The following is a 55,441-nucleotide window of genomic DNA, read 5'->3' on the forward strand; positions in this document are numbered from 1 at the left end:
TGTGAGATGACTCCCTACGTGGTGGTCAAGGCGTTCACCGGACCGCTGGTGGACCGGATCGGCCCGCGGGCCGTTTCCTGGACCACCGATCTGGCCAGCGCGACCGCCGCCGCCGCGGTGCCCCTGCTCCACACCCTGGATCTGCTCTCCTTTCCGCTCCTGCTGGCCCTGGTCGCGCTGATCGGCGCGGCCCGGGGACCCGGCGACCTGGCCAAGGAGGTGATGGTCCCGGAGGCAGCCGAGCGCGGCCGGGTGCCGTTGGAGCGGGCCACCGGTCTGGCCGGTGTGACCGAGCGGCTCGCCTCCACCGTCGGCCTGGCGGTCGGCGGATCCCTGGTGGCGCTGCTCGGTCCCCTGACCGGACTCACCCTCAATGCAGGTTGCTTCGCCCTCGGATCGGTGATCATCAGACTCGCGCTGCCTCGTGGCATGGGGCACGCGGCCGAGGAAGCCCCCTCACCGGCCGGGGGAACGGGACCGGGTTACTGGAAGCGGTTCGGCGAGGGCTTCACCTTCCTGCGCGGCGAGCCATTGCTGCTCACCGTCATCGGCATGGTCGGCGTCACCAACCTGCTGGACGCCGCGTTCACCTCGGTGCTCGTACCCGTCTGGGCCAGAGAGTCCGGGAACGGGCCGACCGCGATCGGCCTGATGGGCAGTGCGATGGGGGCTGCGGCGGTCGGCGGGAGCCTGATCGCCGCCGTGGTCGCGCACCGGCTGGGGCGGCGGGTGGTGGTTCTTGCCGGGTTCCTGCTGGCCGGGGCACCGAGGTTCGTGATCCTCGCTTTCGATGCCCCGTTGGGGGTGGTACTGGCCGTCTTCGCGGTCAGCGGGTTCGGTGCCGGCTTCGTCAACCCAGTGCTGGGAGCCCTGCTCGTCGAGCGGGTGCCGCGCCGGATGCTGGGCCGGGTCAACGCACTCGGTGACTCACTGGCCTGGGCCGGCATCCCCCTCGGCGGGCTGATCGCCGGGGCGGCGGTGACCGCTGTCGGACTCGTGCCGGTGCTGCTCGGCTGCGGCGCCGCGTACTTCCTCACCACGAATCTGGCCGGACTGCGGCCGGAATGGCGCGCGATGGCCAATTCGCCGACCGGCGCACCGGTGGACCAGGCGCTGGACATCCAGGTTCCGGACTACAGGATCGACGACGTCATCCAGGCAGCGGCCGATTAGCCCGCTCCCCACACCCGGGCACCAGGTGGGCCCTGCGCATTCGGCACGGCCCACCCAGCCACTGGCGTTGAGGAATGGTCTTGGTTCGGCGCTGCTGCGGTGAGGGGTCGCCCGGAGGGCAATGTGCCCCGACTGTCCGTCGGAGTGGACGACGGCCACGCAGGTGGAGGCACCCAGCCGGCCCCCGGGGCGGGACCAACGGCTGCGGGGCCCGCCTCTTCGCCCCCGAGCAACTCCCGGTCACACTCCTCGGCCCGGGCGGCAGCCAGCGTTGCCGCGGGGGTGCCGGCCAGGCCCTTGCGGATCACTCGAACGGGTGGCATCAGCACGCTGATGTTTCTCTGCTGTCGCCCAGGGCAGAGCTGAGCGACAGCAGTCCAACCAAGGACGAGGGGATCAGTCATGGCCGACGACAACCGGCGCTCTGTGTTTCTGAGCGCATCCTTTCTTTCGAAGCAGTACAAGTCTGTTCCTGCCGATGTGCTCGAAAGCTGCATCTTCTTCTTCGGATCAAAGAGGAGCTGGCTCTTCCCGGCAAACCGGGAAGAGATGCTCGAAGCCAGGAACCAGCCGACCAGGTACCTCGAATTCGATGAGGACTTCAAGTCACTCATCCTGCACAAAGAATCGCAGAAGCAGGTCTTCTGGCTGCTGCCCGGGAAGGACTTCAACAAGGGCTCGGCCTTCCTCGAAGCGATCACGGATCCGGCCAGCAAGAAGGGCTATCGTCCGCTCATCCTGGACGAGAGCTGGTGGCTCGGTGATTTCAACTCCAAGGACGCCAAGTTCTGCAAGGATGCCCGGCTCATCGTCAACAACTTCAAGGAGGGAGGATTCGACTACGACGCGGTGATGGAGCTGCTCTACCAGAGCAACCCGACGCTCGTCCCCCTCTTGTACTGGTCGGAGAGCTGACGCTCAGTGGGGATGGCGGCGGGACCGGGACGGGCGTGGCGTGGTCGATCACGGACGGAACTGCCGCCACGGGCCGGGCTGTGAGTCCGGGATCGCGGAGCATCTCAGGCTCTGGGGGTCGGTGGTGAGACCGGCCGGGACCTGCTCGGCGGTCCATCGGGCTGGTGCTTCGCCGGCATGCCTCCACCACACCGGAGGTCTTCGCCGTGATCAAGCCCGACCACGGTCAACAACGCTCATGGCCGATACATCTAGCGTGCCGGGGTGAAGTCCGGGAGGCGGGCCAGCCCGGCGGCGACCGCGGCGAAGCCCCGGTCGAGCATCCGCAGCTCGTACTCCCGGACGGCGGCGGGCAGTTCGGCCTCGCCGTGGTGGACGGCGGTGAGCGAGCGGCAGAGCAGGGCGGCGTCGCGGAACGCCAGGTTGGCGCCCTGGCCGGCGCTGGGCGGCATGGGGTGGATCGCGTCGCCGAGCAGGGTGACCGGCCCGGTGCCCCAGTGCGGTACCGGCTCGGAGTAGCGGAACGTCAGCGGTGAGCTGTTGCCGACGTCGGACCGCCGGACCAGCTCGACCAGGTCGGGGTGCCAGTCGAGGACCAGGGTGAGCAGCTGGTCGCGCACCTGTGCCCAGTCCGTCGGTGCGGGGCCGGTGAGCGGCTCGGGCAGCATCACCACCCAGCGCAGGTAGCTTCCGGTGTCCGGGAGTTCCACCTCCGGTGCCAGTTCCGCCGCCGCGAGGCGGGGCGGGCGGCGGAAGTCCATCCGGCCGATCAGCAGGCTCGCCCCGGGCCCCTGGACCAGGGTGCCGGCGCCCGGCACCAGCGCGGCCAGCCGCTCGGTCATCGGGGTGCGCCCCAGCAGCGCGCCACCCGGTACGGCGGTGACCCCGGCCTCGGGCAGCAGCTGCCGCCGCACGGCAGAGCCCACGCCGTCCGCCCCGACCAGTAGGTCGCCCACCACGCCGGTGCCGTCCGCGAACCGCGCCTCCACCCGGCCGTCCGCCCGCTCCCGGTACCCGACCACGGCCCGCCCGAACTCCACCCGGTCCCCGAGCCCCGCCAGCAGCAGCTGCCGCAGCACGTGCCGGTCGGCGGCGGTGCCCCCGCTGGTCGGGCCGAGCCGCCGCAGCTCCGTCAACTGCTCGTCCACCACCCGCCGTTCGCCGGCGAGCGGCCCGGTCACCGCCGCCAGCAGTGCGTGCAGCCGGGGCGGCAGGCACTCCCGCAGCGCGGCCAGCCCGGGCTCGTCCAGGCCGATCCGGAACCCCTGGTACCGGCTGTCCGCCGCGCCCTCCCGCTCGAACACCCGCACGTCGATCCCGGCCCGGACCAGCCCCTGGGCCAGACAGAGCCCGCCGATCCCGGCCCCGGCCACCAACACCTTCATGCTGCGCATCCTCGTTCCGTCCGCCCGTTCGTCCGTTCCTTGCGGCATCAGCCTGGCCGACCACGGCCCCCGCGCGGCAGGTCGCTCCGTCACGGATCCGGTATGACAGCTGTCACCCCTCCGCCGTCACCCTTCCGCGCGGGTGAAGCCGTGGCTGTGTTCGACCTTGGCCACGTGCAGCGAGTAGCTCCGGTACCACTGGGCCCGGCCGCGCCGCTGCGCGGCCCGGTGCTCGGCGTCGGTGCGCCACCGGTCGAGGGTCTCGGCGTCGCGGAAGTAGGCGACGGTGACGGCCGGTCCGCCGGGGGACTGGGCGTAGTCCATCCCCAGGTAGCCGGGGACGGACCGCACCAACTCCTCCAGCCGGGCGTTCGTCTCCCGGTAGCCGTCCTGGTCGGCCGTCCGTACGGCGGTGAACACGGCCAGGTAGTACGGGGGTTCGAAGGCCTGGACGGGCATCGCGGGCGCTTCCCGGTGATCGCTCATGGCGCCACGGTAGGTCCGGGACCGGCGACGATCCAGCGTCCCTCCGGGATGGGGACGAAGGGGGACGGCGGGTCAGGCGCCGATCGCGCCCTGGTAGTTCCCGGCCTGGGCCGGGGTGAGGAGCTTGGAGACGCGGATCAGCACGGCGCCCTTGACGTAGTCGTACTCCAGCAGCGCGGGCATCGACTTGACGGTGTCCTGGATGTACGTGGCGCGCTGCTCGGCGTCGGCGGGGGTGGTGAAGACCTCGATGGCGCCGCCGCGGGCCACCGAGTCGGCGTCCTGGCCCTCAAGGTCGGCCGCCTTGATGCGGGTGTCGGTGAAGGTGATCTTCGAGGTGTACTGGCCGGGTCGGCCGAGGAGGTGGTTCGGGTCGTCCTCGGCGGTCACGGAGCGGCCGAACTGCGCGCTGGGGACGGTCATGGCGACCGTGGCGAAGGTGCCCGCGGCGGTGCGGGCGATCGCACCCGGGGCGACGCGGGTAGGGGCGGCGGAGGGGGTGTCCGTGGTGAAGGCGCCGCTCCCCGTGGCCGTCGGGGTGGCGGCCGCCGGTCCGGCAGCGGTGATGCCGGAGCCGGAGCCGGAACTGCCGCAGGCGGCCGCCGTGGCGCTCAGGGCGACGGCGAGCAGGACGAGGGCGGTGCGGCGCATGGGGGGTTCCTTGGGTCGTGGTGCGGGTGGTCGAAGTGACCGTAGCCGTACGCACGGTCGGGTGCGGGCGGTGTGACGGGTCCGTGATCGGTTCGTCAGCCGACCGTGCCGAGCGGGACGACCTGCTCGGTGACGGGGATCAGGCAACGCTGTTCGCTGCACGCGCCGAAGCTGACGACGGCTTCGCTCGGCCCACTCCCGGTCCGGCGGACGGGGAGGGCGACGGTGACCGCGCCGTCCGGGTACACGGGCAGCTGCACCCCGAGGCCCAGGGGGCTGACGGTGCGCAGCGGGCGGTCGGCCCGGACGGCGCCGTCCGCCGCCAGGCCGCCGCGCACGGCCAGCCGGGTCGGCAGGCCGAGGCCGTCGATGCCGTCGGCGGGCAGGTCGACGCTGTAGAGGTGGAAGCCGGCCTCGTCGGGTGTGAAGGTGGCGTCGAGGAGCAGGCGGCCGTCCTCCTCGGGGGCGAGCCGGAGGGCGACGGTGACCCCGCCGCCACGGTAGGTGGCGGCGGTGGCGGCGGCCGGGGCCGGGTCGGCGGCGCAGCCGGCCGCCCCGAGGACCAGGACTGCGGCGAGCGCGCCGGGCGCCCGTCGGGTCACGGTCATGCCTGCGCCCAGCGCTTGAGGAAGGTGGCGACCGTTCCGGCGCTGATGGCACGGGCGTTGGAGAAGGCGCCGTCGTTGCTGGCGGTGCGCACGGTGCCGTCGGGGGAGAGCACCACCAGGGCGGGTATGCCGCTGCTCTGGAGGTCGACGTACCGGGCGGCGAGGTCGAGGTTGTGGTCGAACCGGCCGACGTCCACCGCGACGACCCGGTAGTCGTCCCGTAGCAGCGGGCTGACCTGCGGGGAGCGGAACAGCTTGTCCAACACCTTGCAGTCGGGGCACCAGTTGGCCCCGAAGTCGAGCAGGACCGGGCGCTGGTCCCCGGCGGACCGGGCCAGGGCGGCCTTCACATCGGCCTCGGCGTCCCGGGTCGCGTCGTACCCGTCGGGCAGGTCGGCGGCTCCCGCCCCGGCAGCCGTGGCCGCGGTGCCCGTCGGCGCGGCTGGGGTGGCGACGGCCGGGGTGGCGGTGGCCGGAGCCGTCGTGGGGCTCCCGGCGGCACGGGTGGCAGGGCTGCCGCCCGAGCCGCAGCCGGAGATCAGCACGGTCGACAGGAGGGCGCCGGCGAGCAGGGCACGGTGGTAGCGCATGGGTTCCCCTTCGGGTGGTGGGTGGGTGGTGGTCGGTCGTACCGACGGGCAGTGAACTGTTGGATGTGCAGCAGGGGTTGACGGGCTGAACGGCCTGGGTGGAGAGCGGCGGGTACGTTCCGGAGCGGTCACGGACCCGCCACAGCGCCCACGCCGACCGGTCCGCGTCGATACGGTTCCGGCACTGTCCGCACTGTCCGCACCACGTCCCAGGGGGGACCATGCGCCGCACCGCCCTCGTCCTGCTCGCCGCCGCCACCGCCGTACTCGGCGTCGCCGCCTGTGACCCGACCCCGGTCACCACGACCACGAGCTCGGGTTCACCCGTCCCGGCCACGACGGTGGCCGGTCCGGCACCGGGCGGCACCCAGGCCGCGCCGACGACCGCCGCTCCGACGGTCGCTCCGACCGCCGCCCCGGTCGGCGGCGGGGGTGGCGCGACCACGGACGTCGAGATCTCGGCGTGCGAGGTGGACGGCGCGACCCACTGGCCGTCGGCGGCCCTCAGGGTCACCAACCACACCGACAAGGCGTCGAACTACCTGATCCGGGTGGAGTTCGTCGACGCCTCCGGCACCCGGGTGGCGGAGGCCCCCGCCGCGACCAACGACCTGGCCGCGGGTCAGACCGCCTCGCTCAAGGCGCTCGGGGCGACCGCGGTGAAGGACAAGGTCAGCTGCCGGGTCACCGGCGTCACCCGGTTCCCGGCCCCCTGACCCCCGTGCCCCGAGCCCGACATGCTGACCCCGGCGTCCTCGGCCGCCGGACGGAGACGCTCCCGCCCGGCCGCCGCCGGGCGGGAGCGCCCGGTCAGGCCTGCTGCGGCTCCGCCGCCGCGACCGCGCCCTGGACCGCGGCGACCCGCAGGTCGATGAAGGCCTGCCGCGGGTCGTTGAAGTTGGTGAACGGCTGCGGGATGTACCGGCCGAGCGCCTGGAACTGCGCCAGCGCCTCGGTCGGCCGCCCGGCCCGGGTCAGCGCGTAGGCGAGCCAGCCGCGGGCGTACCGGATCCGGGGGTGGCCGGGGTCGGCCGCCGCGAGGTCGGCGAGGGCGGCGTCCAGGGCGGCGCCGACCTCGGGGCGCCGCCAGGCGGTGAGCTTCTCGCCGTCCTTGGCGAACTGCTCGTAGTAGGCCTCCAGCTTGATCGGGGCGAGCAGGCTGCCGGCCGGGGCGGCGGCGATCGCGCCGTCGATGAACCCGTGCATCAGCTCGTGGCTGCCGCGCCACTTGGCGCACCAGTACTGCAGCGCCCGGGTGTGTGCCGCCCAGTGCTGCGGGTCGCGCGCGACCAGCTCGGCCCACAGCTCCCGGAAGCGGTCGTTGGACCAGCCGAGGCCCATGGCGATGGGGATCTGCGCGACCCACGGGTTGGGGTCGTCCTCGGGGGCGAGCGCGGCGGCCGCGACGGCGGCCTCCTCGGCCTCGGCCAGGACGCGGTGGAAGCCCGCGAACTGCTCGCGGCTGACGTCGGTGGCGCGGGCGCTGCTGCGGATGTTCCAGGCCAGGTAGACCAGGGCGTCCGCGTGCAGCAGTGCGGCGGCCGGGTCCTGCGGCCGCTCGGCGCGCCAGGCGCGCAGCCAGGCGTCGTCCTCGGCGGCCAGTTCGGCCAGTTGGCGCTGCCGCCGCCAGCGGACGTCGGCGGTGGCGCCGGCGGCGAGGTAGCCGGCGGCGGTCCGCCAGTCACCGGCCTTGGCCGCGGCGAGGACGGCGGCCTCCTCGTCCTCGGGCCGGTCGTCCAGGAGGAGTTCGCTGCCGAGCAGCAGCCCGTGGTCGGCCGGGACGATGGTGTTCTTCGCCCGGGCCTCCTCCGCCAGTCGTGCCTCGTGCCCGGCGATGGTGGCCTTGGCCCGTTCCAGCTGGGCCAGCTTGCGCTTGGCCAGGCGGGTCATGACGACCGGGAACAGCAGGACGAGGCCGACGACGGACAGCACGATGATGCCGAGCAAAGGGTGTTCCTCCGGTGGTGCGGTGGGGGCGTGGACGTGAGTGGACGTGAGTGGACGGGTGGGGCGGCGATCGAGCCGACCGGTCACGCAGCGGCGGCGGAGGTCGGCAGCCCGGCCGCCGCGAGCAGCGCCCGCAGCGGGGCGGTGTCCGGGTCGTCCGCGCAGGCGGCGTCCAGGGCCGTGTCGAAACCGTCCGCGAAGCCGTCCGGTAGCCGGAGTTCGGCCGGTCCGCCCCAGGAGAGCTCCCAGCCGGCCAGCCCGGCCTCGGCCAGCGCGACGACGGTGGCGTGCGCCAGTTCCTCGCGCAGCGCCGGTCGGGCGAACTCCCGGGCGGCCCGGCCGGTGGCCGCGGCGGCCTGGTCGCTCTTGGGCAGCCGGTCGGTGAACTCCCAGGCGCGGCCGGCGTCGATGCCGTCGAGCAGCCCGTGGGCGGTGGGCGGCAGGCCCAGCCCGGTGAGCGCCCGGCGGGCGTCCTCGCCGGCCTCGCGGGCGCGCGCCAGCATCGCCGTGCGGACCAGCTCGGGCCAGTCGGCCCGGTGCTTGCCGGAGGCCTCCGGGACCAGCGAGACGACCTCCAGCTCGGCGAGCACCCGCTCCGAGTCGTGCAGCAGCGCCAGGGCGGGGCCGGCGGCGGCGGGGCCGCGGCCGTCGTCGGGCAGCGCCTCGATCGCGGCGACCCGCAGGTGGATCGGCGGGTGCGAGTCGTACGGGTCGGGCTGCTCCTCGGGCAGTTCGAGCGCGTGCTCGGCGAGTTCGGCGCGGCGCTTCGGGTCGCTCAGCAGGTGCTGGAGGCCGCCGTAGACCTGGCCGGGCGGCGGGAGCAGGCCGGCGTCCCAGCCGATCGTGGCGTAGCGGTTGAGGTAGAAGTTCTGGGCGGCCTCCAGCGCCGGGATCCGGCGCAGGGCGGCGGCGGTGGCGTCCCGGCCCGCGAGCTGGGCGGCGACCTGGTCCGCCGCGTACTCCTGGCGGCGGCCGACGGCCTCGGAGACCCGGAAGTAGAGCTTGGCGTAGCCGGTGAACAGCTTGGCGAGGACCCGGTCCACGCCGCCGCCGGCCTGCTCGGTGGCGGGCTTGCGTCCCTTGGCCAGCCGCTTCTCGGCCTTGGCGGCGAGCTTGGCGGCCTCCTGGGCCTGGTGCCGGTTCGCGCGGTGGTGCAGTCCGCCGATGGTGTGCAGGAGGGCGCGGCGGCCGGCGACGGTGACGGCGGCGAGCCGGACGTCCCGGTTGCTGTAGTGGCCGAACTCGTGTGCCAGCACGGACTCCAGCTCGCCCTCGGTGAGGCCGATCAGCAGCGGGGCGCCGATCACCAGGTGGCGCTTGCCGGGGACGAGGCCGAGCAGTCTGCTCTCCTCCATGACGCCCGCGTTGACCTCGGGCACGAGGCGGATCTCGGCCGGGCCGCGGACGCCGGTGCGCTCGGAGATCCGGTCGACCATCGCCCAGATCTCGGGCTGCCGCTCGCGGGTGAGGAGCACGCCGGGCAGCTCGCCGTCGTCCTTGCGACGCCGGGTCAGGAACACCACCCGGACGACGGGGTAGCCGACGGCGGCGCTCAGCGCCCAGATCTTGATCAGCCCCGGGCGGAACGCGCCGGAGGCCTGGTACAGGGCGACGTCGAGGGCGATCAGGCCCGCGACGATGCCGAGGGCGAACAGGTAGAAGCCGATGAGCAGGGCCACGGCCGTGGCGGCTCTCGATGACGTGCTCATGGCAGCAGAACGCTGGGGCGCGCCCATGCGATGGTCCTCCCCCTGGGCGCGACGGCAGGAGCGGCGCGCGGTTGTTGCATGGTGAACGGGTGTGCGACGAGTGGAGATGGTAGCGGTCCCCGGACGGCCGGCGCACCGGGGTTCCTGACTCCGGATCACCGCTCCGACCTGCGGGTTCGTCGCGGGTTCCGATTCGTGCGGGCTTGACGGCATTCGGCCGCCGCCGACCCTCCGCCCCGCCCGCCGCCCACCTTCCCCACGACCCCCGCCGGCGGCCCCCGCCGGCCGTCACCGCCCGCCGGCCGTCAGCGCCCGCCGGCCGCGATCGCCTCACGAACGGTCACCAGGCAGGGGTCGCAGTACCGGTCCGGCACCGGCGAGCCGTCGCTGGGCGGCAGCACCCGCTGGGACGGCTCCAGGAACCGCCCGCACAGCGACGCCGACGCGTCGTCCTTCGCGACCACGTGCCACACCACGGCGGGCGGCGACACCGCCGGGTCGTGCTCGGCCCACATCTCGTACACGGTGACCTCCACGGTCTCGGGGCTCGGTCACCCCATGCAACCCCGGGTCACCCCGCTCGGCCACCGGGCCGGACCCGGTGGGATGGTTCCACCGCTGCGGGACGGGCGGCGGACGGATGCTCACCGCCGGTATCGACGCCGAGAGTCGGCGCCACCCGGACGGCGGGTGCGCTCCGCCTCGGCCCGGCCGGGAAGGGCGCCGAATGCCCGACAGCCCCCGGGGGTATCCTGCCGGGATGTCCTCACCAGTCGCCGGGCCCGTGCCCCCGGCCGCGCCGGGCGACGATCCGGCTGTTGTGCCGTCGGCCGATGACCCGGGGGTCGTGCTGTCGGGCTACGGCCCGGTCGGCCGTGCCTTCGCCGAGCGGCTGCTCACCCACGCGGACGGGCTCGCCCGCGACCACGGCGTCCGGCCGAGACTGGCGGCCGTCCGGGTCGGGGCGGCGGAGGTGGGGCTGCGCGACGGCGGGCCGGTCCCGCCGCGGGCCGAGTGGGCCCCGCCGGGCCCGCTGGAGCGGACCCTCGACCGGACCGGTGCGCGGGTGCTGGTCCAGGCGCTGCCCTCCTCCCCGCAGCTGCGGCAACAGGCCGCCGAGGAGGCCGTGCTGGCGCTGGAGCGCGGTGTCCACGTCGTCACCGCCACCAAGAGCCACCTGCTCAGCCACTGGCGTGAACTCGGTGGGGCGGCCCGGGCCGGCGGCAGTCTGATCCGGATCTCCGGCGCCACCGGAGCCGCCCTCCCGGCGGCGGACCTGGCACGTACGGGGGTGCGGGGCCTCGGCTGCCGCACGGTCCGGGCCTGCCCCAACGGGACGGCCACCTTCGTGCTCGACCGCCTGGCGGCGGGTGACCCCCTCGACCGGGCGGTCGGCGAGGCCCAGCGGCTCGGCATCGCCGAGGCCGATCCCTCGGCCGACCTCTCGGGCGCCGATGCCGCCACCAAGGTGCGGCTGCTCGCGGCCCTGCTGTGGGGCTGGGACCCGTCGGCCGTGCGCGTCGACACCGAGGCGGTGGACGCCGGGACGGGCGCGGCGGCGCTGGCCGCGGCGGCCGAGGGGCGCAGGCTGCGGGCGGTGGCGAGCGCGAGCGCGGACCGCCCGCTGGTGGTCGGGGTCCGCCTGGAGCGGACCGTGCCGGGCGACCCGCTGCACGCGCTGACCGGCCCGGAGAAGGCGGTCGTCTACGGCTGCCCCGAGGCCGGCGACATCACGGTGAGCGGCGGCCGGTCCAGCCCGCTCGGCGCGGCGCTCGCGATGCTGCGGGACACTCTTGACGTCACGGCGCCCCGCGGGCACGGCTTCGGCTGAGCCGCGCGGAGCCCTGCGCCGGTACTCGTGGCGATCCTGGAGGCGTGGTGGGCACCGATCCAGCGGCCCGGCGGGCGGCCGAACAGGCCGACGACGGCCACAGCGACGGCCACAGCGATGGCCCCAGCGACGGTACGGGCATGCGGCCGTGGCGGTTCGTGGTGTGGTTCGGCATCGTCAGCCTGCTCGCGGACTTCGTCTACGAGGGCGCCCGCTCCGTCACCGGCCCGCTGCTGGCCTCGCTCGGCGCCTCGGCGACGCTGGTCGGCGTGGTGACCGGCGCGGGGGAGGCGGCGGCGCTGCTCCCGCGCCTGCTGTTCGGGCCGCTCGCCGACCGCACCGGGCGGTTCTGGGCGCTGGCGATCGGCGGCTACGCGCTCACCGTCGCCGCCGTGCCGCTGCTCGGTGTGGCGGGCTCGCTGGGGGCGGCCGGCACCCTGGTGATCGCCGAGCGGGTCGGCAAGGCGGTCCGCTCACCGGCCAAGGACACTCTGCTCTCGCACGCCACCGCCGCCACCGGCCGGGGCCGGGGCTTCGCCGTCCACGAGGCCCTCGACCAGGTCGGTGCGGTGATCGGCCCGCTCACCGTGGCCGGCGTGCTCGCGGCCACCGGCGGCTACGGGCCCGCGCTCGGCGTGCTGGCCGTCCCGGGCGTGGCGGCCCTCGTCCTGCTCCGGTGGCTGCGCTCCCGGGTGCCCGACCCGTCCCGCTACGAGTCGGCGCCGCCCGCCGCGCCGCCGCTGGCCCCGGCCTCGAATCCGGACCCGGACCCGGACCCGGCCGGGGCCCCGGCCCGGGCGGCCGTCCGCCGACCGCTGCCCCGCGCCTTCTGGGCGTACGCGGCGTTCACCGCGGCGACCATGACCGGCTTCACCACCTACGGCGTGCTCTCCTTCCACCTCGTCCGGCACCACCTGCTCACCGCCTCCGCCGTACCGGTGCTGTACGCGGGGACGATGCTCGCCGGCGCGCTGGCGAGCCTGGTCACCGGCTGGCTGTACGACCGGATCGGCCCGCGCACCCTGGTCGCGCTGCCCGTGCTGGCCGCCGCCGTGCCCCCGCTGGGCTTCGCCGACGCGGTGGCGCCCGCCGCGATCGGCGCGCTGCTGTGGGGCGCCGGGCTGGGCGTCCAGGAGTCGACCCTGCGGCCGATGGTCGCCGACCTCGTCCCCGCGCCGCGCCGGGCGACCGCCTACGGGGTGTTCGCCGCCGTGGTCGGCCTCGCGACGCTGGCCGGCGGGGCGCTCACCGGTGCGCTCTACGCGGTGTCCGTCCCGGCGCTGGTCGTCACGGTGGCCGCCGTCCAGGCCGCCGCCCTGGTGCTGCTCGCCACGGTCCGCCCGGGGCGCCGCCGGGTCATGCCGGGGTGACGGCCTGGGGGAAGGCGAAGAGGCCGTCCGGGTCGTAGGCGCGCTTCACCCGCCGCAGGCGGTCGAGGTTGCTGCCGTAGTACGCCTGCGCCCAGTCGGTCAGCCGGGGGTCGGGGTAGTTCTGGTACGCCTCGCCGCTCGCGTACGGGCGCATGGCGCTCCAGACGTCCGCCAGCCAGGCCTGGGACTGCTCCACCCCGGGCCCCGAACCGGCGCCGGGGGCCGGGTAGTTGGCGATGTACTGGGCCGCGAACAGGGCGCCGCGGTGGACGAAGGCGGTGTCCCCGGGGGCCACCCGGCCGACGGCGCCGCCCAGCGCGTCGAAGGCGACCGAGGCGCTGCCGCCCTGCGGCGCGCTCCGCGCGTACCCGTCCACGGCGGCGACCAGGGCCGCGATCCCGGCCGCGCCGATCGGCCGGGTGTAGAAGTCCGACCGGGCCGCGTAGGACACCCTGGTCAGCCGGCCGTCCGGGCTCCGGCCCGGCAGGCTGCCCGGCAGGTGGGCGGCGGCCTCCGACCAGCCGGCCACCCCGCCCATCTCCTTCATGGTGTCCAGGAACGGCGCGGTGTGCAGCGAGGCGGTGGCCGGGGCGACGGCCAAGCGGTCGATCAGGTCGGCGAGTTCGCCCTGCGGGCCGAGCAGGTTGACGGTGCTGGTGAGACGCAGCCGGCCGTCCGGCCAGGTGTCCAGGTGCAGGTTCGCCCAGAGCTGGTCCGGTGCGCCCGCCACCCAGGCCTGCCAGGCCGCGACCACCGACCCGGCGGCCGACCACGGCCAGGACAGGAAGGCGTACGCGCAGCTCACCGCCGGGTGGGTGCGGAAGGTGAACGAGGTGACCACGCCGAAGTTGCCGCCGCCACCGCCGCGCAACGCCCAGAACAAGTCGGCGTCGGCGCCCGCCGCCACCTGCCGGATCCGTCCGTCCGCCGTCACGACCTCCGCGCCGGTCAGGTTGTCGCAGGTCAGCCCGTACGCCCTGCAGGTGACTCCGATGCCGCCGCCCAGGGTCAGCCCGGCCACGCCCACGCTCGGGCAGGAACCGGCCGGGACGGTCACGCCGTCGGCCGCCAGCCCCGCGTAGACGTCGATCAGCCGGGCGCCCGCCCCGACCGTCGCCGAGCCGCCCGAACCGCCGACCCCCGCCATCGCGCCGACGTCCAGGACCATCCCGCTGCCCGAGGACCAGCCCGCGTAGCTGTGCCCACCGCTGCGCACCGCGACCGGGACGGCGTGGCGCCGGGCGAAGGACAGGCAGGTGGCGACGTCCTGGGCGGAGGCCGGGTAGACGATCCCGGCGGGGCGGCGGTCGTCGAACTGGGGCTGGTAGAGCCGGCTCGCGTCCTGGTACCGGGCGTCCTGCGGGCCGATGACGGTGCCGCCGAGGTCCTTGGCCAGCGCGGTCCAGTCGGCCGGGCCGGCCGGGGTGGGGCTCGCGGTGCCCGGCCGGGGCGACGGCGGCCCGGCGGAGGCCGACGGGTCCGGGGACGGCTTGGCGGCCGGACCGCCGCACGCCCCGAGAGCCGTCGCCAGCGACGCGGCCAGGGGTGCGGCGGCGAGTCGCAGCACCCGCCTTCTCTCCGGCCCGGCCGGGGGGTTCGGTGCCGCTTCGCTCGCGCTCATTCCCGCCCCTCGCTCCGCGCCGTCTCCTGTGGCCGCACGGTACCCGCCGGTGCCGGGGCCGGGGGCCGACTTGGGCCAACCATGGGGTGGTTCGCGGCGACGACGGCGGCCTCGACCGGGCCGACCGCCGCGGCGACGGCGGCGCACACCAGGGGCCGGGGGAGCGGTACGGGCATGCGACCGACGGTCGCACCCGCGCGCCCGGCCCCGGCCCCCGGCTCGCGGGCCCTCACCCGGATGACCGCGGGGGCCGGAGGCGGTCGGGCCGGCCGGAGTGATCGCCGTGGGCACCTGGTTGCCGTCGCCGCGGCGCGATGACTGAATGGAGCAGGGGCGGATCCCAGCGGGTGAGGAGCGGGACCATGCCGAAGGTCCGGGCGAACGGCGTCGACCTCCACTACGAGCTGACGGGTGCGGGCGAGCCGCTCGTCCTGGTGCACGGCTCCTGGGCCGACCACGCCCACTGGGACCTCGTCCGGCCCGCCCTGGCCGAGCGGTACCGCGTCCTGGTCTACGACCGGCGCGGCCACAGCCGGAGCGAGCGCCCGCCCGGGCCCGGCTCCCGGTCGGAGGACGAGGACGACCTGGCCGCCCTCGTCCAGGCCCTCGACCTGGCGCCGGCGCACATCGCGGGCAACTCCTTCGGCGCCTCGACGGCCCTGGGCCTGGCCGTCCGCCGCCCCGAGCTGTTCCGTACGCTCATCGCCCACGAGCCCCCGCTGATGGCGATCGTGCCCCCGGAGCCGGACCTGCTGCCGGTGATGCGGGCGGTGGAGGGGCGGATCGACTCCGTGCTCGCGCACCTGCGCGCGGGCGAGACCCGCGAGGGTGCGCAGCAGTTCGTGGACGAGGTCGCCTTCGGGCCGGGGACGTGGGAGCGGCTGCCGCCGGAGGTCCGGGACACCCTCCTCACCAACGCCCCGACCTTCCTCGACGAACAGCAGGACCCGGGCTGGCCGCTGCTCGACCTCGCCGGGCTGTCCGCCCACCCGGGCCCGGCCCTGCTGACGGTGGGCACCGAGAGCCCGCCGTGGTTCCCCGCGATCGTCGCCCGGCTGGCGCGGGCGCTGCCCCGGGCGCAGGTCCGGGCCCTGGCCGGGGCCGGCCACACCCCGCACGTCACCCACCCGGCCGAGTACGTGCGGACGGTGAGCGGCTTCATCGAGGCGCACCGCTGACCGGCGGCGCGGTTCAGCGCGCGGTTTCCGCCAGCCAGCCGGCCAGCACGGCGGCCTGGCTGTGGTCGACGTCCCTGGTGGCGGTCAGCAGGGTGAGCGCGTCCTGGGCGGCGAGTTCCCGCAGGTGGCCGACGGCTTCCCGGTGCCCGGCGTCGCGCAGTTCGACGAGGTAGCGGCGGCGGAACTCGGCGAAGCGCTCCGGGTCGTGGCCGTACCAGGTGCGCAGCTCCGTCGACGGGGCGACGTCGCGCAGCCACTCGTCCAGACGGGCGTCCGCCTTCGTCACGCCACGCGGCCAGACCCGGTCCACCAGGACCCGCCGGCCGTCCTGCGGCGAGGGTTCCTGGTAGATCCGCCGGTAGCCGATCCGTGCGGTCATGTCCGGTCCTCCGGGTGCGTGGGCAGCGTTGCCGCCGTTACTACCCCCAGTAGCCGACGTGCACCGCGGAGGCCTCCTCGAAGAGGAACGGCCCCGACACCTCCACCGTGCTGCCCCCGGCCGCGAAGACCGCGCGGCACGGCAGGTCGAGCACCGGCTCGTCCGGGTCCACGCCCGCGATCGCGTTCAGTTCGGTCGCGGCGAGCGCGTAGACGACCCGGCGGATGCCGCTCCAGTAGATCGCCCCGGCGCACATCGCGCACGGCTCGGTGCTGGAGTAGAGCACGGCGTCGGCGAGCTGGTGCGGGGCGAGGGTGCGGGAGGCCTGCCGGACCAGGTTGATCTCCGCGTGGGCGGTGACGTCGTGGTCGGTCAGGACGGTGTTCTCGGCGGTCAGCAGGACCTTCCCGTCGGGGCCGGTGAGCAGCGCGCCGAAGGGATGGTTGCCGTGCGCCCGGGCGGAGGCGCCGAGCTCGATGGCGGCGAGCAGGTGGTCGGGGGAGTGGTCGGCCATGTGGGTCTCCTCGGGCGGTGCGAACGGGGACGGAGGACCAACCTATGCCGCCGGGCGGGCGACGCCGCAGCCGCTCGCCTCCGTCCCCCCGACCAGTCTCACCCCGCCGGTGCCGGGCCGCCCCGGCACCGGCGGTCCGGGGTGCCTACGAGGCCGCGGTGGTGGCGCGGAGGCGGAGCTCCTTCTTGTCCGGCTTGCCGGTGTCGGTGAGGGGCAGCGCGTCCGCGAAGTCGATGGCGTCGGGCACGTACATCTCGCCGCGGCCGCCGAGGACGGCGGCCCGCAGCTCCTGCGCCGTCACGACCGCCCCGGGGACGGGCACCACGGTGACGTGGATGCGTTCGTGGCCGCCCTCGCCGCGCACCCCGTAGACGGCGCACTGCCGGACGCCCGGGTGGGTGTGCAGGAAGTCCTCCAGCTCGGTGGTGTACACATGGCCGCCGACCACGGCGATCATGTCCTTGATCCGGTCGACGACGGCGAGGTGGCCCTGGTCGTCGAGCCGGCCGAGGTCACCGGTGTGCACCCAGCCGTCCCGCAGCACCTCGGCGGTGAGCTCCGGGTTCTTCCAGTAGCCCTCCATCGCGTTCTCGGACCGGACGCAGATCTCCCCGACCTCGCCGACCGGGAGCGGGTTGCCGGCCTGGTCGCGGATCTCCACCTCGACGCCGTCGACCGGTCGGCCGGCCGTGCGCAGCAGGTCCAGGCGGTCGGGGTCGTGCTCGGCGGCGGGCAGCACGCTGACGATGCCGGCCTCGAACTGGCCGTAGGCCTGCTGGAAGACCCGGCCGAAGCGCCGGACCGCGTCGGCTATCCGCACCGGCGAGGAGGGTGTGCCCCCGTAGGTGATCTGCCGGAGGGCGGAGATGTCGGTTGACGCCGCGTCGGGGTGGTCCAGCACCTGGTAGAGCAGCGGGGGCAGCAGGAAGACGTCGGTGATGCGTTCGCGGGCGAGGGTGGCCAGGACCTCGCCGGGGTCGAACCCGTAGTGGAGGACGATGGTGCCGCCGCTCGCGAGGGTGCCGTCGGCGATGAATCCGGCCGCGTGCGACAGCGGCGTGCACACCAGGTCCCGCCGCCGCTCCCCGGTGATCAGGGCGGCGAGCCAGTTGCCCTGCATCCGGGCGAAGGTGCTGCGGATGCCCTTGGGGTGGCCGGTGGTGCCGCCGGAGTGCCGGATGAAGCACAGGTCCTCGGGCCGGGCGGCGCTGGCCAGCGGCGCGTCGGACCGGCCCTCGGCCAGCGCGAGGAGGTCCTCGCCCAGCTGCGGCGCCGGGTCCGCGCCCTCGCCGAGGACGAGGACGTGCTTGACCGGAACCGCCGCCGCGAGGGCCGCGCCGCGCTCCGCGAGGCGGGGGTCGACGATGAAGGCGTAGGTCTCGACGTCGGCCATGATCCGGGCCTGGACGTCGGTGCCCAGCCGGATGTACAGGTGGTTGAAGTGCGCACCCAGGAGGTTGACGGCGTAGCGGACCGCGACGGTCTCCGGGATGTTCCCGCAGAGCAGGGTCACCGTGCGGCCGGGCTCCACGCCCCGCTCGCGCAGGGCGCGGGCGAGCCGGTAGACGAGGGAGCGGAACTCCGCGGCCCCGAGCCGGCGTTCGCCGCTGACCAGCACCTCCTGCCCCGGTTCGTCCGACAGTCCGGCAAGGACGATCTCCACGTAGTTGCGGAACTCGCGGTCGCCGCCGGCACCGGCGGGGGCGGTGGGGCGCGCCTCGGACGTGCTCATCGCTGCTGGTCTCCTTGTGAGTTCGGACGCACGAGACGCCCCGGCTCAGGGGCGTCTCGTGCACGGAGGGTTGTCCGTCCTCCTTCAACTACCCAGCCCAGGCGGCTCCTACCGGCGGCGGGGAGGGGGATCGCCCGCCGCCGGGGTACCGCTCCCTGACCCGGCCCGCCCCCGCGCCGCCGGCGGGCCGTGGTCGCGCAGCTCGGTCAGCACCGCCCAGGCCACCGACACCACCGGAACGGCGACCACCGCGCCCAGCACCCCGGCCAGCACCGCGCCGCCGATCACCGACAGGGCGATCGCCACCGGGTGGATCCGCACCGACCAGCCCAGCACCAGCGGGTGCAGCAGATGGCCCTCGATCTGGCCGATCACCACGATCAGCGCCAGCACCAGCAGCGCGACCACCGGCCCCCGCGCGGCCAGGGCGACCAGTGCGGCGATCGCCAGCGCGATCGGGGAGCCGATCAGCGGGACCAGTGCCGCGACGAACTCCACCACCATCAGCGGCAGCACCAGCGGCACCCGCAGGAGCGCCAGCGCGATGCCGACCAGCGCCGCGTTGGCCGCCGACACGATCAGCACCCCGCGGGTGTACCCGGCGAAGGTGCGCCAGGCGGCCTGCCCGGCCCGGCCCCAGACCGGACGGGCCCGGGCCGGCAGCTGGCGCTGCGCCCAGCTCCACATCCGGTCGCCGGAGTGCAGGAAGAACACCGAGCAGAACACCGCGAGGGCCAGCCCGGTGACCAGCTCGACGGCCCGGCCCGCGCCGCTGAGGGCGGTGGTCAGCAGCGCAGAGCGGTGCGCCGAGACGAACGCGCCGACCTTCGCCCGCAGGTCGGTGACCGTACCCGCGCGCAGGTGGAAGGGGGCGCCGGTGAGCCAGCGGTCGATCCGGCCGAGGCCGCCGCGCAGCTCGTCGCCGATCCGGTTCCACTCGTCGGCGACGTTCGTCCCGACCAGCGCCAGCACTCCGCCGACGACCGCGAGCGCGCACAGGAACGCCACCAGCACGGCCAGTGAGCGGGGCAGGGTCCGGGCCAGCAGGTCGACCAGCGGGCGCAGCACCGAGGTGATCACCAGCGCCACGAACAGCGCGATCACCGGCACCTCCAGGTCGCCGAGCACCCCGACGGCCAGGTAGGCGGCCACCCCGATCAGCCCCAGCCGCCAGACGTACCCGGCGGCGGTGCGCAGCCCGGTCGGCACGTGCTCGGCGGGCGCCGCGGGCCGCGCCCGCCGCACCGCCACCCGGGGCGGGCGGCTGCCGAGCGGCCGGGGGCGCCGGCCCGGCCCGGGGCCGGTCACGCCCACGGGCCGGCGCCCGGCGGCGGGCCGGGGTGCCGTGCGGGACGGTGTGCGGGGCGTCTCACGGCGGGCTCAGCCGGGAGTTCCGTGCGGTTCCGGCTCGTGGGTCGTGCGCGAGTCGCTCATGGGTCCCGCCTCCTCCGTCCTCGGCCTGCTCCCAGCGTCTCCCCGGCACCCGGACTCGCACACCTCGGCGGCGTACCGGGGCCGGGCCCGGGTCGGAGCCGGGGCCGGGCTGCGGCGGTCGGCGTTGTCGTGCCCCTCGGCCATCAGCGCGAGGACCTCGCGTTCGCGCGGGGTCAGGGCGGCCGTCGGGTCCTGGGCGTGCCGGGTGAGGAGCTGTCCGATCACGTCCGGGTCCATCACGGTGCCCCCGCCGCCGCCCGGGACGGTTCCGTGACGCTGGGACGTCGGTCGCCCGCAGTCCGTCACTCGCGGGGCCGCTGCCCCATGCGCCCGGGACACCGGGTGGACGAGACTGCTCCCATGCGGCCGGTCGTGGGCGAAGAGAGGTCGGTCATGGGTGCGGAGAGCGCGGGGAGCGTCCGGTGGCGGCCCCGCCCCGGGCGGGCGGAGCGGCAGCTGGCGACGGCGGGGCTGTGCGCGCTGGTCTGCCTGGCCGCGGGCGGCCTGTGGGCCGGGTACGTGCTGGGCCACCTGGGCACACCGGGGATCGCCGAGCCGACCCGGCACCTGGCGGTGCTCGGCTACGGACTCGCCGCCGTCGCCGGCGGGGTGCTGCTGCACGCCCACCGTCCCGGTCTGGAGCTCGGCTGGGTGCTGCTGGCGTACGGGGGCGCGCTGATCCTGCCGCTCGCCGCCGAGACCCCGGTCTGGACGGAGGTGAGCGACCCGCGCTACGTCGGGTTCGTGGTCGTGCTCAAGTCCGTCGGCTACACCGTCAGCGGCACGATCTGGCAGGCGCTGCCGCTCTGGCTCCCGTACGGCCGGCTGACCGACCGCCGCTGGTGGCTCGCGATCGGCGCGGTGGGCCTGTGGATGCTGCCCCAGGCGAGCTACTACGTCTACCAGCCGACCGTCTTCGGCCGCCCCAACCCGCTCGCCGACAGCACCGTCGCCGACTGGCTGCGGCACTTCAACGGCACCCTGCACATCACCCAGCTGATCGTGTGGGTCGCGCTGACCGCCCTGGTGGTGCTCGTTCCGCTGGCCCGCACCCGGCGGGTGGCCCGGCGCCGCCGACAGCACGTACTGATCGCGATCGCCGTCTACCTGCTCTGGGCCGGCGCCGAGGCCGGCTACTACTTCAACGGCCAGAGCACCGTCTCCTACGCCGCCTACGCGGCCGCCTCCGCGCTGTGGACGCTGACCCTCGCCGCCGTGGTGGTGCGCGACGGCTCCTGGCGGCTGGACCGCTCCGCCCGCCGGATCCTGGTCGGACTGCTGGTCGCCGCCGGGCTGGCGGTCGTCTTCGTGCTGCTGGCCGGGCTGCTGTCCACCATGCTGCTGCCCGGCCGGGGCTTCGGCGCCCTGTGCGTGGTCGCCCTGGTCTTCCTGCTGGCCGGCGGCCTGCCCAGGGGCGTGCGCTGGGCCTCCGGCATCGTCGACCGCTGGTACTACGGCTCGCGCGCCCAGCCGTACCAGGTGCTGCGCAGCCTCGCCGGGCGGGTCAGCCAGACCGTCGACCCGCAGGACGTGCCCGCCGTGCTGTGCGCCACGGTCGGCGACGAACTGCGGCTGCCCGGCGTGGACCTGACCGTCTCCACCCGCGGCGGCGAACGCCGGCTCGCCGCCGTGGGGGAGCACCCGGGCGACGGCGAGCGCTTCGCCCTGGTCCACCGCGGCAGCGAGATCGGCCGGCTCACCGTCGCCCCGCGCCCGGGCCAGCGCACGCTCGACGACAGCGATCGCGACATCCTGCGCTCCCTCGCCGACCAGGCCGCGCCCGCCGTGGCCTCGCTCCAGCTGATGGAGGACCTGCGGGCCAGCCGCGAGCAGATCGTCGCCGCCCGGGAGGAGGAACGCCGTCAGCTGCGCCGCGACATCCACGACGGGCTCGGCCCGATGCTGGCCGGCCTGCGGCTGCGCCTCCAGGGCGCGGCCGCCGTGGACGACCCGGCCTGCTTCGCGGCCGCGCTGGAGGACGTCGCCGACGACCTCGCCACGGCCGTCCGCGAGGTCCGCCGGATCACCGACCGGCTCGGGCCCACCGCGCTCGGCGACTACGGGCTGAGCCGCGCGCTGCGCCGCCTCGCCGACACCTTCAGCGGCGACGAGCTCACCGTCACCGCCCTGTTCGCCCCCGACCCGCTGCCCGGGCTGCCCGCCGCGGTCGAGGTCGCCGTCTACCGGATCACCGCCGAGGCGCTCAACAACGTGCTGCGGCACGCCCGGGCGACCAGTGCCACGGTGACCGTCCTGGTCGACCCGGGGCGGCTGGAGCTCACCGTCGAGGACGACGGACAGGGCCCCGGCCGCGGCGACGCGGGCCACCCGGGGGTGGGGCTGCGCTCGATGAGCGACCGGGCGGCGGAGATCGGCGGCAGCTGCACCGTCCACCCCGTCGCGGGCCTCGGTCAGGGCACCCGGGTGCACGCGGTGCTGCCGCGCAACCCGGCGGTGGCCTGACCGGAGCCGCCGTGACCCGGGCGCGGGTCAGTTGCAGTTCGGCGGGTTCGGGCACGGGGCGTGACCGTGACCGGGCCCCTTGCCGTGACCGCGGCCCCGGCCGTGACCATGGCCGTGACGGTGAGCGCGGCCCCCGCGCTGCTGCGCGCCGGCCGCCCCGTCCTCGGCCCGGGCCTTGCAGCACCGGGCGGCGCGGGCGACCACGACCGCGAGGACGACGACTCCGGCGGCTCCGGCGGCGACCGCCACCGGGTTGACCGATCTGGCGCTCATGGTGTCCTCCGGGAGGGATTGCGCGGGCCGGTCGACCCGCCCCTCCATGGCACCGCCGGGGCTGACCCATCCGCATGGGGCCACGGTCCCGTCCCGGTCCCGGCGCGGCTACGCTCCGTCGCACCCCCAGGCCGCCAGCGTCACCGAGGCCCAGGCCCCGACCCGTTCGGCGAACCCCTCGGCCGGGAAGGTCCCGTCCACCGCGACCTGCTCGATCGTCACCGCGAACCCGCCCCGCGGCGCCTCCCGCACGGGCGGGGCGGACCGGCTCGGCTCCGCCCCGTCCGTCACCCGGTGTGAGTTCGCCCGGCGGGCCCGCCCGACCAGCCGCTCCACCGCCGGCAGCCCGCCGTCGAGGTACGCCCGCAGGAACCCCCGGGCACCCGCCCCGCCGTCCCCGGGCAGTCGGCCCGGATGCTGCAGCAGGAAGCAGGACACCGACACCCCGTGCAACGGCCCCCACGGCTCCGCCCGCGAGTGGTCCAGCGCCAGCAGCCGGTGGAACAGCTCCGGGCACTCCCGCGCACCGCACTCCCCGCAGGTCTCCATCCCCGGCTCCCCCTCGACTCCCGTGCACCCCTGAAACCCGTGACACCCGTGACACCCGTGAGCGTCCCCGACTGCCGCCCGCCACAGGGTAGTTGTCCGACCGAGGGGAGAGCCGCCCGACCACTCGCGGAGGGACTTGTTCCGGTACATCGCGGTGACGCCGTAGCCACTGCGCCGGTAGAGGGCGATGGCCGCCTCGTTGCCGCCGTGGACGTTGAGGGCGGGGTCGGCGAAACCGCTTTTCCGGCGGTAGGGCAACGGTGTGGTACCGCGGTACTACGCGGCGTCCGATGATCAGTCCGCAGTGCCGCGGTTCGGGCCCCGCCGGGCCCTAGCGTGGAACCGTGGGCGGCCGGGAGGGCCCGGCCCCTGAACGTAAGGGCTAGCGATGATCGAGGCGCACCAGCTGACGAAGCGGTACGGGGAGAAGACCGCGGTGGACGGGCTGGACTTCACGGTCCGGCCGGGCGCGGTGACCGGGTTCCTGGGCCCCAACGGGGCCGGGAAGTCGACCACGATGCGGATGATCGTCGGACTGGACGCGCCCACCAGCGGGTCGGTCCGGGTCAACGGCCGCCGGTACGCCGAGCACGCCGCTCCGCTGCAGGAGGTGGGCGCGCTGCTGGAGGCCAAGTCGATCCACCCCGGCCGCTCCGCGTTCAACCACCTGATGGCCCAGGCCCACACCCACGGCATCCCGCGCCGCCGGGTCGAGGAGGTCATCGAGCTGACCGGCCTCCAGTCGGTCGCCCGCAAGCGCGCCGGGGCGTTCTCGCTCGGCATGGGCCAGCGGCTCGGCATCGCGGCCGCCCTGCTGGGCGACCCGGCCACGGTGATGCTGGACGAGCCGGTCAACGGGCTCGACCCCGAGGGCGTGCTCTGGATCCGCAACCTGCTCACCTCGCTCGCCGCCGAGGGCCGCACCGTCTTCGTCTCCTCGCACCTGATGAGCGAGGTCTCGCTGGTCGCCGACCACCTGATCATCGTCGGCCGGGGCCGGCTGCTCGCCGACACCACCGTGCAGGAGCTGGTCCAGCAGGCCGGCGGCGACGTCGTCAAGGTCGCCAGCGCCGACCCGACCCGGCTGCGCTCGGCGCTCGCCGGACCGGACGTGGAGATCACCGGCCGCTCCGGCTCCGAGGAACTGTTGGTCACCGGGCGGACGGCCCGCGAGATCGGCCTCACCGCCGCCGAGCACGGCATCGCGGTGTTCGAACTCACCCCGCGGACGGTCTCCCTGGAGGAGGCGTTCATGGAGCTGACCCGGGACGCCGTCGAGTACCACGGCACCACCACCGTCGAGAGCACCGTCGACACCCAGAGGAGCGCGGCATGACCACGATCGCCCCCAGCCAGACGTCGCCCACGGCCGCCGGCCAGCGCCCCGCCCGCCCCGCCTACAAGGTGACGGCCGCGCGCGTGCTGCGCTCGGAGTGGGCCAAGCTGTGGTCGCTGCGCTCCACCTGGATCACCCTCGGCCTGGCGCTGCTGTTCCTGGTCGCCTTCGGCCTGATCGCGGCCTTCCAGTTCAAGTCGCGGATCACCTCCGGCCGCCCGATGGACCGGGACTTCGCCGACGCCAGCGCGCTCAGCCTCTCCCTGTTCGGCACCAACTTCGCCCAGCTGGCGCTCGGCGTCCTCGGCGTGCTGGTCGCGGCCGGCGAGTACTCGACCGGCATGATCCGCTCCACCCTGGCCGCCGTGCCGCGCCGCCTGCCGGTGCTGTGGTCCAAGGCGGCGGTGTACGGCGTGATCGCGCTGGTGCTCGGCACCGTCGGGGTCTTCGTCACCTTCACCGCCGACAGCGGCATCCTGTCCGGCACCCGGGCGGCGATGACCCTCTCCGACACCGGCGTGGTGCGCGGCCTGCTCGGCGCCGGGCTCTACCTGGGCCTGGTCGGCGTGATCGGGGTCGCCCTCGGCGCCCTGCTGCGCTCGGTGGCCGGCGGCATCGCCGTGCTGGTCGCCTCGCTGATGCTGATCCCCGGCCTGACCTCGCTGCTGCCCACGTCCTGGCAGAGCCACATCAGCCCGTACCTGCCCAGCCACGCCGGTGAGGCGATGTTCGCCCTGCACCACGACTCGACCACCCTCTCGCCGACGGCCGGCCTGCTGGTCTTCCTCGGCTGGACGGTGCTGGCGCTCGCCGGTGCCGCCGTCCGGCTGGTGCGCAGCGACGCCTGAGCCCGGGCGCCCCGGCGCCTGGGAGACTCGCGGTGCGGCGCCGGTCCTTCACCGGTGCCGCGCCGTTCCGTCCGTCCGCCCCCGACCAGCAGGGAGAACCCCCCGGTGAGCGAGGACCACTCCGCCTCCGCCGGCCCGTTCGCGACCACCGACGCGCTGTCCGGCCACCCGCTGTTCGCCCGGCTGGCCCGGATCGGCCAGCGGCTGCGCGAGGCGGACCGCGCCCACCCCTGGGTGCTGGACGCCGCCGTGGTCGCGGTGGTGTTCCTGGTGTTCGGCCTGCCCGACCTGTTGCCCGGCCACGGGGACGCCGGACACGGGGACACCGGGCCGCACGAGCACCGGCTCAACCTGGTCCGGCTCCCGCTGCCGTGGACGCTGCTCCTCCAGGCCGGCCTGGTGCTGCCGCTGCTGTGGCGCCGCCGCCGGCCCACCGCGGCCTTCGCAGTGATCATCGCGGTGTTCGTCGTGCAGTGGTCGCTGGGCGTGGGCCTGCGCGCCGACGCGGCCCTGCTGGTGGCGCTCTACAGCCTGGCCCTGCACGGCCGGCTGCGGAACCTGGCCTGGTCCTGCCTGCTGATGGTCGGGGCGATGGCGCTGGCCGCGGTCGAGGTCTCCGGCGGTGGACTGCCGGTCGGGGACGCCCTGTTCTTCCTGGTCAGCGCCGCCACCGCGGGCGTCGCCCTGGGCATCGCGGTGCGCATCCGGCGCGCCCAGCTGGCCGGGCTGCGCGAGCGGGCGGCCCGGCTGGAGATCGAGCGCGACCAGCGCAGCCGACTGGCCACCGCCACCGAACGCACCCGGGTGGCCCGCGAGATGCACGACATCATCGGCCACAACCTGTCCGTGATCGTCACCCTGGCCGACGGCGGCGCCTACGCCGCCCAGACCTCCCCCGAACGCGGCCGGGAGGCGCTGCAACTGATCGGCGAGACCAGCCGCCAGGCGCTCGGCGAGCTGCGCCGGATGCTCGGCGTGCTGCGCGACCAGGCCGACCAGGCCGCCGAGTTCAACCCCCAGCCCGGCATCGCCGACGTGGACGGCCTGTGCGCCCGGATCCGCGCCGCCGGACCGCAGGTGGTGTACACCGTCTCCGGCGACCCGGACCGGCTGGACCGCGGCGTCCAGCTGATGGCCTACCGGATCGTCCAGGAGGCCCTCACCAACACCCTCAAGCACGCCGGACCGGACACCCGGGCGCACGTCACCCTGACCGTCGACGCCACCCGGCTGCGGGTGCGCGTCCAGGACGCCGGCCCGCCCGGCGGCGCCCGCCCGCCGGCCCGCCCGGACGGCGAGGGGCACGGCCTGGCCGGGATGCGCGAACGCGCGGCCCTGTACGGCGGGAGCGTCACGGCGGGCCCCGGCCCTGGGGCAGGATGGACCGTGGAGGCCGTACTGGACCTCACCCCCGAACCGACAGGCGGCCACCCGTGACCACCGTCCTCATCGTGGACGACCAGCCACTCCAGCGCTACGGCTTCCGGATGCTGCTGGAGAGCCAGCCCGACACCGAGGTGGTCGGCGAGGCCGCGCACGGCGCCGAGGCCGTCCGGCTCACCGCCGACCTGCGGCCCGACGTCGTCCTGATGGACATCCGGATGCCCGGCATGGACGGCATCGAGGCCACCCGCCGGATCGTCGCCGAAGGCGGGCGCTCGCGCATCCTGGTGCTCACCACCTTCGACCTGGACGAGTACGCGCACGCCGCGCTGCGCGCCGGGGCCAGCGGTTTCCTGCTCAAGGACGCGCGGCCGGAGGAACTGCTCGCCGGGATCCGGGCGGTCGCCGAGGGCGACGCCGTGGTGGCCCCGGCGATCACCCGGCGGCTGCTCGACGCCTACGCCCACCACCTGCCGGTCCGCCCGGTCGGCGCGGCGCCCGTCGAGGACCCGCGGCTGGAGGCGCTGACCGAGCGCGAGCGGGAGATCCTGGTGGCCATCGCCCAGGGCTGGACCAACAACGAGATCGCCCAGCGGCTGGTGCTGGCCGAATCGACCGTCAAGACGCACGTCAGCCGGGTGCTGGCGAAGATCGGCGCCCGGGACCGGGTGCAGGCGGTGATCTTCGCCTACGACCGCGGGCTGACCCGGCCCAACCCGCCGATCACCAACTGACCCGGTGGCGGCGGCCCGGGGCCGCCGTCCTGCGGCCCCGGGCGCCCGTCGCCGTGCTACGCCGGGCTGGTGCTGGGGGAGGCCAGCGGTGCCCGGCCGGGGTGCGGGACGGAGCCCGGCAGGCCGTGGCCGGTGCGGTCGTCGGTGTGCCAGGACTGCGACTGGAAGGCGAGGAACACCGCCGTCCAGCGGTTCTCGTCCGGCAGGTGGATCAGCAGGGCGCCGTCCTGGTACACCCCGTCGTCCTTGCGGAACGGCCCGCTGTTGCCCTGGTTCATGTGCACGTCGTGCACGCCGTTGCCGGGCAGGAAGCCGAACACCTTGTCCGGGACGCCGGGTTCGGGCCCGAAGCGCTGGCCGAACACGTAGACGGCGGCGGCCCGGTCGGCGATCGCGTGCTGCACGTAGTGGTCGAGCAGGTCGGCGAGGTCGTTGTCCGGGCCCGGCAGGTCGGGCGGCAGCGCGTGCATCGCCGAGTGGTCGAGGAGCTTGCCGCGGACGAAGTCCAGGCTCGCGGTGCCCGGCCGGGAGTCCAGTGCCGTCCAGCCGCTGCCGGCGGCCGGGAGCAGCGCGGTGACCGGGTGCCGGAAGTCCTCGTCGGCGAGGTAGAGCAGGTTCGAAGGGGCCTGCTGGGAGAGCACGTTGACGGCCGCGCGGTAGTCGGTCCCGGCGGCGTCGCGCAGGTGGATCTGGTAGTGCGGGGTGCCGGTGGCGCCCTCGCGGCGCCGGTCGACGGCGGTGGCGGCGAGCACGCCGTAGGTGGCGATGGGCATGGGGCGGTTCCTCGGGTGGGGTCGGCCAGGAGCTCCTCCGTTATCGCCCACGGGCCGGGTGCGGTACCGGGGAATCGGCGATTGTTCACCTTCCGTCCCCCGGACGGGTAGCGGCGGCACCGAACGTTGACGAGAGCGCCGGACCGGGGCGTCAGGCCGGGTCGGCCGGCACCGGGGTTGCCGCGTGGGCGTGGCCGGCCCGGCCGCGCAGCAGTTCGGCGGTTTCGGCGGTGAGGAAGGCCGTCACGGCGGAGACGATCAGCAGCGGCATCGCGTTCGCCGCCTGCCCGCCCAGCAGCATCGCGGCCAGCACCGTGCTGGTCACCGGCAGCTTCGTCACGGCCGCGCCGGAGGCGGCCAGCCCGGCGGCCAGCGCCGGTGCGGTGCCCAGGCCCGGCAGCGGCGCGCAGGCCACCCCGAGGGCGGCGCCGATCAGGATCGCGGGGAAGATCGGCCCGCCGCGCAGGCTGCCCAGCGCGATGCCCCAGCCGAGCGTCTTGCACAGCACCAGCGCCAGCAGCGCGCCGACCGGCCAGGCGGCCGGATCGGCGGCGAGCGCGCCCAGGGTGGCCTGGCCGGAGAGCGCGGCCTCCTCCGGGGAGCGGCCGGTGAGCAGGGCGTACGCGGCGAGGCAGCCGCCCACCGCGAGCGCGCAGCCGACCGTGCGCAGCGCCGTCCGCTGGGCGTTGGTTCCGCCCGTGAACGCCTTCACCCGCCGGCCGAGGGCCTGCCCCGTCACGCAGACCAGCGCGACCGCGACCGCCAGCGGCACGCCCCACAGGAAGTCCCCGGGATCCGGGGTGCCGGTCGCGGGTACGTGCGGCAGCGAGAGCGCGCCGATCGACAGGCCGGTCCAGTGCCCGAAGCCGGTGAACACCAGGGCGCCGACGCCGCTGGCGAGCAGGCAGGGCAGGATCAGCGCGACCAGTTGGGGGCCGCCCAGCCCGGCCGCCTCGATCATCATCACCGCGGCCACCAGCGGGCTGCCGAAGATGGTGGAGATCGCCGCCGCCGCCCCCGCCGTGCCCAACACCGGTACCACCCGCGGGTTCCGGGCCCGGACGGGCGGCCGGACGGCGAGCAGCGCGAGCCCGCCGCCGAGCGCCATCAGCGGCGCCTCCGGGCCGAGCACCGCGCCGAGCGGCAGGCAGGCGAGCGCGGCCAGCACGACCCCCGGTACGTCCCGGGGCAGGCTGGGCGCGCCGCCGAGCCCGTCCACCGGCACGTGGCCGCCGCGCCCGGGCAGTCGGGTGACGATCGGGGCGAGCAGCAGCCCGGCCAGGGCCAGCGCGGGCAGCGGCCACCACCAGGGCGCCCGGTCGAACCCGGCGGCGTCCGGCAGGCTCTCCCAGATCCAGTGCTGGAGTTCGTGCTCCAGGCCGACGAACCCGAAGGCGACCAGCGAGATCGGGACGCCGACCAGCACCGCGACCAGCAGCAGCCCGAGGTAGCCGCGGTGCAGCAGCACCTCCCGCAGGGTGGGGCCGCCGCCCTGCCGGGGCGGCGTGGCGGGCGGCTCGGGCTCCGGCATGACCGCTCCTTCGGGTTTCTCAGGTGGCTGGCCCCGTCCTGCGACCGAGTCTCGCCGGGGGCCGCCCGCCCCGCACGGTGTGCCGCCCGTACGGGCACGGCACGGGGAAGCGGGCACCCGCCGCGGTGGCGGCGGGTGCCCGCGAGGGGCTGCGGATCAGCAGCCGGTGCTGATCTCGCGGAAGTCGGCGTAGTGGTCGTCGCTGTAGTAGACGCGGTGGGTCACCGCGTCGCGGACGAGGCGCTCGGCGTCCCGGTGGGTGTTGGCGGTGGGGCGGGGGTTGACGTCGTACTCGTGGTAGGTGGTGGCGTGCGGCAGGTCGCCGCTGCGGTTGCCGTACGGGTTGCCGCCGCGGATGAAACCGCCGTCCGGCAGGCGGTAGGTGAGGGGTTCCGGGGTGGTCGGCCACGCCAGCTCGCGCCAGATCTCGCACGCCTGGGCGACCTGCGGCGGGAAGCCTTCGAGCGGCAGCGGCGGCTGGAGGAGCGCGGCCGGGGCCCGGGTGGCCGTGACGGCGTGCGCGGGCACGGCGGCCGGGGCGAGGCCGACGGTGACCAGCAGGGCGAGCGCGGCCCTGGCGAGGCGGGTGCTCACAGGTTCTTCTCCAGGGCTGTCAGGTAGTTGCGCATGACGTGGTCGCGGACGCCCTCACCGGTGGGCTCGAAGGCGGCGGAGGTCAGGCCCCTGGCGCGGTTGGCGAGGCCGGAGAGCAGACCGCTGGCGCCCTCGTGGACCGTTCCGGCCGAGTCGATGAAGCGCAGGGCGCCGACGTGGGTGAAGGCCGGTTCGGGCGGCAGCTGGGGGACGATGTCGTTGTTGTTGACGAAGCGGTAGCTCCGGCCCTGGAGGGCCCGGTCGTACGCGGCGCTGAGCAGCCGGTCGCAGGTGCGGGGCTGGCCGAAGGTGTACACGCCGTCGGCCGTCAGCCGGGGGTCCTCCAGGCGGAGGCGGGCGGCGGCGAGCATGGCGAGCGCGCCGCCGAGGCTGTGGCCGGTGAGCCAGACGGTCTGCTCGTCGGCGCGGAGTTCGGTGAGGGTCTTGAGGACGTCCGGGAAGATCGATTCCAGCGCCTCGGCGAAGCCGTAGTGGACGTAGCCGGTCCCGGCGGGGCCCGGCCAGGGCGGGGTGGTGGAGTCGGTGAGCCAGTCGCGGATCTCCCTGGGTTCGGTGCCGCGGAAGGCGACCACGATCATCCGGTCGCTCGCCATGGTGTACGCCTGGGTGTCCTGGAGCGGGAACGGCGGGGTGAACCGGGTGTCGTGGTGGCGCACGGTGTCGAAGCCCCAGTCGCGGGCCTGCCGGTCGACGGTGGCGTCGTTCTGGTAGGCGAGGTTCGAGGCCTTGGCCAGCCAGTAGGCGTGGGCGAGGCTGTAGCCGGTCGCGCTCTGGTCGAAGGTGGTGGGTACGGCCACGGAGGGGCCGCCTTTCGGTGGGGGACGGCGGTCCTCCGTTGGTAGCGGATGCGTCCTCGGTGGTCGGGGCGGCAGCGCCCGCGGGTCACTCGAACGGCGCCGAGGTGCCGCACGAATCGATCCGTATGGGTACCTGTCGTCTGATATCAGGCCGACCGCTGAGACCACGCCCCGCCGACCCTCCCGGACTCCGGGCCGGCCCCCGGGCCGAACCACGCACGGTGCTTGGGAGGGAACGGATTCGTTCACTAACATTGGCCGTAGGCCTGGTGAACAGGGAACCCCCGGAAGGTGTGCAGCCATGTCCGCTGAATCCCGAAGCGCTGCGGGCGGCACCGTCGGAACAGGATTCGGCACCGTGCGCGTGGCGCCGGCCGCCGCGGTCCGTCGGCGCGGCGAGGCGCTGGAGAGCGCCATCTACGGGGCGGCCCTCCAGCAGCTCACCACCGACGGCTACGCCCGGTTGACCATGGAGGGCGTGGCCGCCGCCGCGCAGACCGGCAAGGCCGCCCTCTACCGGCGGTGGTCCTCCAAGGAGGAGCTGGTGATGGACGCGCTGCGGGCCGCCCTGCCCCCGGCCCGTCCGGCCCCGGACACCGGGAGCCTGCGCGGGGACCTCCTGGAGGTGGTGGCCGGGCTGCGCACCGCGATGTTCAGTGACCTGGGCGCCGCCGTCCGCGCGATCATGAGCGAGATCGACCACCAGCGCGCCCGGGTCTTCCTGGAGCTGGTGCAGGAACGGGTGGTCGACCCCACCACCGCGCTGATCGCCGAGGTGCTCGACCGGGGCGCCGCCCGGGGCGAGGTCCGCCCCGGAGCGGTCACCCCGTTGGTCACCGACGTGGTGCCGGCCCTGATGCTGTACCGGATCAAGCTGTGCGGCGGGGGCGCCGTGGAGCTGGACCCGGCGGAGATCGTCGACGAGGTGCTGCTGCCGATCGTCCGCCGGTGACTCCGGGCGTCCGGAGTCACCGGGGCGCGGGTCTCAGGCCCCGCTGTGGCGCAGCATGTCCTCGCGCTCGACGACCTTGACCCGCTCGCGGTCCTCGGCCTGCCCGAGTTCGCGCTCGTGGGCGTCGAGCTGCTTCCAGCCGTCCCAGGTGGTGAAGCGGACGCCGCGGGCGCGCAGGTGCTCCTCGATCCCCGCCGGGTCGGGCTCGGTGGCGCCGGGCAGCCGGCCGGTGGCGTGGTCCTCCAGCAGGCACGCGATGGTCTCGTTGGCGTCGCCCTTGGTGTGGCCGATCAGGCCGACCGGGCCGCGCTTGATCCAGCCGGTGACGTAGACGGCGGTGACGTGCGAGCCGTCGCCGTCCAGCACGCGGCCGGCCTGGTGCGGGACGGTGCCGGAGACCGGGTCGAAGGGCAGCTTGGGCAGCTCGTCGGAGTAGTAGCCGACGGCGCGGTAGACCGACTGGACGTCCCAGTCGGTGTGCCGGCCGGTGCCGCGCACGTTGCCGGTGCCGTCGAGCTCGGTGCGCTCGGTGCGCAGGCCGACGACCTTGCCGTCCTCGCCGAGGACCTCGACCGGGGACTCGAAGAAGTGCAGGTAGACCCGGTGCGGGCGGTCGCCGACGTCACGGATCGCCCAGTTCTCGACGGTGGCGGCGACCAGGTCGACGTGCTTGACGGCGCGGCGCTCGGCGATCGAGCCCTCGTCGTACTCGATGTCCTCGGGGTTGACGATGACCTCGATGGTGGGCGAGTGGTCCAGCTCGCGCAGCTCCATCGGGCTGAACTTGGCCTGGGCCGGGCCGCGGCGGCCGAAGACGTGGACCTCGACGGCGCGGTTGCCCTTGAGGCCCTCGTACACGTTCGGGGGGATCTCGGTGGGCAGCAGCTCGTCGGCGGTCTTGGCGAGGATCCGGGCGACGTCCAGGGCGACGTTGCCGACGCCGAGGACGGCGACCTTCTCGGCCTCCAGCGGCCAGGTGCGCGGCACGTCCGGGTGGCCGTCGTACCAGGAGACGAAGTCCGCGGCGCCGTAGGAGCCGTCCAGGTCGATGCCCGGCAGGTCGAGCGAGCGGTCCGCCATCGCGCCGGTGGAGAAGACCACGGCGTCGTAGTGGCGGTGCAGGTCGTCCAGGGTGAGGTCGGTCGGGTAGTCGACGTTGCCGAACAGGCGGACCTGGGGCTTGTCGAGGACATGGTGCAGGGCGGTGACGATGCCCTTGATCCGCGGGTGGTCGGGGGCCACGCCGTAGCGGATCAGGCCGAACGGGGCCGGCATCCGTTCGAACAGGTCGATCGAGACGCCGGGCGCCTTCGCGGCGTCGGACTTGAGCAGGGCGTCGGCGGCGTAGATCCCGGCGGGGCCGGCTCCGACGATGGCGACTCGGATCGAGCGGGTCATGCGGGTGAATCCTCCGGGCGGACGGAGCGGGCCGAATGGTCTGGACCCTTGCAGCCAACCCGCTGGTCGCGCGGAGGTGTAGGCGGTGTCGATCTATGACCTCATAGAGCCAAGCTATGGCCGGCCCGGGAACTTCCCGGGCCGGCCGGGCGTTAGCTGCCGTCGGCCGGGGCCGCAGGCTCGGCGTCGCGCGCCTGCGGCGGGACGGCCGGTGCGGGGGCCGCCGGGGCCCCCTCGGCGAGCCGGTTCGCGGAGGCCTCGAAGAACCGCAGCATCTCCACCGGGAACGGCAGCACCAGCGTCGAGTTCTTCTCCGCCGCCACCTCGACCACCGTCTGCAGCATGCGCAGTTGGAGGGCCGCCGGCGTCTCGGACATCTTGGCCGCCGCCTCGGCGAGCTTGGCGGCGGCCTGGAACTCGCCGTCCGCGGTGATGATACGGGCCCGGCGCTCCCGGTCCGCCTCGGCCTGGCGGGCCATCGAGCGCTTCATCGAATCGGGCAGGCTGACGTCCTTGATCTCCACCCGGTCGATGTGCACGCCCCAGCCCGACGCGGGGCTCTCCAGCATGACCTCCAGGTCGTGGTGCAGGTTCTCCCGCCCGGACAGCAGGTCGTCCAGCTCGCTCTTGCCGATGATCGAGCGCAGCGAGGTCTGGGCGACCTGCAGCATGGCGAAGTTGTAGTTCTGCACGTCCACGGTGGCCCGGATCGGCTCGATCACGCGGAAGTACAGCACCGCGTCCACGCTCACCGACACGTTGTCCTTGGTGATGCCCTCCTGGGTGGGCACCGGCATGGTGACCACCTGGACGTTCACCTTGCGCATCTTGTCGACCACCGGCACCAGCAGCGTCAGGCCCGGCTCGCGGACCGTCCCGCGCACCCGGCCGAGCCGGAACACCACACCGCGCTCGTACTGCTGGACCACCCGCACGCCGGTCGTCAGCAAGAAGAGGACGACGACCACGGCGGCGATCACGGATCCTGTCACGCCTGTTCCACCTGCTCCCCGTCGCGGTGCGGCCGGGCCGGGTCCGGTGTGGCCCTGTCGCCGGGCGCTCGCCGCGCGCAGCACAGTATGCGCCCGGCCGGGCGGCACGGTAAGGCCCGTGCAGGGATCTTGACGGTGAGTTGACGATCCGTGGCGGCGCCGTGGCGGCGCCGTGGCGGCGCCGGGGCGGGCGCCGGGGCGGGTGGCGGGGCGGGGGGGCGGTGGTCCGTCCCGCCGCCCGGTCGGCCGGTGCGGGCGGTTCAGGCACGGAAGGAGTCCCCGTTGTTCCCGGGTGTTCCCCTTTGTGCGAAGCGGACTTGAGCCTGCGTCAGGGGGATGATCGCAGGCGGCGGACGGGTGATCAAGGTCGGGGTTCCGGGGGCCCGCCCCCGGCTGCTCCGACACGCACGGGCCCTCCCGTTCCTCGACTCGGGATGGGCCGGGCGCTTGGATGGATCCGGCCTGGTCACCGCCCGGACACCGGTCCGGGCACCCCCCTTGGCGAGCCGAGGAGCCACCACCGTGAACGACACCCCCGACCCCACGCCCGATCCCGACCCCACCGCCGTGGCCCGCCGGATCGCCGAACGCCTCGGGCAACTCGGCCTCACCGAGGACGCCCTGGCCCAGCGGGCCGCGATGGCCCCGCAGTACCTGCGCCACCTGCTCGAAGCCGGCCCCGCCTTCGACCCCGGCGGCTTCGTCCGGATCGCCGCCGCCCTCGGCACCAGCCGGGAGGAACTCGTGGCCGGCCGCGCGGACGCGCCGCCCGGCCACGAGGGGCCCGGCCCCCGGCCCCGCCTGCTCGACCTCACCGACGCCGAGTGCTGGGAGCTGGTCGGCACCCACGGGATCGGCCGGATCGGCCTGCCTGTGCGCCCGGGCCCGGCGGTCTACCCCGTCAACTACGTGGTCGACCAGTCCTCCTTCGCCTACCGCACCGGCGAACGCACCGCCACCGCCCCGGAGCCGGGCGCACAGGTGTCCTTCCAGGTCGACCGCATCGACGAGTACCTGGGGCGCGGCTGGAGCGTGCTCGCCCTCGGCACGGCGCGGTACGTCGACGACCCGGCGGAGCTGCACCGCCTCGACGCCCTGCCCGGCGCGGCCCCCTGGGCCGGCGGCGACCGGCCCCGCTGGGTCCGGATCCGCCCGGCCGAGATCAGCGGCCGACGGCTCGTCACCGGCTGAGCGCCACTCCCGCGCGGCTGTTCGGCAAGTTCCTTACCTGCGGAACCAGTTGGTGGAGGCCGTGGTGGGCCGCCGCCGACCGCTGGGGCATACTCCTCGGATGGACGCGACCGCGAGGGACACCTGGACCACCACCACCCACGACTGGGCGGCCGCCGTGGACGCCGACCACCTCGCCGCGATCCGCGCGGGGGCGGACGGCCTGGCACCGGGCGGGGTGGCGCACCTCGTCCTGGAGGTGCTCGCCTACCCGGGTGACGAGGCGGCGGCACGCGGCGCAGGCCGGTGCGTGGTCACGCTGCACGCCGACGGCGCGGTCTCGGTCCGCGACGACGGGCGGGGCACCGACACCCGGGTCGACGAGCGCGGCGAGGTGGTCAAGAAGCCGGTCATGGCGACCAAGGATCTGCGCTTCTTCGACGACCCCGGGGCGGAACTGCTCCCCGACGGGCACCCGCGCCGGGGCATGTCCGTGGTCGCGGCGCTCAGCACCCGGCTGCTGCACACCAACCGCCGGCTCGACGGCGCCTGGACGCAGCGCTACGAGCACGGCCTCCCGGTCACCGACCTCGACCCGATCGAGCCCGACGGCACCACCGGCACCTGCGTGACCTTCCACCCGGACGCCGCGTTGCTCCCGCCGGGCCTCCCGGACGCGGAGCGGCTGACCCGGTGGGCGGCGCACTGGCCCGCCCTGGAGGTCAGGGTCGAACACGGCGCGGCGGCGGGCGACGGGCCGGCGGGCGGCCCGGACGGCGGGGGCGCGGCGCCGGGGCGGGGCGGCGGCCGGAGCGCCGAGGCCGCCTTGTAGCGAGCCGTACCTGCGGCTACGCTCACCGCCATGAAGCAGCTGAACGTCCGACTGGACGACGCCGTGCACGAGGCCCTGGAGCAGCGCGCGGAGGCCGCCGGGATGAGCCTGCCCGACTACGCGCGCAAGGTGCTGGCGGAGGAGGCGGACGAGCGGCGCGAGCGTTTCCTCACCGCCGCCGCCCACTTCGCGCAGGCCTGGGGGCCCGCGTTCGAGGAGGAGTTCGGGCCGTACCCGCGCAGCACCCGCGACGCCACGGCGGACGCCGCGTGATCCTGCGGATCGACCGGGTCTGGCTGCTCGACATCGCGCACCAGTTCCTGCCGAGCGACCCGGACGTCACCGACTACGGGACCCTGGCCGCCGCCGTGGCCCGGCACGCCGACGAGGTGATGGAGGTGCCGGTCTACGGCGCCGTGCACCAGCGGGCGGCCGCCCTGATGCACCAGCTGATCCGGGTCCCGGCACTGGAATCCGCCAACGAGCACTTCGCCGCCGTGGTCGCCGCCTCCTACCTGAGCGCCTCCGGCGTCATCGTGACGGCCGACCCCAAGCAGGCCGTCGAACTGGCCGCCCGGATCCGCGCCGGGAACGCCGGCGTCCGGGAGGCCGCGGCCGCGATCCGCACCTGGTTCCACTGAGCCCGGGGGAGCGGGCCGCGCGCCGCCGCCGGATTCGACGGCGCGCGGTGTGCCCGCCCGCCCCTCAACGGGCCAGCTCCAGGGCCCGGTTCAGGTTGTACTCGGCGATGGCCGCCATCGCCGCCCGGTCGGGGAAGTCCCCGTCGAGCAGCCGGAGCGGGCCAGCGGTCAGCGAGAGCCGCTGCGCCAGCAGGTAGAGGGCGAGCCGGTGTTCGTCCAGTCCGGCCGGTTCCAGCGGGCGGTAGTCCGCGTGCAGCCGGATCCGCAGGAAGACGTGCTCCCACTCGACGTCGAAGTACATTGCGCCCTCGATGTCGATCACCACCGGCCGCCCGGCCGGGTCCACCAGGACGTGGTCGGGACCCAACTCCCCGTGCACCAGCGCGTGTTCGGCGCGCGGCCGGACCGCCTCGGCCAGCGCCGACAGCCGCGCCGCCAGGCGCTCCCGGGCCGCCGCCACCCGGGGATCGCGCGCCGCCGCCTCGGCCAGGTCCCGTTGGGCGCGGGTGAGGACGACCTCCTCGCAGGACGTACCGTTCGATCGGCCGCCCGCGTCGACCACCGCCACCTTGCCGTACCCGGGCGCGCGGTGGCCGCGCATCGCCTCCAGCGCCTCGCCGAGCCGGTCCAGCACCGGGGCCGCGGCCCGCCGGTCGCGGGCGAGCAGGGCCTCCAGGCTCTCGCCCCGGACGTCCTCGACGACGGCCAGACCGCCCCGACCGTGCACCCCTTCGCGGTCGACCAGCCGGATCGCGGGGACACGGACGCCGAGCCCGGCCAGGCGGGTGTGCGCGGCCTCGAACAGGTCGAGGCCGAGTCCGGGGGAGAACGGGTCGGCGAGGTCGTCGTCGCCCTCGGCCGCCGGCCAGTAGTTCTCGCTCCGGTCCCAGCGGTAGGCGACGGCCGTGGTGGCGTCGTCCAGCAGCAGGCGGTAGACGCCCTTCTTGCTGCCGCCCGCCAGCCGCCGCACGGCGACGAGCCGCCGTCCACCGCCCAGGGCGGCCCGCCCCGCACTCGCCAACTGCGCCCGTACCGCTTCCGTCTCGGCTGCCATCCGGCTGCTCCGCCTCCCCTGTGAGCACGACCTGGGCACCCTACCCGGCCCCGACGGTGTCCGGCGGGCCCGGTCGGGGGTGTCAGCCGCAGGGGCGGTGGTAGGGGGTGCCGGGGAAGTACTGCTTCCACTGGGCCTCGGTGATGGTGGCGCCCGCGACGTCGCAGAGGTGGCGGGTGAGGCGGTCGATGTCGGGGTCGAGGATGGTGACCCGGCTCGGGTCGCCGTCTCCGGCGGCCTCGTCGATCACCAGGCTCCTCCCGTCGGGGCTGAACCCGAGGGAGGGGACGTAGTGCTTGGGAGTCTGTACGGCGACCTCGGTCGGGGCGTGCGGGTCGGCCACCTGCCAGAGGTGGATCCGGCCGCCGTTGTTGAGGGCCGAGCGGTCGGCCAGGGCCCTGCTGAGGAGCAGCCGGTTGTCCGGGCTGAACTGGAGGTTGAACTGCTTCTGGGCGACGAGGGAGCCGGCCGGCTGCGGGTGGTGGATGTCGGTGACGTCCCACAGGTCGACGGTGTTGTCGTTCGACACCGCGAGGGTGCGCCCGTCGTGGCTGAGCGCGAAGTCGGTGACGGGCCCTTCGGGGAGTGCCCCGTGGTCGGGGTGCTGGGGGTCGCCCAGGTCCCAGAGCTGGATGGTCTTGGGGTTGGAGCCGGGGAGCCTGGCCAGGGCGATCGCGAGCCGGTTCTGAGCCTGGTCCTCCTGGACCACGGTGGTGCCGGGGTCGATCGGTGCGGCGGCCGTCGGATGCGCGGGGTCGCGGAGGTCCCAGACGCTGATCCGGTGGCCGTCCCTCCGGTCCAGCGAGACCAGATTCCGGTTGACGAGGTGGAGTTGGCCGGGAGGCCGGGGGGAGGGGATGGTGGAGAGCTCCTTCGGGGCGCTCGCGTCGGAGGCGTCCCACACGTGGATCCGGCCGTCGCGGCCGTTGGCCACGACCAGTCCGTCCCGGGTGTCCAGGTCCGCCATGAAGTCGGGGAGCACGCCGGTGTGGTCCAGGGGTTCGGAGAGCGCGTTGAGCGTGCCGCCCCGACGGGGGTGGTCCGGGTCGGAGACGTCCCAGAGGAGGGGGAGCGCGACGTCGCTGTACGTGAGCAGGGTGTGGTCGTCGACGGCGCGGACCGTCCCGCCGTTCAGGCCCGTCAACGTCCCGGCCTGCCTGGCGTCGTAGGGCCCGTCGGTCCGCCACAGGCGGTACTGCCGGGCGTTGTCGGTGCTGCGCCCGGGCGGTGGGTCGAAGGCCCAGGCGAGGGTGCGGCCGTCCCGGGTGAAGTTCCCGTAGGCGCCCGTGCCGGACAGCACGGTGGCCGGTGCCGGGTGCCAGCGCCGGAGTGCCGTGCCGGCGCTGAGCAGGGACGAGCCGCTGTCGTCGAGCGCGACCGCGTAGACGGTCTCCGAGGTGGGGTAGTCGACGACGGTGACCGGGGAGCGCGGGTCGTGGAGGTCCACCGTCTGGGCGTGGCCGGTGAAGTAGTCGTCGGAGCGGGAGGAGCCGAACGCCAGGGTCCGGCCGTCCGGGGAGAAGGCCAGGGCGGCCACGGTCTGCTGGGAGTCGATCGTCACCGGGGCCGAGGTGTCGTAGGAGGCCTGGTTGACGGGGGCGGGCTTGGCCGGGTCGGTGGTGTCCCACAGGCGAACGCCACGGCCGTTCGCGCCGAGGGCCAGCAGCGGGGCCCGGGGGCTGAACGCCAGGCCGAGTCCGTGGCTGTCGGCGATGCTGCCGGTGAGCGCGGGTTCGGCCGGGTCGGCGACGTTCCACAGCTGGACGGTGGTCGAGTCCTCGGACTCGGCGTGCAGGAGGGCGAGCAGGCGTCCGTCCGCGCTGAACGCGCCGGACTGCTGCGTACCGGTGGCGGTGGGCAGGGTGGCGGCCCGGGCGGGGCGCCGGGGGTCGGTGAGGTCCCAGAGCGAGGAACCGGCCTTGCCGAGGACGGCCAGCCGGTGCCCGTCCGGGCTGAGCGCGAGCGCGCCGGAGGTGCCGGGCAGGAGGGCGAGGGACTCCGGACGGGTCGGGTCCGCCACGTTCCACAGGCGCACCGAGGTGTCCGTGTCCTCGGCCGCGAGCAACCGGCCGTCCGGGCTGAGCGCGAGGCCCACATGCTCGGTGGTGGTCCGGGTGGTCGAGAGGGCTTTCGTCTCGCGCGGGTCCGAGAGGTCCCAGAGCCGGACGCTCCGGTCGCTGCCCGTGCCGGCCAGCAGGTGCCGTAGGGCACTGTGGGCGAGGTTGCGGACGGTGCCGGTGGGTGCGGCGACCGGCGTGGAGTAGGGTGCCAGCGCCGAGTCGAACAGGCTGCCGCGCGCCTCCGGAGTGTCCGCGATGTGCCGTGCGGACAGGGCGAGTTGGAGCGCCAAGGTCGGATCGGTGGCCCGGATCTGGCCGGCTTCCTGAGCTCCCACCTTGGAGGCGAGGAGGTCCCGCTGCTCGTTGGCCAGCCGGTTCTGCCAGGCCGCCGTGCCGACCCCGGCGACCGCCACCATCAGCAGCACGGCCAGGACGCCGGCCAGGGCCCGCAGCCGTGTGGTGCGGCGGCGTTCGGCGCGCCGTTCGGCGGCCTGCCGGGCCTGGCCGGCGGCGACGAACTCGCGGGCCACCGGGGTGGTGCCGTGCCGCTGCGCGGACTCCTCGACCCACTGGACGGCGGCGGCCAGTCGAACGCCCCGGTACAGGGCCCCTTCGTCGCGCCCGTCCCGCTCCCAGGCGTCCGCTGCGTCGTGCAGCCGCTGGCGCAGCAGCAGGCCGGCCCGGTCGTGCTCGATCCAGTCCCGCAGCTGCTGCCAGGCGCGCAGCACCGCCTCGTGGGCGAGTTCGGCGTGGCCGTCGTCGGCGACGACCAGCCGGGCCCCGACGAGTGCGGAGAGCGCGGCCTGCGCGGCCGGGTCCGCGTCGAGGCCGAGCTCGGCGAGCGGGACCCGCCGGCGGGTGTCCTCGGCGCCGTCGACCACGTGCACCATGCGCAGCAGGAGCTGCCGGGCGGCCCGCCGCCCGTCGGCGTCCAGCGCGTCGTAGGTGGCCTGCGCGGTCTGGGCGACCGCGCCCCAGATGCCGCCCGAGGCCTGGTAGCCCGCCATGGTGAGCATCCGGTCCGCGCGCTTCTGCCAGGTGGCCAGCAGCGCGTACGAGAGCAGCGGCAGCGCGGCGCCGGGGCCGCGCGGGCGGTCGCCGCCGGTGCGCAGGTCGCGCAGCAGCAGGTCGACCAGGCCGGGTTCCAGGCTCAGCCCGGCGAGCAGCGCGGGCTTCTCGACGGCGTCGCGCAGTTCGCCGGTCCGCATCGGGCCGACCAGGACCTGGCCGTCCTGCAGCGCCTCCGCCAGCGCCGGGTGGGCCGCGCAGTGGCCGTAGAAGTCGGCGCGCAGCCCCAGCAGCACCACCGCGCGGGGGAGGGCGTCGGGCTCCGGCCCCCGGGCGCAGGCGGCGGACAGGGCTGCGACGAAGACCTCCCGCTCGCGCTCGTCGGTGCAGGCGGTGAACAGCTCCTCGAACTGGTCCACCACCAGGACGGGCCGGGTCCCGTCGGCGGGCAGCCGGGCGAGGACCGTCTCCGGCGCGGCCATCAGCTCGGTCCGGATCGCCTCGGGACCGCCGAGGTGGGGTCCGCCCGGTTCGGTCAGCTCGGCCAGGGCGTGGGCGAGCCGCGTCACCGGTCGCTCGCCCGGGGTCAGCACCACGCGCGGCCAGCGCCAGGCCTGGAGCTCCCCGGGCAGCCCGAGGTCGAGCGCGGGCAGCAGCCCGGCGCGCAGCAGCGAGGACTTCCCGGCGCCGGACGGGCCGACCACCACGAGCGGTCCGCCCCGGGCGAGCCGCGCGGCCACACGGGAGACCAGCGTCGCGGTCAGCGCCTCGCGGCCGAAGAAGTACGGGGCGTCCTCCGCGCCGTACGCGGCCAGGCCCCGGTAGGGGCAGGCGCCGGGGTGGGGCTCGGGCGGGCGGGGACCGGGCGGCGGATCGTAGGCCGGGTTGGGCGCGAGGACCAGTTCGCCGGCCCGTCCCTCGGCCTGGCGGCGCGGCGCCGGGAAGCCCCGGTCGCGGAGCGTGCGGGACAGCGCCCGGTGGACGTCGTCCAGGGTCAGCTGCGGCGGGCCGATCGGGTCGCCCTCGCGCAGCAGGCGCAGCAGCTCGCCGCTGAACGCGGTGTACGCCGCGCCGGGCGGGGCGAGGGCGAGCTCCTCCGGGGCGGCGGAGGCCAGGACGAAGCCGCCGCCGGGATGGGCGGTCTCGAAGGCGTGGCCGGCCCGGCCGACGGGCGCGGCCCGGCCGGAGAAGCAGCAGTCCAGGACGAGCACGACCGAGCGGGCCCGGGAACCGGCCAGCGTCCGGCGCAGGGTGGCGTAGCGCAGCCCCTTGTAGGCGAGGCCGCGGGTGAGGTGGTCGGTGACGTGGGTCGCCAGGTACAGCTCGTTGTCGTCGTCGACCAGGCCGTGGCCGACGTAGTACACGAGCAGCACGGAGTCCGCCGACTCCGCGGCGGCGGTCAGGGCCTCGCCGAGCACGACGGGGTCCTCCGGGTCGAGCACGGTCCGGACGTGTTCGGGGGCGAGGCCGCAGTGGTCGACCAGCGCCCGCTCGACGGCGCGCACGGTGGCGGCCGCGGCCGGGACGTCGGGCAGGACGGAACCTGGGACGTGGGTGCCGCTCCCGATGACCAGGGCCCGGGCACCGGGGAGGCCCAGGGGCAGGCCGGCGCCGCTCACCGCCGGGTCACTCCCCGCCGTGTCGTTCGTCGTCGGGGCGCTCGTCGTCGGGGCGTTCGTCGCCGGCCCCGGGCAGGGCGGCCGGCCCGGGGCGCTCGGCCAGCGACGCGCCCACCTCGCGGACGAGGGCGGCGACGCCGTCCGCGTTCAGGCCGTGCACCGCCGTGGCCCGCAGTTCGACCGAGCTGCCGTCCGCGCGGGTCACCTGGACCACCGTGTCGCCGGCCCGGCGCCGGATCCACGCGATCAGCGCGCTGGTCAGGCCGGACACCGCCCCACCGGCACCGACGGCGACGGTGAGCACGTCGGCCAGGGTGCCCAGCGAGCCGGGCTGCGGCGGCGCGGCCTCCAGCTCGACCCGGCCGCGCAGCTCCTCCTCCGCCCGCAGCCAGGCGAGCAGGGAGGTGGCGGCGCCTCGGTCGGCGTCGGTGACACGGATGCGGAGCGGTTCGTCCACGGTCCCCCCAGGAGTCAACGGTGCACGCTGTGTTGACCTAGCGTCACAACAACGAGTGGTCCGGGTCAAACCCCGTGGTCGGGGGCCCGCGGTGGTCGTTCGTGAGCCCCGTTGGGCCGAACGGGTGAGCGGTGGGTGTGGGACGCGTGGGGTCCGGCGCAGTCCGTGGCGGCGACGCGGCGGTGGCGTGTCGGGTGGCGGATCCCCGGACGGGACGCGAGGGTGACTGGCGGGGGACCTCACGAGGAAGAGGAAAGAGCGAGCAATGCCCGAAGTCACCACCCCGTACGTGACCGGCACCCCGTGCTGGGTCGATCTGATGGCGAAGGACCAGCAGGCCGCGCTGGACTTCTACCGCGACCTCTTCGGCTGGCAGGGGCAGCCCGGCCCGGCCGAGTTCGGCGGCTACGCCGTCTGCGAGCTCAACGGAAAGGCGGCGGCCGGCATCGGCCCGGCGATGGCCCCCGAGGGCATGCCGGAGCCGCCCACCGTATGGACCAGCTACCTGGCCACCACCGACGCCCAGGCCACCCAGGACGCCATCGTCGGGGCGGGCGGCACCCTGTTGGCCCCGGTGATGGACGTCGGCCCGCTGGGCCGGATGCTGATCGCCGCCGACCCGCAGGGCGCGGTGTTCGGCGTCTGGCAGCCGGGCGAGTTCTCCGGCGCCCAGGTGGTCAACGAGCCCGGCGCGCTGACCTGGAACGAGCTGCACACCAGCGACGTCCCCGGCGCCACCGCCTTCTACGGCGAGGCCTTCGGCATCGAGATCGAGCCGGCGGAGGGCAACGACCAGTACTGGGAGCAGAAGGTCGGCGGCCGCTCCGTCGGCGGGGTCTCGCTGCTCGCCAACGACCCGCCCGGCACCCCCGCGCACTGGCTGACCTACTTCGCGGTCGACGACGTGGACTCCTGTGCCGACGCCGTGGTCAAGCGCACCGGCACCGTCCTCGCCCCGCCCTTCGACATGGTGGCCGGCCGGATGACGGTGGTCGCCGACCCGCAGGGCGCGACCTTCGCGATGATCAAGCTCGCCCCGATGTAGGTCACCCAGGCTCTGGTTCCGGCCACGCCCCGCCCGTGGCCCGCCCCGCCCGCCCGGGCACCTCCGGGCGGGCGGGGCGCGTCACCGTCGGGGGAGGCCGAGGGGACCGGGGGGACGGGACGGACGGGACGGACGGGACGGACCGGGGAGGACGACCGCCTCCGCGTCGAGGGGCCGGTCAGGTGGTGGCGGGGCCGAACCAGCGGGTGAGTGCCCCGTCCAGGGTCGGCTGGTCCTCGCCGAGCCAGGCCACGTACCCGTCCGGGCGGAGCAGGACGGCGGGGGCGTCGAAGTCCTCGGCGGGGTCGGTGACGTGGTCGACGCGGTCGGCCCAGCCGGTCACCGACAGGGCGCCCCCGGTGGCGTCGAGCAGCAGGGCCCGTCCGCCGTGCATCCGCTCGTACAGGCGGCCGCTCTTCAACCGGACGTCCCGCAGCCGCCGCCCGAGCAGTTCGGGGCCCTCACCGAGGTCGTAGCGGACACCGACGCCGAAGACCATCTCGGTCATGTAGCGGTTCACCTCCTCGAAGTCCATCAGCGTGGAGAGCAGTTCCCGCAGCGCGACGGCACCGGGCTCGGAGCCCAGCAGCGTCATCTGAGCGCGGGTGTTGGCCAGGACCCGGGCGCCCACCGGGTGGCGCTCGGCGTGGTAGCTGTCCAGGAGGTCCTCGGGGGCCCGGCCGTGGACGGCCGCGGCGAGCTTCCAGCCCAGGTTGTAGGCGTCCTGGATGCCGAGGTTGAGGCCCTGCCCGCCGGTGGGCGGGTGGATGTGCGCCGCGTCGCCGGCCAGGAAGGCCCGGCCGACCCGGTACCGCTCGGCCTGCCGGGTCGCGTCGCCGAAGCGGGAGAGCCAGCGGGGCGAGTGGGCGCCGAGGTCGGTGCCGGCGATGGCGCGCAGCTGCTGCCGGAACTCCTCCAGGGTGGGGCCGTCGGTGCGGTCCTCGGCGACGTCCGGGGCGGGCACGATCACCCGGTACAGCCCCTCGCCCCGGGGGACGGCGCCGAAGCGCAGTTCGGTCCGGCGGACCCGCGCGACCACCTCCTCGACGGTCGCCGGGTCCTTGGCCAGCGACAGCTCGGCGAGCAGGGTGTCGACCCGGGACGGCTCGCCGGGGAAGTCGACACCGAGCCGGCGGCGCACCGTGCTGCGGCCGCCGTCGCAGCCGACCAGGTAGCGGCAGCGCAGCCGGGTGCCGTCCGCCAGCTCGACCGTGACCCCCTCCTCGTCCTGGTCGAGCCCGGCCACCTCCCGGCCGCGCCGGACCTCCGCGCCGAGCTCGGCGGCGTACGCGCCGAGCAGCCGCTCGGTGACCGGCTGCTCGACGGACAGGCCGTACTCGTGAGCGGTGTCCATGGTCTCCGGCCACGGCTTGTGGATGTGGCCGAAGAACCCGCCGATCCGGAACGTGCGGCCCTCGGCGAGGAACCGGTCCAGCAGCCCGCGCTGGTCCATCATCTCCACGCTGCGCACGTGCAGGCCCTGCCCGCGGGACTCCGGGGTCGGCTCGGTCAGCCGCTCCAGGACGACCACCCGGACGCCCTGCAGCCGCAGTTCGATCGCCAGCATGAGGCCGGTCGGCCCGCCGCCGACCACGATCACGTCGATCATCGGAACATTCCCCCAGTGAGTGTCGAACGAGGCCGGTAGTCCGGGCACCAACCTACGTAAGGTGCGAATCGTACGTATCGCCAGGTTCCGGCCTCGGTCGACGATTGTGCGCCCCGAGGGGGGCCTTGCCGCAAGGCCCCCCTCGCGCGGTACCTTGACAGTGGCGGGGAGGCTCTGACCTCCCTGCCTTCGCCGTCTCCGGGGCCGACCGAGCCCGGACGACCGGCCGGGCTCAGTCGGCCAGGGCGCGGCGGAGGACGGCGCCGAGTTCGGCGTGTTGGCGCTGGGAGATGTCGGCGGACACGATGGCGTGCGAGCCGTGGAAGGTGCCCGGCCACTGGTGCACCTCGACCGAGACGCCCGCCTGGAGCAGGCGCAGCGCGTAGCCGAGGTCCTCGTCGCGGTTGGGGCAGTACTCGGCGGTGGCGATGTAAGCCGGTGGCAGGCCGGTGAGGTCGGTGGCGCGGGCCGGGGCCGCGTACGGGGTGGCGGGCCGGCCGCCGAGGTAGTGCCGCCAGGCGTCGATGGCCTTGGCGCGGTCGAACCAGGGCGTGTCGGTGAAGTTCCGTGCCGACCAGGTGTCGTGCCGGTCGTCCAGGCCGGGCTGGTTGAGCAGTTGGAAGCGGATCGCCGGCCCCTGCTCGTCGCGCACCCGCAGGGCGAGTCCTGCCGCGATCCCGGCGCCGGCGCTGTGGCCGCCGACCGCGATCCGGTCCGGGGCGATGCCGAGCTCCGCCGCGTGGTCGACCGTCCAGCGCAGGACGGCGTGGGCGTCGTCCAGGGCGGCCGGGTGGGGGTGTTCGGGCGACAGCCGGTAGCCCACCGAGATCACCACCGCGCCGGAGCCGACCGCGAGCCGGGCCGCCCACGGGTGCTCGGTCTCCACGGTGCCCATGACGAATCCGCCGCCGTGCAGCCAGACGACCGCTCCCCGGGCCCCGGTGGGCCGGTAGATCCGGACCGGGACCGGGGGGTCGGCGGGCACCGTACGGTCCTCGACCACCATGTCCCCGAGGTCGGGGACCGGTACGGAGGCGGCGAGTTCGGCGAGTTGCCTGCGGGAGTCGGCCGGGGAGGAGAGGTCGGACTTCGGGAACAGCGGGACGAAGGCTTCGAGTTCGGGATCCATGCCGATCATCCTGGCGGCCGCGCGGGGGCCGGTCATCCGCCGTCCGTCGCGTCTCCCGCGCCGATCGCGCGCCGATCGGCGCGGGAGGCGCCGGGCCGGCCCCCCTATCCTGCTGGGATGGAAGCACTGGCCGTACGGCTCTCGGGGTTCGATCCGTACGTGGACGGCGCACTCCGGATCGTCACGTTCTACGACACGCTGATGCGCCGTCGGGTGGACCTCCCGGCCCTGGCGCGGGCCTCGGCGGGGCTCGCCGAGTGCGTGACCGGGATCCGGTTGCACGGCACCGGACGGGTGACCAGGGTCTCGCCGCACGGCACCGAGCCGGTCGGCGCGCCCGCACCGTCCTCCAGCGAGGCGCCGGTCACCCTCGACGACGAGGAGATCGGCACGGTGTGGCTGGAACGCCCGGGGCCGGCGGGCCCGTTGGACGAGGTGGTGCTCGACCGGCTGGCCATCGCCGTCGCGGCCGCCGTCGAACGCTACGGCCCGGCCCGGACCACGATGGCCGATCCCGCCCTGGTGGAGCTCACGATCAGCCCCGACGGCGACGAGGCGGCCCGGGCCCGCGCGTTGCGGCTGCTGGGCTTCGCCCCCGGAGCGCTGGTGGTGGCCGCGGTGCGCTCGCCCCTCCCGCTCGACCGGGCCGCCGCACTCTGCTTCCCGGGCGTTCCGGTGAAGGCGGCGCCGCTGGCGGACGTGGGCGCCGTGCTGGCCGCCGCCCGGGAACCGCTGCCGGACCGGACGGGGCTCCCGGCCGGGTTCCGGGTCGGTATCGGCGGGGCGGGGAGCCCGGAGCGGTCCTGGCGCGAGGCCCGCACCGCGCTGCGCTTCACCACCGCGCGCGAACCCGTCGTCCGGTACGCGGAGTTGGGCGCGCTGGCGCTGCTGGCCGAAGTGCCGCCGGACGCCCTACGGGTGAACGGCGACGTGGTCGCGGTCGGCCGGATCGCCGAGGGGCCGGAGGACTTGGCGACACTGGACGCCTACTGCGCCACCGGCTCGCTGCGCCGGGCCGCCGAACTGCTCCACCTGCACCACAGCAGTGTGGCCCGGCGGCTGGAACAGATCGCCAGGGTGCTGGGCTTCGACCTCGCCGAGCCCCAGGGGATGACCCGGGCGAGGCTCGCCCTCGCGGCCTGGCGGCTGTCGCGGGACTGATGCGGGGCGTCGGTAGGCGGGGCGTCGCCGGGTGGGGCGTCGATGCGCGGGACGTCGGCGCGTGGGGCGTCGGTGCGTGGGGCGTCGCTGGGTGGGCCGTCGGTCAGAGGCCGAGGGAGTCGGCCGTCTCCTCCGCGGTCCAGGCGAAGAAGTCGGTGGCCGGGTCGAGCGAGCCGACCAGGTGGCCGTGGAGTTCGAAGCCGATCAAGCCGATGAGCTGGATCCAGGCGGAGACGGCGCGGGCCAGGGTGGGTGCGGGGAGCTCCGGGGCCGCGAAGGCGGCGAGGTTCGCGAGCTGCTCGGGCAGGGTGCCCCGGGGCGCGGGGCCGGCGGGGGTGGGGCGCAGGGGGGCGGCGCGTACCACGCCGAGCAGGGCGAGAGGGAGGCGAGCGGCCACCTCGACGGTGGTCTCGGGGGCGGCGTAGCCGGGGACGGGGGTGCCGTAGATCAGCGCGAACTCGTGCGGGTTGGCCCGGGCCCAGTCGCGGGTCGCCTGCCAGCCGGCCCGCCAGCGCTCGCGTGCCGACGCGCCGGGCTCGGCCGTGACGGCGTGCTCGGCGGCCTCGCCGAGCTCGGTGTAGGCGTCGATGATCAGCGCGGTGAGCAGCTCGTCGCGGCTGGCGAAGTAGCGGTAGAGCGCCGAGGAGGCCATGCCCAGCTCGCGGGCGACGGCGCGCAGGGACAGCTGCTGGGCGCCCGCCGAGGCGAGCTGTCGGCGGGCTTCCTGCTTGATCTCGCGGGTGAGTTCCTCGCGGGCCCGTTCGCGGGCGGTCCGGATCGCTGGCATGGGGGCAGTCTGCCACAGATCGGATCGATGCACGCATTCGAGAGCAGTGCTCTTGCTTTGCGGGGTGGCCGGTGTCATGCTGGAGTCGTCGCCGAGAGCAGTGCTCTCGAATCGAAGCGGTAGTCATGGAACGGAAGCGAGGAAACCCGATGTCCCAGCCCAGCCACTCCGCCCAGTCACCCGACCCCGCCACCCGCCTGGTGGCGCCCACCACCCGCCTCGGCATCGCCACCGGCAAGCTCCTCAACTCCGCGGTCGCCGCCCTCACCAAGGCGGGCATCAGCCTCTGGGGCTCCCGGGTCCTCGCCGTCCGCGGCCGCAAGAGCGGCGAATGGCGCACCACCCCCGTCAACCTGCTCACCCACGACGGCGTGCAGTACCTGGTCGCGCCACGCGGCCACACCCAGTGGGTCCGCAACCTCCGGGCCGCCGGCACCGGCGAACTGCGGGTCGGCCGCCGCACCGAGACCTTCCGCGCCACCGAACTGTCCGACGCCGACAAGCCCGAGGTGCTCCGCGCCTACCTGCGCCGCTGGAAGTGGGAGGTCGGCTACTTCTTCGAGGGCATCGACGCCGATTCCTCGACCGCCGAACTGCTCCGGATCGCCCCCGGCTTTCCGGTCTTCCGCGTCGCGATCGGCTGAGCGGGACCGCAACGCGGAGCGCGGTGCGGAGCCGCAGCGCGGAGCTTCGGCGCGAAGCTCCGACCGGCACGGCGGAATTTCCCGGAATCGGGGACCTCGGGTCCGCCCGGAACGCTGCCCTGCTGACGGTGGTTGGCCCCGAAGTCGACGGCGACCTCGCCCCCGACCTCGGTCTCGACGCCGACCGGGTCGTCGGGGGCCTGACGGCGGTCGTGTCGGTGGCCCTGGAGTGGCCGGAGTTCGAGGGAGCCGTTCGCGACCGGCTGGGCAACAGCGTCGTGCGGGCCTGCGTCGCGCGGGCCGTGGAGGAACGGCTCGGCCGGTGGTTGCTGGAGCACCCGGCGGAGGCCGCGGCCGTCGTCGAGCGGGTCCTCCGGCCGGTGTGCGGGGGCTGACGGGCGGCCGGGGCGCCTGCGTCAGGTGGTCGGGACGAGGTAGCGGAGCTTGCTCCCCTCGGTGGCGATCAGGCGTCCGCCGTTGGCCTCGATCACGCGGCGGGAGGCCGTGTTGGTCTCGTCGCAGGTCAGCAGCGCGCCGGTGACGCCGAGTTCGGCGGCCACCGGCAGCGCCGCGGCGAGCATCGCGGTCGCGTGGCCCCGGCGCCGGGCGCCGGGGCGGACGTCGTAGCCGATGTGGCCGCCGATGCGCTCCAGGCTCGGGGTGAGGCGGTGGCGGATCGCCAGTCGCCCGAGGAGTTGGTCGCCCTCGGCCCACCACAGGGTGGTCATCGGCACCCCCGCGTCCGCGCGCGTCCCCGCCTCGGTCCGCTCGGCGAGGACGCGCGCGACGTACGTGGCGAAGGCCTCGGGGTCGGTCAGCGCGGCCGGGTCCACGTCGTTGACGAACCACGGGACGGCCTGGCCGGGTTCGGCGTGGAACTCGGCCACCGCTGCCAGGAACGAGGTCCGCAGCCGTGCGGTCGGGGTGATCAGTTCGGGCACCGCGCCATGATGCCCGGCCGGTCGGTCCGCCGTCACGGTTCGCGCCGCAACCTCCGTCGGCGTCGGACCGGGGCGGTGGTCGGGCGACGGGTGCGCGTGCGCGGCGCTCACCAGCGGGTGGTCGGCTCGATTCTCGTGATCATGGCTCAGATGCTGGCACCGGCGGCTCGTTCGGGCAAGTGCTTTTCCACGGGAGCTCGTTCGACGGGCCGATCGGCCCCAGGAGCGCCGCTGTTAGCCTGATCGGCATGATCATGAGGAGATCCGGAAATCGGACGGTCGACGGTACGGCCTCCGGGCCGCAACGAGCCCTGATCACGGCCAGTTTCGTCAGCAGGGTGGGCAACGGCCTGTTCAACACCGCGTCGATCCTGTACTTCACGCTCGTGGTGCACCTGCCCGCCGCCCAGGTCGGCGCGGGGCTCACGATCGCGGGCCTGTGCGGGCTGGCCGCGGGCATACCGGCGGGCAACCTGGCCGACCGGCACGGGCCGCGCACCGTCTGGCTGGTGGGCCTGGCCCTGCAGGCCGTGACCATGGCGTCCTTCGTGCTGATCGACGGCTGGGCGGCGTTCACGCTCGTCGCCACCCTGGACCGGCTGGCCGCCGCGGCGAGCAGTGCGGCGGGCGGGGCGATCGTCGCGCGGGCGGGCGGCGACCGTCCGGCCGCGTTCCGGGCCAGGCTGCGCACTTTCGTCAACCTCGGCGTGGTCGCGGGCACCCTGGGCGCTGCCGTCGCCATCCAGATCGACACCCGCGCCGCCTACACCGCGCTGATCCTCGCCAACGCCGCCAGTTTCGCCGCTGCTGGGCTGATCGGCTTCCTGGGCGTCCCGGACTACCGGCCGCTGCCCCGGCCCGCGGAGCACCGCCGGTGGTCCGTCCTGGCGGACCGGCCGTACGTGTCGTTCGTCGCGCTCTACAGCGCGATGGGCCTCCAGTACCAGACGGTCTCGCTGCTGCTGCCGATCTGGCTGAGCTCCCACACCAGCGCACCGCGTTGGACGGTGGCGGCGGTCTACGCCGTCAACAGCGGTGTCTGCGCGCTGCTCCAGAGCAGGCTCGGGTCCACGGTGGAGACCCCGCGGCAGGGCGGCCGCGCCTTCCGGCTCGCCGGGCTGCTGTTCCTGGTCAGCTGTCCGCTGATGGCGCTGACCGCCGACGTCCCGGTGTGGGTCGCCCCGGTGCTCGCCGTCCTCGCGGTGAGCGTCCACAGCGTCGGCGAGGTGTGGGAGTCCTCGGGCGGCTACGCGCTGGCCTTCGGCCTGGCGCCCGACCACGCCCAGGGGCAGTACCAGGGCCTGTTCGGGATCGGCTTCGACGCGGGGCAGGCGCTCGCCCCGGTGGTCCTGACCGGTGCGGTCCTGGCGCTCGGACAGCCGGGCTGGTTGCTCCTCGGGGTGTTCTTCGCCGCCCTGGGTGCGGCCGGACCGCCGGTGGCCGCCTGGGCCGAGCGGAGCCGCTCCGCGGCGCCCGAGCCGGACCGGCGGCCGGGCGGGTCCGCGCCGGTGGAGGCCGACCGATAGCGTGTCGTGCAGAACCAGCCGGGCTGGGGGGATCCGCGCGGGTGGTCGGGATCCGGCGAGGACGGGGGTACGGGCGTGACGGGTGGGCACCGCTGGCCGCTTGACGCGACGCCCTGGCCGGAGCGGGCCGAACTGGCCTACGGCGCACGGGTGGAACTGACCTCGCCCGAGCCACCGAGGCCGGAGCTGGGGTGGCTCGGTGCGGAACTGGTCGGCAGCCGGGGCGTGGTGGTGGAGTGCGAGGTCGAACGCGACGAACGGGACGGCCGGATCGGGCCCGTGTACCGGGTGGTGACCGAGGACGGCAGCCCCTGGCGGCTGCGGCCGGAGTTCCTGCTCGCGTTGGGCGGCGGGCCGGCGGACCTGCCGCCCCGCCACCGCAGTGACCTGCCGGAGGGCACCCGGGTACGGATCCCGGTCGGCCCGGCCCCGGAGGGCGGGCCGACCGGGGCCGGGCCGACCGGGACCGTCGCGGGCAGCTCGCCGGCCACCGCGGTCGGGAAGGTCACCGGTCTGTGGTGGGAGAGGCTCCTGGAGCCTCCGAAGGGGTACACCGTCGAGGTGGGCGACCGCACCCACTGCGTGACCCCGGACCAGGTCGAGCGGCTCTGAGCGCGGGCCCCGTCAGCCCTTGCCGCCCGCCTTGAGCACCTGGGCGGCCGCGACGCCGGCGGCGCTGTTGCCGTGGCCGCCGCCCTCGACCTCGGCCGCGACGGCGAGGTCGTTGCGGTAGGCGATGAACCAGCTGTTGGTGGCCTGACCCGAACCCGCCTCGACGGTGCCGGTCTTGGCCCCGATCTGGCCGCCGAGCCCGGACATCGGGGCGCGCGCGGTGCCCTGGGTCGCCGTCCTGGCCATCATCGCGCGCAGCCCCTGGGCGACGTCGCCGGGAAGCTTCCCGGGGGCCGTCACGCGCTTGGCGTCCTCGCGGAGCACCGGCTGGCGGAACGTTCCGCTCTGCACGGTGGCCGCGACCGAGGCCATCAGCAGCGAGTTCACCTGGATCTGCCCCTGGCCGATGTACGCGGCCGCCGCCTCGTCCTTGTTACCCGGCACGGGAATGGTGGCATCGCGGCTCGGGATGCCGATCCGCCACTGCAGGCCGAGGCCGAACTGGTCGCGGGCGACCGAGCTGAGCGTGCCGAGCTGGAGCTTCTCCAGGCCCTTGTCGATGAAGCCGGTATTGCAGGACTGGATGAAGTCGTCGCTGAGGGTGTAGTCGAGGTGGCTGCCGGGCTCGTCGTTGTGCCAGCTCCTGGGGGAGTTGGTGGTCTCCTTGCAGGGTGCGGCGGTGTCCGGGGTGACCCCGGCCTCCAGCAGCGCGGCCGCGGTGATCACCTTCATCGTCGAACCGGGTGCCTGCCCGCCGCCGACCGCGCGGTTGAATTCGCCCTGCGGGGCGTAGGCCATCGCCAGGATGTTGCCGGTGCTCGGCTGGACGGCCACCAGCGAGGCCGGCTTGCCGTTCGCGGACTGCTGCTTCACCGCTTCCTCGGCGACCTGCTGGAGGTCGGCGTCCAGGGTGAGCTTGACCTGTGGGGCGCTCGGCGGGGTCAGCACGAACAGCTGCTCCGTCTGCTGGCCGCCGCCGGAGAGCACCACGGCCTGTCCGGTGACGACCTTGGCGCCGTCGGGCGGAGCGATCCGGGGCAGCACGGACTGCAGCGACGGGAACGCGTCCAGCGGCCGCCCCTTGCGGTCGGTGGGCTTGGACACCGGGTCGGGCAGGGCCTTCACGGTGATGGTCCGGCCGGCGGCCAGCTCGGGGTGGACCACGGTCGGCGCCCAGCGCACCAGCAGCCGCCCGTCGGAGGCCCGCATCACGCCGAGGGTGCTCTCGTACTCCCAGGCCTGGGTGGTGCCGTCGAACTCCGCCCGCACCCGGTAGCCGACGGCGGGCTCGCTCGGCGTGCCGGCGGGCGCGGGGCCCGTCCCGGTCAGGGTGAGGGCGCGGGCGGACACGTTGTCGTGGAAGGAGGTGAGCGCCATCCGGGCGGCCTCCGGGCGGTCGGTGAGCCCGGCCGCGACCGTGAGGTCGCCGCGGCCCCAGGCCGCCAGGAAGTCCTTCGCCACGGCGTCGGCCTGTTCGGCGGTGGGCGGCGCCTGCTGCTCCTTGGCGGCCGTCGGGGCGGCCCCGCCGCCGGTGCCGGAGGAGCCGCCGGACACGGCGCTCATCACGTTGTAGGCGCCGTATCCCCCGACGACGACCAGGGCCGTGAACACCCCGCCGACCGCCACCAACCAGATCCGGCGGGACCGCCGGCGCTGCGGGGCCTGCTGGTGGCCGTCGGGGTGGACGAGGTGGTCGGCGTACCCGTCCTCTCCGTACGGCTCGTACGGTTCGTACTCTTCGTGGTCCCGGTGCATGCTGCTGCGTCCCCCCTGGTACTTCCTGTGACGTCCGGCGTTCGTGGGCCCCCGCCCCGTCGGCGCGGCCGGCCGGCTGCCCGGGCGGCCGCCCGGCGGTCGTTCGGGCGCGGACCAGCCTAAGCGTGGTCGATCGAGCGTTCGACGGCAGGGTCTTTGCGAACGCTTGACCTTGTTGAGGGGACCGTCGGGTCAGCGGCCCGTGGTGACGACCATCCGGAACCGGGCCCGCCCGCTGCTCATCTTCGCGACGGCGGCGGCGGTCTCCTCCAGCGGGAGCTCCTCGACCCAGGCCCGGACCCCGGTGCGCTCGGCGAAGCGCAGGGTGTCCTGGGTGTCGAGGGCGGCGCCGGAGGAGTGGGCGTAGACCTTGCGGTCCGCGGCGATCAGCTGCAGCGGGCTGATCGCGAGCGGGGCGGGGGACACCCCGACGATGACGAGCTCGCCGCGGCGGCCCAGGCCGTCGACGGTGGCGGACATGGCGTCGGCGTCGGTGACGGTGGCCAGCACGACCTTGACCCCGCCGAGCGCCTGGAGGGCCTCGGCGACGTTTTCGGCGGTGCTGTCCACGTAGTGGTCCGCGCCGAGCTGGTACGCCAGCGGGCCCTTCTCCGCGCCGCGCGCGATGGCGACCGTGCGCAGGCCCATGGCGTGGGCGAACTGGACGCCCAGGTGGCCGAGGCCGCCGAGGCCGAGCACCGCCACGGTGTCGCCCGGGCGGGCGGCGGAGCGGCGCAGGGCGTTGAACACGGTCACGCCGGCGCAGGCCAGCGGCGCGGCCTCGACGGCGGTCAGGCCGTCGGGCACGGCCGCGAGCGCGTCGGCGGGCACGATGACGGAGTCGGCGTAGCCGCCGGGGTAGGCCGCGCCGGGCACCTTGAGCTGGGGGCAGAGGATGGCGTCGCCGTCGCGGCAGGCCTCGCAGTGCCCGCAGCTGCCGCCGAACCAGCCCACCGCGACCCGGTCGCCCAGCTGCCAGCCCTCGACGCGCTCGCCGAGGGCGTCGATCCGGCCCGCGATCTCGTGACCGGGGGTGACCGGGAAGGTGGTGCCGGGTAGCAGGCCGCCGGCGATCAGCAGGTCGGAGTGGCAGACGCCGCACGCCTCGACGGCGATCCGGACGGAACCGGGGCCGGGGGTGCGCAGCGGAACCTCGACCAGCTCGGGAGTCCCGCCCGGGGCGGCGACGTGGACGGCCCGCACGACGCCGTCGGCGGTAGCGGG

The 55,441-nt window shown here is 75.1% G+C and carries 53 protein-coding genes (2 of these 53 cut by a window edge); 22 read left to right on the forward strand and 31 right to left on the reverse strand.

What is annotated here, in order from left to right:
• Together ACZ58X_RS12145 and ACZ58X_RS12150 are read left to right on the forward strand one after the other, a co-directional pair.
• On the forward strand, positions 1-1,173 hold the 3' portion of the coding sequence (locus ACZ58X_RS12145) for an MFS transporter (protein ID WP_470333573.1). 180 nt of this gene lie to the left of the window's left edge; the window shows 1,173 of its 1,353 coding nt (coding positions 181-1,353); the start codon falls outside the window, past its left edge; the stop codon is at positions 1,171-1,173.
• A 402-nt stretch (positions 1,174-1,575) separates the two neighbouring features.
• Positions 1,576-2,088 carry a hypothetical protein gene (locus ACZ58X_RS12150; RefSeq protein WP_470333574.1) on the forward strand — a complete coding sequence of 171 codons (513 nt, stop codon included), beginning with the start codon at positions 1,576-1,578 and terminating at the stop codon, positions 2,086-2,088.
• Positions 2,089-2,339: 251 nt separating this feature from the next.
• Here ACZ58X_RS12150 and ACZ58X_RS12155 read toward each other — a convergent pair whose 3' ends face one another.
• The 5 genes from ACZ58X_RS12155 to ACZ58X_RS12175 form a co-directional block, all read right to left on the reverse strand.
• Positions 2,340-3,473 (reverse strand): FAD-dependent oxidoreductase, encoded by a 1,134-nt coding sequence (locus ACZ58X_RS12155; RefSeq protein WP_470333575.1) that lies wholly within the window; start codon positions 3,471-3,473, stop codon positions 2,340-2,342.
• Between the two features lie 126 nt (positions 3,474-3,599).
• Positions 3,600-3,959, reverse strand: a complete 360-nt coding sequence (locus tag ACZ58X_RS12160) for an antibiotic biosynthesis monooxygenase family protein (protein WP_470333576.1) — start codon at positions 3,957-3,959, stop codon at positions 3,600-3,602.
• A 72-nt stretch (positions 3,960-4,031) separates the two neighbouring features.
• Positions 4,032-4,610 (reverse strand): hypothetical protein, encoded by a 579-nt coding sequence (locus ACZ58X_RS12165; RefSeq protein ID WP_470333577.1) that lies wholly within the window; start codon positions 4,608-4,610, stop codon positions 4,032-4,034.
• A gap of 95 nt (positions 4,611-4,705) precedes the next feature.
• Positions 4,706-5,218 (reverse strand): hypothetical protein, encoded by a 513-nt coding sequence (locus ACZ58X_RS12170; protein ID WP_470333578.1) that lies wholly within the window; start codon positions 5,216-5,218, stop codon positions 4,706-4,708.
• The gene (locus ACZ58X_RS12175) at positions 5,215-5,808 is read right to left on the reverse strand and encodes a thioredoxin family protein (protein ID WP_470333579.1); all 594 of its coding nucleotides are present in this window, start codon (positions 5,806-5,808) and stop codon (positions 5,215-5,217) included. The genes ACZ58X_RS12170 and ACZ58X_RS12175 overlap by 4 nt, the downstream gene beginning before the upstream one ends.
• 221 nt (positions 5,809-6,029) lie before the next feature.
• On the opposite strand from ACZ58X_RS12175, the gene ACZ58X_RS12180 reads away from it, so the two are divergent.
• The gene (locus ACZ58X_RS12180) at positions 6,030-6,524 is read left to right on the forward strand and encodes an FxLYD domain-containing protein (RefSeq protein WP_470333580.1); all 495 of its coding nucleotides are present in this window, start codon (positions 6,030-6,032) and stop codon (positions 6,522-6,524) included.
• A gap of 94 nt (positions 6,525-6,618) precedes the next feature.
• Here the strand turns inward: ACZ58X_RS12180 and ACZ58X_RS12185 are convergent, their stop codons facing one another.
• From ACZ58X_RS12185 to ACZ58X_RS12195, 3 genes are all read right to left on the reverse strand, one after another.
• Positions 6,619-7,755, reverse strand: coding sequence for a hypothetical protein (locus tag ACZ58X_RS12185; protein ID WP_470333581.1), 1,137 nt, complete (start codon positions 7,753-7,755; stop codon positions 6,619-6,621).
• Between the two features lie 83 nt (positions 7,756-7,838).
• Entirely contained in the window at positions 7,839-9,464 is a 1,626-nt protein-coding gene (locus ACZ58X_RS12190) for a M48 family metalloprotease (protein WP_470333582.1), read from the reverse strand.
• Between the two features lie 305 nt (positions 9,465-9,769).
• Complete coding sequence (locus tag ACZ58X_RS12195) at positions 9,770-10,000, reverse strand: hypothetical protein (protein WP_470333583.1); 231 nt, start codon at positions 9,998-10,000, stop codon at positions 9,770-9,772.
• A gap of 224 nt (positions 10,001-10,224) precedes the next feature.
• Here ACZ58X_RS12195 and ACZ58X_RS12200 point away from each other — a divergent pair, with 224 nt between their 5' ends.
• Both ACZ58X_RS12200 and ACZ58X_RS12205 read left to right on the forward strand, forming a co-directional pair.
• The gene (locus ACZ58X_RS12200; protein WP_470333584.1) at positions 10,225-11,295 is read left to right on the forward strand and encodes a homoserine dehydrogenase; all 1,071 of its coding nucleotides are present in this window, start codon (positions 10,225-10,227) and stop codon (positions 11,293-11,295) included.
• A gap of 47 nt (positions 11,296-11,342) precedes the next feature.
• Complete coding sequence (locus ACZ58X_RS12205; RefSeq protein ID WP_470333585.1) at positions 11,343-12,665, forward strand: MFS transporter; 1,323 nt, start codon at positions 11,343-11,345, stop codon at positions 12,663-12,665.
• On the opposite strand, the gene ACZ58X_RS12210 is transcribed toward ACZ58X_RS12205, so the two are convergent.
• Entirely contained in the window at positions 12,652-14,286 is a 1,635-nt protein-coding gene (locus ACZ58X_RS12210; protein ID WP_470333586.1) for an FAD-binding oxidoreductase, read from the reverse strand. The two genes, ACZ58X_RS12205 and ACZ58X_RS12210, sit on opposite strands and share 14 nt — an antisense overlap.
• A gap of 362 nt (positions 14,287-14,648) precedes the next feature.
• On the opposite strand from ACZ58X_RS12210, the gene ACZ58X_RS12215 reads away from it, so the two are divergent.
• Complete coding sequence (locus ACZ58X_RS12215) at positions 14,649-15,464, forward strand: alpha/beta fold hydrolase (protein ID WP_470333587.1); 816 nt, start codon at positions 14,649-14,651, stop codon at positions 15,462-15,464.
• A gap of 13 nt (positions 15,465-15,477) precedes the next feature.
• On the opposite strand, the gene ACZ58X_RS12220 is transcribed toward ACZ58X_RS12215, so the two are convergent.
• The 5 genes from ACZ58X_RS12220 to ACZ58X_RS12240 all read right to left on the reverse strand — a co-directional run bounded on the left by ACZ58X_RS12220 (position 15,478) and on the right by ACZ58X_RS12240 (position 19,748).
• Positions 15,478-15,843 carry a DUF488 domain-containing protein gene (locus ACZ58X_RS12220; protein WP_470333588.1) on the reverse strand — a complete coding sequence of 122 codons (366 nt, stop codon included), beginning with the start codon at positions 15,841-15,843 and terminating at the stop codon, positions 15,478-15,480.
• A gap of 40 nt (positions 15,844-15,883) precedes the next feature.
• On the reverse strand, positions 15,884-16,357 hold the full coding sequence (locus tag ACZ58X_RS12225; protein ID WP_470333589.1) for a nucleoside deaminase: 474 nt from the start codon (positions 16,355-16,357) through the stop codon (positions 15,884-15,886).
• 145 nt (positions 16,358-16,502) lie between these two features.
• Complete coding sequence (locus tag ACZ58X_RS12230) at positions 16,503-18,089, reverse strand: AMP-binding protein (protein WP_470333590.1); 1,587 nt, start codon at positions 18,087-18,089, stop codon at positions 16,503-16,505.
• A gap of 108 nt (positions 18,090-18,197) precedes the next feature.
• Complete coding sequence (locus ACZ58X_RS12235; RefSeq protein ID WP_470333591.1) at positions 18,198-19,403, reverse strand: AI-2E family transporter; 1,206 nt, start codon at positions 19,401-19,403, stop codon at positions 18,198-18,200.
• 66 nt (positions 19,404-19,469) lie between these two features.
• A complete protein-coding gene (locus tag ACZ58X_RS12240; RefSeq protein ID WP_470333592.1) occupies positions 19,470-19,748 on the reverse strand; it encodes a hypothetical protein in 279 nt (92 codons plus the stop codon).
• A gap of 168 nt (positions 19,749-19,916) precedes the next feature.
• Between ACZ58X_RS12240 and ACZ58X_RS12245 the strand changes: the two genes are divergently transcribed.
• A complete protein-coding gene (locus ACZ58X_RS12245; protein ID WP_470333593.1) occupies positions 19,917-21,986 on the forward strand; it encodes a sensor histidine kinase in 2,070 nt (689 codons plus the stop codon).
• Between the two features lie 27 nt (positions 21,987-22,013).
• Here the strand turns inward: ACZ58X_RS12245 and ACZ58X_RS12250 are convergent, their stop codons facing one another.
• Complete coding sequence (locus tag ACZ58X_RS12250; RefSeq protein WP_470333594.1) at positions 22,014-22,259, reverse strand: hypothetical protein; 246 nt, start codon at positions 22,257-22,259, stop codon at positions 22,014-22,016.
• Between the two features lie 108 nt (positions 22,260-22,367).
• Entirely contained in the window at positions 22,368-22,808 is a 441-nt protein-coding gene (locus ACZ58X_RS12255; protein ID WP_470333595.1) for a DUF5946 family protein, read from the reverse strand.
• A 388-nt stretch (positions 22,809-23,196) separates the two neighbouring features.
• On the opposite strand from ACZ58X_RS12255, the gene ACZ58X_RS12260 reads away from it, so the two are divergent.
• The 4 genes from ACZ58X_RS12260 to ACZ58X_RS12275 all read left to right on the forward strand — a co-directional run bounded on the left by ACZ58X_RS12260 (position 23,197) and on the right by ACZ58X_RS12275 (position 27,109).
• Entirely contained in the window at positions 23,197-24,144 is a 948-nt protein-coding gene (locus tag ACZ58X_RS12260) for an ABC transporter ATP-binding protein (protein WP_380522268.1), read from the forward strand.
• Positions 24,141-24,992 (forward strand): ABC-2 transporter permease, encoded by an 852-nt coding sequence (locus ACZ58X_RS12265; protein WP_470333596.1) that lies wholly within the window; start codon positions 24,141-24,143, stop codon positions 24,990-24,992. The genes ACZ58X_RS12260 and ACZ58X_RS12265 overlap by 4 nt, the downstream gene beginning before the upstream one ends.
• A gap of 105 nt (positions 24,993-25,097) precedes the next feature.
• On the forward strand, positions 25,098-26,429 hold the full coding sequence (locus tag ACZ58X_RS12270) for a sensor histidine kinase (RefSeq protein WP_470333597.1): 1,332 nt from the start codon (positions 25,098-25,100) through the stop codon (positions 26,427-26,429).
• Entirely contained in the window at positions 26,426-27,109 is a 684-nt protein-coding gene (locus ACZ58X_RS12275; RefSeq protein WP_470333598.1) for a response regulator, read from the forward strand. The genes ACZ58X_RS12270 and ACZ58X_RS12275 overlap by 4 nt, the downstream gene beginning before the upstream one ends.
• A gap of 56 nt (positions 27,110-27,165) precedes the next feature.
• Here ACZ58X_RS12275 and ACZ58X_RS12280 read toward each other — a convergent pair whose 3' ends face one another.
• The 4 genes from ACZ58X_RS12280 to ACZ58X_RS12295 all read right to left on the reverse strand — a co-directional run bounded on the left by ACZ58X_RS12280 (position 27,166) and on the right by ACZ58X_RS12295 (position 30,825).
• The gene (locus ACZ58X_RS12280; RefSeq protein ID WP_470333599.1) at positions 27,166-27,882 is read right to left on the reverse strand and encodes a DUF2278 family protein; all 717 of its coding nucleotides are present in this window, start codon (positions 27,880-27,882) and stop codon (positions 27,166-27,168) included.
• 151 nt (positions 27,883-28,033) lie between these two features.
• Positions 28,034-29,413, reverse strand: a complete 1,380-nt coding sequence (locus ACZ58X_RS12285) for a chloride channel protein (RefSeq protein ID WP_470333600.1) — start codon at positions 29,411-29,413, stop codon at positions 28,034-28,036.
• Between the two features lie 156 nt (positions 29,414-29,569).
• Entirely contained in the window at positions 29,570-30,007 is a 438-nt protein-coding gene (locus tag ACZ58X_RS12290) for a ribonuclease domain-containing protein (RefSeq protein WP_470333601.1), read from the reverse strand.
• Positions 30,004-30,825 (reverse strand): lipase family protein, encoded by an 822-nt coding sequence (locus ACZ58X_RS12295; protein ID WP_470333602.1) that lies wholly within the window; start codon positions 30,823-30,825, stop codon positions 30,004-30,006. Before ACZ58X_RS12295 ends, ACZ58X_RS12290 begins: the two co-directional genes overlap by 4 nt.
• Positions 30,826-31,126: 301 nt before the next feature.
• On the opposite strand from ACZ58X_RS12295, the gene ACZ58X_RS12300 reads away from it, so the two are divergent.
• Positions 31,127-31,777 carry a TetR-like C-terminal domain-containing protein gene (locus tag ACZ58X_RS12300; RefSeq protein ID WP_470333603.1) on the forward strand — a complete coding sequence of 217 codons (651 nt, stop codon included), beginning with the start codon at positions 31,127-31,129 and terminating at the stop codon, positions 31,775-31,777.
• A gap of 33 nt (positions 31,778-31,810) precedes the next feature.
• Here ACZ58X_RS12300 and ACZ58X_RS12305 read toward each other — a convergent pair whose 3' ends face one another.
• Positions 31,811-33,175: an FAD-dependent oxidoreductase gene (locus ACZ58X_RS12305; protein WP_470333604.1), complete on the reverse strand. Its 1,365-nt coding sequence runs from the start codon at positions 33,173-33,175 to the stop codon at positions 31,811-31,813.
• Positions 33,176-33,327: 152 nt separating this feature from the next.
• Positions 33,328-34,167: a slipin family protein gene (locus tag ACZ58X_RS12310; RefSeq protein WP_470333605.1), complete on the reverse strand. Its 840-nt coding sequence runs from the start codon at positions 34,165-34,167 to the stop codon at positions 33,328-33,330.
• A gap of 522 nt (positions 34,168-34,689) precedes the next feature.
• Between ACZ58X_RS12310 and ACZ58X_RS12315 the strand changes: the two genes are divergently transcribed.
• The 4 genes from ACZ58X_RS12315 to ACZ58X_RS12330 all read left to right on the forward strand — a co-directional run bounded on the left by ACZ58X_RS12315 (position 34,690) and on the right by ACZ58X_RS12330 (position 36,810).
• Complete coding sequence (locus ACZ58X_RS12315) at positions 34,690-35,358, forward strand: pyridoxamine 5'-phosphate oxidase family protein (protein ID WP_470333606.1); 669 nt, start codon at positions 34,690-34,692, stop codon at positions 35,356-35,358.
• A 100-nt stretch (positions 35,359-35,458) separates the two neighbouring features.
• Positions 35,459-36,169 carry an ATP-binding protein gene (locus ACZ58X_RS12320; RefSeq protein WP_470333607.1) on the forward strand — a complete coding sequence of 237 codons (711 nt, stop codon included), beginning with the start codon at positions 35,459-35,461 and terminating at the stop codon, positions 36,167-36,169.
• 30 nt (positions 36,170-36,199) lie between these two features.
• Complete coding sequence (locus ACZ58X_RS12325) at positions 36,200-36,442, forward strand: plasmid mobilization protein (protein WP_350508867.1); 243 nt, start codon at positions 36,200-36,202, stop codon at positions 36,440-36,442.
• A complete protein-coding gene (locus ACZ58X_RS12330) occupies positions 36,439-36,810 on the forward strand; it encodes a fic family toxin-antitoxin system, toxin component (RefSeq protein WP_470333608.1) in 372 nt (123 codons plus the stop codon). The genes ACZ58X_RS12325 and ACZ58X_RS12330 overlap by 4 nt, the downstream gene beginning before the upstream one ends.
• A gap of 64 nt (positions 36,811-36,874) precedes the next feature.
• Here ACZ58X_RS12330 and ACZ58X_RS12335 read toward each other — a convergent pair whose 3' ends face one another.
• From ACZ58X_RS12335 to ACZ58X_RS12345, 3 genes are all read right to left on the reverse strand, one after another.
• Entirely contained in the window at positions 36,875-37,864 is a 990-nt protein-coding gene (locus ACZ58X_RS12335) for a phosphotransferase family protein (RefSeq protein WP_470333609.1), read from the reverse strand.
• A gap of 82 nt (positions 37,865-37,946) precedes the next feature.
• On the reverse strand, positions 37,947-42,551 hold the full coding sequence (locus tag ACZ58X_RS12340) for a caspase, EACC1-associated type (protein WP_470333610.1): 4,605 nt from the start codon (positions 42,549-42,551) through the stop codon (positions 37,947-37,949).
• A 7-nt stretch (positions 42,552-42,558) separates the two neighbouring features.
• On the reverse strand, positions 42,559-43,008 hold the full coding sequence (locus ACZ58X_RS12345) for an effector-associated constant component EACC1 (RefSeq protein WP_470333611.1): 450 nt from the start codon (positions 43,006-43,008) through the stop codon (positions 42,559-42,561).
• A gap of 265 nt (positions 43,009-43,273) precedes the next feature.
• Here ACZ58X_RS12345 and ACZ58X_RS12350 point away from each other — a divergent pair, with 265 nt between their 5' ends.
• On the forward strand, positions 43,274-44,053 hold the full coding sequence (locus ACZ58X_RS12350) for a VOC family protein (protein ID WP_470333612.1): 780 nt from the start codon (positions 43,274-43,276) through the stop codon (positions 44,051-44,053).
• 178 nt (positions 44,054-44,231) lie between these two features.
• Here ACZ58X_RS12350 and rox read toward each other — a convergent pair whose 3' ends face one another.
• Together rox and ACZ58X_RS12360 are read right to left on the reverse strand one after the other, a co-directional pair.
• Entirely contained in the window at positions 44,232-45,662 is a 1,431-nt protein-coding gene (gene rox, locus ACZ58X_RS12355) for a rifampin monooxygenase (RefSeq protein WP_470333613.1), read from the reverse strand.
• A 232-nt stretch (positions 45,663-45,894) separates the two neighbouring features.
• Positions 45,895-46,791, reverse strand: a complete 897-nt coding sequence (locus tag ACZ58X_RS12360) for an alpha/beta hydrolase (protein ID WP_470333647.1) — start codon at positions 46,789-46,791, stop codon at positions 45,895-45,897.
• A 117-nt stretch (positions 46,792-46,908) separates the two neighbouring features.
• Between ACZ58X_RS12360 and ACZ58X_RS12365 the strand changes: the two genes are divergently transcribed.
• Positions 46,909-47,952 (forward strand): helix-turn-helix domain-containing protein, encoded by a 1,044-nt coding sequence (locus ACZ58X_RS12365; RefSeq protein WP_470333614.1) that lies wholly within the window; start codon positions 46,909-46,911, stop codon positions 47,950-47,952.
• 103 nt (positions 47,953-48,055) lie between these two features.
• On the opposite strand, the gene ACZ58X_RS12370 is transcribed toward ACZ58X_RS12365, so the two are convergent.
• Positions 48,056-48,739, reverse strand: coding sequence for a TetR/AcrR family transcriptional regulator (locus tag ACZ58X_RS12370; protein WP_470333615.1), 684 nt, complete (start codon positions 48,737-48,739; stop codon positions 48,056-48,058).
• 149 nt (positions 48,740-48,888) lie between these two features.
• Here ACZ58X_RS12370 and ACZ58X_RS12375 point away from each other — a divergent pair, with 149 nt between their 5' ends.
• Both ACZ58X_RS12375 and ACZ58X_RS12380 read left to right on the forward strand, forming a co-directional pair.
• Positions 48,889-49,383: a nitroreductase family deazaflavin-dependent oxidoreductase gene (locus ACZ58X_RS12375; RefSeq protein WP_470333616.1), complete on the forward strand. Its 495-nt coding sequence runs from the start codon at positions 48,889-48,891 to the stop codon at positions 49,381-49,383.
• Between the two features lie 128 nt (positions 49,384-49,511).
• On the forward strand, positions 49,512-49,778 hold the full coding sequence (locus tag ACZ58X_RS12380; RefSeq protein WP_470333617.1) for a hypothetical protein: 267 nt from the start codon (positions 49,512-49,514) through the stop codon (positions 49,776-49,778).
• Between the two features lie 21 nt (positions 49,779-49,799).
• On the opposite strand, the gene ACZ58X_RS12385 is transcribed toward ACZ58X_RS12380, so the two are convergent.
• Positions 49,800-50,324 (reverse strand): GNAT family N-acetyltransferase, encoded by a 525-nt coding sequence (locus tag ACZ58X_RS12385; RefSeq protein ID WP_470333618.1) that lies wholly within the window; start codon positions 50,322-50,324, stop codon positions 49,800-49,802.
• 254 nt (positions 50,325-50,578) lie between these two features.
• Here ACZ58X_RS12385 and ACZ58X_RS12390 point away from each other — a divergent pair, with 254 nt between their 5' ends.
• Both ACZ58X_RS12390 and ACZ58X_RS12395 read left to right on the forward strand, forming a co-directional pair.
• Positions 50,579-51,850 (forward strand): MFS transporter, encoded by a 1,272-nt coding sequence (locus tag ACZ58X_RS12390; protein ID WP_470333619.1) that lies wholly within the window; start codon positions 50,579-50,581, stop codon positions 51,848-51,850.
• 75 nt (positions 51,851-51,925) lie between these two features.
• The gene (locus tag ACZ58X_RS12395; protein WP_470333620.1) at positions 51,926-52,462 is read left to right on the forward strand and encodes a hypothetical protein; all 537 of its coding nucleotides are present in this window, start codon (positions 51,926-51,928) and stop codon (positions 52,460-52,462) included.
• Positions 52,463-52,474: 12 nt separating this feature from the next.
• Here ACZ58X_RS12395 and ACZ58X_RS12400 read toward each other — a convergent pair whose 3' ends face one another.
• Together ACZ58X_RS12400 and ACZ58X_RS12405 are read right to left on the reverse strand one after the other, a co-directional pair.
• The gene (locus ACZ58X_RS12400; protein WP_470333621.1) at positions 52,475-54,217 is read right to left on the reverse strand and encodes a penicillin-binding transpeptidase domain-containing protein; all 1,743 of its coding nucleotides are present in this window, start codon (positions 54,215-54,217) and stop codon (positions 52,475-52,477) included.
• A 192-nt stretch (positions 54,218-54,409) separates the two neighbouring features.
• Positions 54,410-55,441 carry the 3' portion of an alcohol dehydrogenase catalytic domain-containing protein gene (locus ACZ58X_RS12405; RefSeq protein ID WP_470333622.1) on the reverse strand. Its footprint extends 21 nt past the window's final position, so only the last 1,032 of its 1,053 coding nucleotides appear in the window; its start codon lies beyond the right edge, outside the window; the stop codon is at positions 54,410-54,412.

The organism is Kitasatospora sp. NPDC040550, assembly GCF_055594965.1.

Coding starts and splice junctions, on each gene's coding strand:
- ACZ58X_RS12325 (WP_350508867.1), top strand. CDS start 36,200: ATGAAGCAGCTGAACGTCCGACTGGACGACGCCGTGCACGAGGCCCTG.
- ACZ58X_RS12165 (WP_470333577.1), bottom strand. CDS start 4,610: ATGCGCCGCACCGCCCTCGTCCTGCTCGCCGTCGCCCTGAGCGCCACG.
- ACZ58X_RS12255 (WP_470333595.1), bottom strand. CDS start 22,808: ATGGAGACCTGCGGGGAGTGCGGTGCGCGGGAGTGCCCGGAGCTGTTC.
- ACZ58X_RS12375 (WP_470333616.1), top strand. CDS start 48,889: ATGTCCCAGCCCAGCCACTCCGCCCAGTCACCCGACCCCGCCACCCGC.
- ACZ58X_RS12150 (WP_470333574.1), top strand. CDS start 1,576: ATGGCCGACGACAACCGGCGCTCTGTGTTTCTGAGCGCATCCTTTCTT.
- ACZ58X_RS12320 (WP_470333607.1), top strand. CDS start 35,459: ATGGACGCGACCGCGAGGGACACCTGGACCACCACCACCCACGACTGG.
- ACZ58X_RS12245 (WP_470333593.1), top strand. CDS start 19,917: ATGGGTGCGGAGAGCGCGGGGAGCGTCCGGTGGCGGCCCCGCCCCGGG.
- ACZ58X_RS12305 (WP_470333604.1), bottom strand. CDS start 33,175: ATGACCCGCTCGATCCGAGTCGCCATCGTCGGAGCCGGCCCCGCCGGG.
- ACZ58X_RS12400 (WP_470333621.1), bottom strand. CDS start 54,217: ATGCACCGGGACCACGAAGAGTACGAACCGTACGAGCCGTACGGAGAG.
- ACZ58X_RS12225 (WP_470333589.1), bottom strand. CDS start 16,357: ATGGCCGACCACTCCCCCGACCACCTGCTCGCCGCCATCGAGCTCGGC.
- ACZ58X_RS12285 (WP_470333600.1), bottom strand. CDS start 29,413: ATGCCGGAGCCCGAGCCGCCCGCCACGCCGCCCCGGCAGGGCGGCGGC.
- rox (WP_470333613.1), bottom strand. CDS start 45,662: ATGATCGACGTGATCGTGGTCGGCGGCGGGCCGACCGGCCTCATGCTG.
- ACZ58X_RS12300 (WP_470333603.1), top strand. CDS start 31,127: ATGTCCGCTGAATCCCGAAGCGCTGCGGGCGGCACCGTCGGAACAGGA.
- ACZ58X_RS12200 (WP_470333584.1), top strand. CDS start 10,225: ATGTCCTCACCAGTCGCCGGGCCCGTGCCCCCGGCCGCGCCGGGCGAC.
- ACZ58X_RS12220 (WP_470333588.1), bottom strand. CDS start 15,843: ATGACCGCACGGATCGGCTACCGGCGGATCTACCAGGAACCCTCGCCG.
- ACZ58X_RS12190 (WP_470333582.1), bottom strand. CDS start 9,464: ATGAGCACGTCATCGAGAGCCGCCACGGCCGTGGCCCTGCTCATCGGC.
- ACZ58X_RS12175 (WP_470333579.1), bottom strand. CDS start 5,808: ATGCGCTACCACCGTGCCCTGCTCGCCGGCGCCCTCCTGTCGACCGTG.
- ACZ58X_RS12170 (WP_470333578.1), bottom strand. CDS start 5,218: ATGACCGTGACCCGACGGGCGCCCGGCGCGCTCGCCGCAGTCCTGGTC.
- ACZ58X_RS12210 (WP_470333586.1), bottom strand. CDS start 14,286: ATGAGCGCGAGCGAAGCGGCACCGAACCCCCCGGCCGGGCCGGAGAGA.
- ACZ58X_RS12390 (WP_470333619.1), top strand. CDS start 50,579: ATGAGGAGATCCGGAAATCGGACGGTCGACGGTACGGCCTCCGGGCCG.
- ACZ58X_RS12215 (WP_470333587.1), top strand. CDS start 14,649: ATGCCGAAGGTCCGGGCGAACGGCGTCGACCTCCACTACGAGCTGACG.
- ACZ58X_RS12365 (WP_470333614.1), top strand. CDS start 46,909: ATGGAAGCACTGGCCGTACGGCTCTCGGGGTTCGATCCGTACGTGGAC.
- ACZ58X_RS12265 (WP_470333596.1), top strand. CDS start 24,141: ATGACCACGATCGCCCCCAGCCAGACGTCGCCCACGGCCGCCGGCCAG.
- ACZ58X_RS12280 (WP_470333599.1), bottom strand. CDS start 27,882: ATGCCCATCGCCACCTACGGCGTGCTCGCCGCCACCGCCGTCGACCGG.
- ACZ58X_RS12350 (WP_470333612.1), top strand. CDS start 43,274: ATGCCCGAAGTCACCACCCCGTACGTGACCGGCACCCCGTGCTGGGTC.
- ACZ58X_RS12180 (WP_470333580.1), top strand. CDS start 6,030: ATGCGCCGCACCGCCCTCGTCCTGCTCGCCGCCGCCACCGCCGTACTC.
- ACZ58X_RS12230 (WP_470333590.1), bottom strand. CDS start 18,089: ATGAGCACGTCCGAGGCGCGCCCCACCGCCCCCGCCGGTGCCGGCGGC.
- ACZ58X_RS12335 (WP_470333609.1), bottom strand. CDS start 37,864: ATGGCAGCCGAGACGGAAGCGGTACGGGCGCAGTTGGCGAGTGCGGGG.
- ACZ58X_RS12160 (WP_470333576.1), bottom strand. CDS start 3,959: ATGAGCGATCACCGGGAAGCGCCCGCGATGCCCGTCCAGGCCTTCGAA.
- ACZ58X_RS12360 (WP_470333647.1), bottom strand. CDS start 46,791: ATGGATCCCGAACTCGAAGCCTTCGTCCCGCTGTTCCCGAAGTCCGAC.
- ACZ58X_RS12155 (WP_470333575.1), bottom strand. CDS start 3,473: ATGAAGGTGTTGGTGGCCGGGGCCGGGATCGGCGGGCTCTGTCTGGCC.
- ACZ58X_RS12370 (WP_470333615.1), bottom strand. CDS start 48,739: ATGCCAGCGATCCGGACCGCCCGCGAACGGGCCCGCGAGGAACTCACC.
- ACZ58X_RS12250 (WP_470333594.1), bottom strand. CDS start 22,259: ATGAGCGCCAGATCGGTCAACCCGGTGGCGGTCGCCGCCGGAGCCGCC.
- ACZ58X_RS12260 (WP_380522268.1), top strand. CDS start 23,197: ATGATCGAGGCGCACCAGCTGACGAAGCGGTACGGGGAGAAGACCGCG.